The 57,459-nt window shown below is 63.4% G+C and carries 52 protein-coding genes and 1 pseudogene (2 of these 53 cut by a window edge); 35 read left to right on the top strand and 18 right to left on the bottom strand.

Annotated features, from left to right (window positions below):
• On the bottom strand, window positions 1–79 hold the 5' end (the start) of the coding sequence (locus ACFRFQ_RS00815; RefSeq protein WP_378651863.1) for a MinD/ParA family protein. Its footprint begins 1,103 nt before the window's first position; only the first 79 of its 1,182 coding nucleotides appear in the window; it begins with the start codon at window positions 77–79; its stop codon lies beyond the left edge, outside the window.
• A gap of 320 nt (window positions 80–399) precedes the next feature.
• On the opposite strand from ACFRFQ_RS00815, the gene ACFRFQ_RS00810 reads away from it, so the two are divergent.
• The 4 genes from ACFRFQ_RS00810 (at window position 400) to ACFRFQ_RS00795 (ending at window position 4,190) form a co-directional block, all read left to right on the top strand.
• Window positions 400–930: a hypothetical protein gene (locus tag ACFRFQ_RS00810; RefSeq protein ID WP_378651860.1), complete on the top strand. Its 531-nt coding sequence runs from the start codon at window positions 400–402 to the stop codon at window positions 928–930.
• Between the two features lie 111 nt (window positions 931–1,041).
• On the top strand, window positions 1,042–2,472 hold the full coding sequence (locus ACFRFQ_RS00805) for a PepSY-associated TM helix domain-containing protein (protein ID WP_378651857.1): 1,431 nt from the start codon (window positions 1,042–1,044) through the stop codon (window positions 2,470–2,472).
• A 22-nt stretch (window positions 2,473–2,494) separates the two neighbouring features.
• Window positions 2,495–2,995, top strand: coding sequence for a copper chaperone PCu(A)C (locus tag ACFRFQ_RS00800; RefSeq protein WP_378651854.1), 501 nt, complete (start codon window positions 2,495–2,497; stop codon window positions 2,993–2,995).
• The gene (locus ACFRFQ_RS00795; RefSeq protein ID WP_378651851.1) at window positions 2,988–4,190 is read left to right on the top strand and encodes a Dyp-type peroxidase; all 1,203 of its coding nucleotides are present in this window, start codon (window positions 2,988–2,990) and stop codon (window positions 4,188–4,190) included. Before ACFRFQ_RS00800 ends, ACFRFQ_RS00795 begins: the two co-directional genes overlap by 8 nt.
• Before the next feature lie 59 nt (window positions 4,191–4,249).
• Here the strand turns inward: ACFRFQ_RS00795 and ACFRFQ_RS00790 are convergent, their stop codons facing one another.
• Window positions 4,250–5,377: a GIY-YIG nuclease family protein gene (locus ACFRFQ_RS00790; protein ID WP_378651849.1), complete on the bottom strand. Its 1,128-nt coding sequence runs from the start codon at window positions 5,375–5,377 to the stop codon at window positions 4,250–4,252.
• Between the two features lie 114 nt (window positions 5,378–5,491).
• On the opposite strand from ACFRFQ_RS00790, the gene ACFRFQ_RS00785 reads away from it, so the two are divergent.
• Complete coding sequence (locus tag ACFRFQ_RS00785) at window positions 5,492–6,256, top strand: SDR family NAD(P)-dependent oxidoreductase (protein ID WP_378651846.1); 765 nt, start codon at window positions 5,492–5,494, stop codon at window positions 6,254–6,256.
• 56 nt (window positions 6,257–6,312) lie between these two features.
• Entirely contained in the window at window positions 6,313–7,236 is a 924-nt protein-coding gene (locus ACFRFQ_RS00780; RefSeq protein WP_378651844.1) for a DUF2797 domain-containing protein, read from the top strand.
• Between the two features lie 7 nt (window positions 7,237–7,243).
• Here ACFRFQ_RS00780 and ACFRFQ_RS00775 read toward each other — a convergent pair whose 3' ends face one another.
• Window positions 7,244–7,660, bottom strand: coding sequence for a hypothetical protein (locus ACFRFQ_RS00775; protein ID WP_378651841.1), 417 nt, complete (start codon window positions 7,658–7,660; stop codon window positions 7,244–7,246).
• Between the two features lie 635 nt (window positions 7,661–8,295).
• Between ACFRFQ_RS00775 and ACFRFQ_RS00770 the strand changes: the two genes are divergently transcribed.
• Window positions 8,296–8,664, top strand: a complete 369-nt coding sequence (locus ACFRFQ_RS00770) for a hypothetical protein (protein WP_378651839.1) — start codon at window positions 8,296–8,298, stop codon at window positions 8,662–8,664.
• A 166-nt stretch (window positions 8,665–8,830) separates the two neighbouring features.
• On the top strand, window positions 8,831–9,793 hold the full coding sequence (locus ACFRFQ_RS00765) for a DUF1524 domain-containing protein (RefSeq protein ID WP_378651837.1): 963 nt from the start codon (window positions 8,831–8,833) through the stop codon (window positions 9,791–9,793).
• Window positions 9,794–9,796: 3 nt separating this feature from the next.
• Here the strand turns inward: ACFRFQ_RS00765 and ACFRFQ_RS00760 are convergent, their stop codons facing one another.
• Window positions 9,797–10,093: a hypothetical protein gene (locus ACFRFQ_RS00760; protein ID WP_378651835.1), complete on the bottom strand. Its 297-nt coding sequence runs from the start codon at window positions 10,091–10,093 to the stop codon at window positions 9,797–9,799.
• 99 nt (window positions 10,094–10,192) lie between these two features.
• On the opposite strand from ACFRFQ_RS00760, the gene ACFRFQ_RS00755 reads away from it, so the two are divergent.
• Genes ACFRFQ_RS00755 through ACFRFQ_RS00740 form a run of 4 tightly spaced genes read left to right on the top strand, consistent with a single transcriptional unit; the run spans window position 10,193 to window position 13,131 of the window.
• Window positions 10,193–11,695, top strand: a complete 1,503-nt coding sequence (locus ACFRFQ_RS00755; RefSeq protein WP_378651832.1) for a SulP family inorganic anion transporter — start codon at window positions 10,193–10,195, stop codon at window positions 11,693–11,695.
• 1 nt (window position 11,696) lies between these two features.
• The gene (locus ACFRFQ_RS00750) at window positions 11,697–12,110 is read left to right on the top strand and encodes a MerR family transcriptional regulator (RefSeq protein WP_378651829.1); all 414 of its coding nucleotides are present in this window, start codon (window positions 11,697–11,699) and stop codon (window positions 12,108–12,110) included.
• Between the two features lie 14 nt (window positions 12,111–12,124).
• A complete protein-coding gene (locus ACFRFQ_RS00745; protein WP_378651827.1) occupies window positions 12,125–12,745 on the top strand; it encodes an L-threonylcarbamoyladenylate synthase in 621 nt (206 codons plus the stop codon).
• Between the two features lie 5 nt (window positions 12,746–12,750).
• A complete protein-coding gene (locus tag ACFRFQ_RS00740) occupies window positions 12,751–13,131 on the top strand; it encodes an SdpI family protein (RefSeq protein WP_378651824.1) in 381 nt (126 codons plus the stop codon).
• Between the two features lie 10 nt (window positions 13,132–13,141).
• Here the strand turns inward: ACFRFQ_RS00740 and ACFRFQ_RS00735 are convergent, their stop codons facing one another.
• Together ACFRFQ_RS00735 and ACFRFQ_RS00730 are read right to left on the bottom strand one after the other, a co-directional pair.
• Window positions 13,142–13,690, bottom strand: a complete 549-nt coding sequence (locus ACFRFQ_RS00735; RefSeq protein ID WP_378651821.1) for a TetR/AcrR family transcriptional regulator — start codon at window positions 13,688–13,690, stop codon at window positions 13,142–13,144.
• Entirely contained in the window at window positions 13,687–14,919 is a 1,233-nt protein-coding gene (locus tag ACFRFQ_RS00730) for a cytochrome P450 (protein ID WP_378651818.1), read from the bottom strand. Before ACFRFQ_RS00730 ends, ACFRFQ_RS00735 begins: the two co-directional genes overlap by 4 nt.
• A gap of 78 nt (window positions 14,920–14,997) precedes the next feature.
• Here ACFRFQ_RS00730 and ACFRFQ_RS00725 point away from each other — a divergent pair, with 78 nt between their 5' ends.
• Window positions 14,998–15,819 carry a glycosyltransferase family 92 protein gene (locus ACFRFQ_RS00725; protein WP_378651815.1) on the top strand — a complete coding sequence of 274 codons (822 nt, stop codon included), beginning with the start codon at window positions 14,998–15,000 and terminating at the stop codon, window positions 15,817–15,819.
• A 95-nt stretch (window positions 15,820–15,914) separates the two neighbouring features.
• Here the strand turns inward: ACFRFQ_RS00725 and ACFRFQ_RS00720 are convergent, their stop codons facing one another.
• Complete coding sequence (locus tag ACFRFQ_RS00720) at window positions 15,915–16,061, bottom strand: hypothetical protein (protein WP_181933067.1); 147 nt, start codon at window positions 16,059–16,061, stop codon at window positions 15,915–15,917.
• Window positions 16,062–16,266: 205 nt separating this feature from the next.
• Here ACFRFQ_RS00720 and ACFRFQ_RS00715 point away from each other — a divergent pair, with 205 nt between their 5' ends.
• Window positions 16,267–17,028: an SDR family NAD(P)-dependent oxidoreductase gene (locus ACFRFQ_RS00715; RefSeq protein ID WP_378651812.1), complete on the top strand. Its 762-nt coding sequence runs from the start codon at window positions 16,267–16,269 to the stop codon at window positions 17,026–17,028.
• A 377-nt stretch (window positions 17,029–17,405) separates the two neighbouring features.
• Window positions 17,406–18,362, top strand: coding sequence for an alpha/beta fold hydrolase (locus ACFRFQ_RS00710; RefSeq protein ID WP_378651809.1), 957 nt, complete (start codon window positions 17,406–17,408; stop codon window positions 18,360–18,362).
• On the opposite strand, the gene ACFRFQ_RS00705 is transcribed toward ACFRFQ_RS00710, so the two are convergent.
• Window positions 18,352–19,362, bottom strand: a complete 1,011-nt coding sequence (locus ACFRFQ_RS00705) for an Lrp/AsnC family transcriptional regulator (protein ID WP_378651806.1) — start codon at window positions 19,360–19,362, stop codon at window positions 18,352–18,354. The genes ACFRFQ_RS00710 and ACFRFQ_RS00705 overlap by 11 nt on opposite strands.
• Before the next feature lie 70 nt (window positions 19,363–19,432).
• On the opposite strand from ACFRFQ_RS00705, the gene ACFRFQ_RS00700 reads away from it, so the two are divergent.
• The 3 genes from ACFRFQ_RS00700 (at window position 19,433) to ACFRFQ_RS00690 (ending at window position 22,677) form a co-directional block, all read left to right on the top strand.
• Window positions 19,433–20,587, top strand: a complete 1,155-nt coding sequence (locus ACFRFQ_RS00700; protein ID WP_378651803.1) for a M20 family metallopeptidase — start codon at window positions 19,433–19,435, stop codon at window positions 20,585–20,587.
• Window positions 20,588–20,634: 47 nt separating this feature from the next.
• Window positions 20,635–21,393, top strand: coding sequence for a VOC family protein (locus tag ACFRFQ_RS00695; protein WP_378651800.1), 759 nt, complete (start codon window positions 20,635–20,637; stop codon window positions 21,391–21,393).
• Window positions 21,394–21,522: 129 nt separating this feature from the next.
• Window positions 21,523–22,677 carry an alkaline phosphatase family protein gene (locus ACFRFQ_RS00690; protein ID WP_378651797.1) on the top strand — a complete coding sequence of 385 codons (1,155 nt, stop codon included), beginning with the start codon at window positions 21,523–21,525 and terminating at the stop codon, window positions 22,675–22,677.
• A gap of 72 nt (window positions 22,678–22,749) precedes the next feature.
• Here ACFRFQ_RS00690 and ACFRFQ_RS00685 read toward each other — a convergent pair whose 3' ends face one another.
• The 3 genes from ACFRFQ_RS00685 to ACFRFQ_RS00675 all read right to left on the bottom strand — a co-directional run bounded on the left by ACFRFQ_RS00685 (window position 22,750) and on the right by ACFRFQ_RS00675 (window position 25,796).
• Window positions 22,750–23,778, bottom strand: a complete 1,029-nt coding sequence (locus tag ACFRFQ_RS00685) for a beta-ketoacyl-ACP synthase III (RefSeq protein ID WP_378651794.1) — start codon at window positions 23,776–23,778, stop codon at window positions 22,750–22,752.
• Between the two features lie 162 nt (window positions 23,779–23,940).
• On the bottom strand, window positions 23,941–24,582 hold the full coding sequence (locus ACFRFQ_RS00680; RefSeq protein WP_378651791.1) for a response regulator: 642 nt from the start codon (window positions 24,580–24,582) through the stop codon (window positions 23,941–23,943).
• Window positions 24,570–25,796 carry a sensor histidine kinase gene (locus ACFRFQ_RS00675; protein WP_378651788.1) on the bottom strand — a complete coding sequence of 409 codons (1,227 nt, stop codon included), beginning with the start codon at window positions 25,794–25,796 and terminating at the stop codon, window positions 24,570–24,572. The genes ACFRFQ_RS00680 and ACFRFQ_RS00675 overlap by 13 nt, the downstream gene beginning before the upstream one ends.
• Window positions 25,797–25,905: 109 nt before the next feature.
• Between ACFRFQ_RS00675 and ACFRFQ_RS00670 the strand changes: the two genes are divergently transcribed.
• From ACFRFQ_RS00670 to ACFRFQ_RS00630, 9 genes are all read left to right on the top strand, one after another.
• Window positions 25,906–26,676, top strand: coding sequence for an ABC transporter ATP-binding protein (locus ACFRFQ_RS00670; RefSeq protein ID WP_378651786.1), 771 nt, complete (start codon window positions 25,906–25,908; stop codon window positions 26,674–26,676).
• 2 nt (window positions 26,677–26,678) lie between these two features.
• The gene (locus tag ACFRFQ_RS00665; RefSeq protein WP_378651783.1) at window positions 26,679–29,135 is read left to right on the top strand and encodes an FtsX-like permease family protein; all 2,457 of its coding nucleotides are present in this window, start codon (window positions 26,679–26,681) and stop codon (window positions 29,133–29,135) included.
• Between the two features lie 21 nt (window positions 29,136–29,156).
• On the top strand, window positions 29,157–29,777 hold the full coding sequence (locus tag ACFRFQ_RS00660) for a class I SAM-dependent methyltransferase (protein WP_378651780.1): 621 nt from the start codon (window positions 29,157–29,159) through the stop codon (window positions 29,775–29,777).
• 86 nt (window positions 29,778–29,863) lie between these two features.
• Window positions 29,864–31,699: an acyl-CoA dehydrogenase gene (locus tag ACFRFQ_RS00655; RefSeq protein ID WP_378651777.1), complete on the top strand. Its 1,836-nt coding sequence runs from the start codon at window positions 29,864–29,866 to the stop codon at window positions 31,697–31,699.
• 195 nt (window positions 31,700–31,894) lie between these two features.
• Window positions 31,895–32,617: an ATP-binding cassette domain-containing protein gene (locus tag ACFRFQ_RS00650; RefSeq protein WP_378651774.1), complete on the top strand. Its 723-nt coding sequence runs from the start codon at window positions 31,895–31,897 to the stop codon at window positions 32,615–32,617.
• Window positions 32,618–32,622: 5 nt separating this feature from the next.
• The gene (locus ACFRFQ_RS00645; RefSeq protein WP_378651771.1) at window positions 32,623–34,635 is read left to right on the top strand and encodes a YhgE/Pip family protein; all 2,013 of its coding nucleotides are present in this window, start codon (window positions 32,623–32,625) and stop codon (window positions 34,633–34,635) included.
• Window positions 34,636–34,694: 59 nt separating this feature from the next.
• A complete protein-coding gene (locus ACFRFQ_RS00640) occupies window positions 34,695–34,922 on the top strand; it encodes a helix-turn-helix transcriptional regulator (RefSeq protein ID WP_378651769.1) in 228 nt (75 codons plus the stop codon).
• Window positions 34,919–35,407 (top strand): hypothetical protein, encoded by a 489-nt coding sequence (locus ACFRFQ_RS00635; RefSeq protein WP_378651766.1) that lies wholly within the window; start codon window positions 34,919–34,921, stop codon window positions 35,405–35,407. The genes ACFRFQ_RS00640 and ACFRFQ_RS00635 overlap by 4 nt, the downstream gene beginning before the upstream one ends.
• A gap of 85 nt (window positions 35,408–35,492) precedes the next feature.
• Complete coding sequence (locus ACFRFQ_RS00630) at window positions 35,493–36,476, top strand: LLM class F420-dependent oxidoreductase (protein ID WP_378651763.1); 984 nt, start codon at window positions 35,493–35,495, stop codon at window positions 36,474–36,476.
• Between the two features lie 7 nt (window positions 36,477–36,483).
• On the opposite strand, the gene ACFRFQ_RS00625 is transcribed toward ACFRFQ_RS00630, so the two are convergent.
• Together ACFRFQ_RS00625 and ACFRFQ_RS00620 are read right to left on the bottom strand one after the other, a co-directional pair.
• Window positions 36,484–38,544, bottom strand: a complete 2,061-nt coding sequence (locus tag ACFRFQ_RS00625) for a VanW family protein (RefSeq protein WP_378651761.1) — start codon at window positions 38,542–38,544, stop codon at window positions 36,484–36,486.
• 301 nt (window positions 38,545–38,845) lie between these two features.
• Window positions 38,846–40,189, bottom strand: a complete 1,344-nt coding sequence (locus ACFRFQ_RS00620) for an acetyl-CoA C-acetyltransferase (RefSeq protein ID WP_378651758.1) — start codon at window positions 40,187–40,189, stop codon at window positions 38,846–38,848.
• A 131-nt stretch (window positions 40,190–40,320) separates the two neighbouring features.
• On the opposite strand from ACFRFQ_RS00620, the gene ACFRFQ_RS00615 reads away from it, so the two are divergent.
• A complete protein-coding gene (locus ACFRFQ_RS00615) occupies window positions 40,321–41,667 on the top strand; it encodes a 3-oxoacyl-ACP reductase (protein ID WP_378651755.1) in 1,347 nt (448 codons plus the stop codon).
• Window positions 41,667–42,530, top strand: coding sequence for a MaoC/PaaZ C-terminal domain-containing protein (locus ACFRFQ_RS00610; protein WP_378653472.1), 864 nt, complete (start codon window positions 41,667–41,669; stop codon window positions 42,528–42,530). The genes ACFRFQ_RS00615 and ACFRFQ_RS00610 overlap by 1 nt, the downstream gene beginning before the upstream one ends.
• Window positions 42,531–42,671: 141 nt before the next feature.
• Here ACFRFQ_RS00610 and ACFRFQ_RS00605 read toward each other — a convergent pair whose 3' ends face one another.
• Window positions 42,672–43,271, bottom strand: coding sequence for a TetR/AcrR family transcriptional regulator (locus ACFRFQ_RS00605; protein ID WP_138870205.1), 600 nt, complete (start codon window positions 43,269–43,271; stop codon window positions 42,672–42,674).
• 72 nt (window positions 43,272–43,343) lie between these two features.
• Window positions 43,344–44,525, bottom strand: coding sequence for a glycoside hydrolase family 3 N-terminal domain-containing protein (locus ACFRFQ_RS00600; protein WP_378651752.1), 1,182 nt, complete (start codon window positions 44,523–44,525; stop codon window positions 43,344–43,346).
• Between the two features lie 102 nt (window positions 44,526–44,627).
• On the opposite strand from ACFRFQ_RS00600, the gene ACFRFQ_RS00595 reads away from it, so the two are divergent.
• The 4 genes from ACFRFQ_RS00595 to ACFRFQ_RS00580 all read left to right on the top strand — a co-directional run bounded on the left by ACFRFQ_RS00595 (window position 44,628) and on the right by ACFRFQ_RS00580 (window position 50,855).
• A complete protein-coding gene (locus ACFRFQ_RS00595) occupies window positions 44,628–45,095 on the top strand; it encodes a universal stress protein (protein ID WP_138873401.1) in 468 nt (155 codons plus the stop codon).
• A gap of 34 nt (window positions 45,096–45,129) precedes the next feature.
• Window positions 45,130–46,218, top strand: coding sequence for an isochorismate synthase MenF (locus ACFRFQ_RS00590; protein ID WP_378651749.1), 1,089 nt, complete (start codon window positions 45,130–45,132; stop codon window positions 46,216–46,218).
• Between the two features lie 118 nt (window positions 46,219–46,336).
• The gene (locus ACFRFQ_RS00585) at window positions 46,337–46,510 is read left to right on the top strand and encodes a DUF2613 domain-containing protein (RefSeq protein ID WP_378651746.1); all 174 of its coding nucleotides are present in this window, start codon (window positions 46,337–46,339) and stop codon (window positions 46,508–46,510) included.
• A 46-nt stretch (window positions 46,511–46,556) separates the two neighbouring features.
• Window positions 46,557–50,855, top strand: coding sequence for an alpha-(1->3)-arabinofuranosyltransferase family protein (locus tag ACFRFQ_RS00580; protein WP_378651743.1), 4,299 nt, complete (start codon window positions 46,557–46,559; stop codon window positions 50,853–50,855).
• A gap of 23 nt (window positions 50,856–50,878) precedes the next feature.
• Here ACFRFQ_RS00580 and ACFRFQ_RS00575 read toward each other — a convergent pair.
• A pseudogene (locus tag ACFRFQ_RS00575) lies at window positions 50,879–51,925 on the bottom strand (acyltransferase family protein); the annotation flags it as partial.
• 219 nt (window positions 51,926–52,144) lie between these two features.
• Between ACFRFQ_RS00575 and ACFRFQ_RS00570 the strand changes: the two are divergent.
• Window positions 52,145–53,269 carry a DUF3068 domain-containing protein gene (locus tag ACFRFQ_RS00570; RefSeq protein WP_378651740.1) on the top strand — a complete coding sequence of 375 codons (1,125 nt, stop codon included), beginning with the start codon at window positions 52,145–52,147 and terminating at the stop codon, window positions 53,267–53,269.
• A 114-nt stretch (window positions 53,270–53,383) separates the two neighbouring features.
• On the opposite strand, the gene ACFRFQ_RS00565 is transcribed toward ACFRFQ_RS00570, so the two are convergent.
• Window positions 53,384–54,580 (bottom strand): lipopolysaccharide biosynthesis protein, encoded by a 1,197-nt coding sequence (locus tag ACFRFQ_RS00565; protein ID WP_378651737.1) that lies wholly within the window; start codon window positions 54,578–54,580, stop codon window positions 53,384–53,386.
• Window positions 54,581–54,613: 33 nt separating this feature from the next.
• On the opposite strand from ACFRFQ_RS00565, the gene ACFRFQ_RS00560 reads away from it, so the two are divergent.
• Window positions 54,614–56,347: a hypothetical protein gene (locus ACFRFQ_RS00560; protein ID WP_378651735.1), complete on the top strand. Its 1,734-nt coding sequence runs from the start codon at window positions 54,614–54,616 to the stop codon at window positions 56,345–56,347.
• Here ACFRFQ_RS00560 and ACFRFQ_RS00555 read toward each other — a convergent pair.
• On the bottom strand, window positions 56,288–57,459 hold the 3' portion of the coding sequence (locus ACFRFQ_RS00555) for a glycosyltransferase family 4 protein (RefSeq protein ID WP_378651732.1). 49 nt of this gene lie beyond the right edge of the window; the window shows 1,172 of its 1,221 coding nt (coding positions 50–1,221); its start codon lies beyond the right edge, outside the window — the gene reads right to left on this strand; its stop codon occupies window positions 56,288–56,290. The two genes, ACFRFQ_RS00560 and ACFRFQ_RS00555, sit on opposite strands and share 60 nt — an antisense overlap.

The following is a 57,459-nucleotide window of genomic DNA, read 5'->3' as shown; positions in this document are numbered from 1 at the left end:
TCAGCAGATCATCCGTCTCGGTTGTACCGGAACCGTTCTGTGTAGATCCACCATTGAAACCGTTGTTATCGCTGCGCACCGTTTTCCTAGGTCAAGGTCGAATCAATTCGGACATCACGTGTCGGACGCTATCACTCCGTGGCCGCCTTGGCCTGCCGTTGATACCGCCGACGCGGGGCGATTTGTTACACAACACAGTTCGATGACTTTGGTCCTGGAAACTCCCGATCGTCCAGCAAATCCGTGGGCATACCTGTTGTCCGGTACGTATTGCGCCAGAAGGCATCCGAAATACCGGACCGCAATGCATGGGCAAAGCAGATCCACTTCACAACCGAACAACCGTCCAACTTGCGCCGCTACTAACCTCGGTAGTAGGAGCCTGTATCCTTTGCACCTATGACCTCCCGCCTCGCCGATGTCGCGCAGTTGCGCGGCGCCTTCGTCGGCGGCACGTCGGGCGCGGTCTCTCTCGCCGCCCACGCACTCGGCGGTGGTGGCATGGCGCCGCCGCAAAGCGCCGTGGTCTTGCTGATCCTCGCCTGCGCGAGCGTCGGTGCTGTGGTTTCTTCCATCGATATTCGTCGCTCTCCCGCCCTTGCCCTGGTACTCATGCTCGCTGCGGGGCAGGCGATCGGCCACACGACACTGGTCGTTGCCTCGGACCACACGCACGGCGTTGTTCCGTCACTCCCGATGCTCGCAGCGCATATCGCTGCGGTCGGCGTCTGCGCGGCAGCGATCCGCGGCGCTGAACGCGGCTACGTCGTTGCTGCGTCCACGGTCGCGACAATCGTCGCAGTCCTGCTGCGGCCCTGGGCGCCGCAGCCGCCATCCGTAACCACGCGCACTCGATATCGCGCCAAAGTTGTTCTCCGCCAACTTCTCACCTCTGGCGAAGGCACTCGCGGCCCGCCGGCATTCGTGTAACTCCTTTCCTTCCCTTTTCTTTTGCGCACGAAATCCCGTGCGCCACATTGCTGTGCGCCTTTATTAACCGCCCGCGGTTAACAAAGGCGCACAGCGGGATCGAGTACACGCATGTCCGCACCCGAAACGGAGCGCGCACAGCCGCACGCTTCCAACGACAGTTCTCCGCCGACGAAGAAGGCCGCCGGCGCCAGACCACTGATCCTGCGTCTGCACTTCTACGCCGGAATCCTCATCGGACCGTTCATCCTCGTCGCGGCGTTGAGCGGTGGCCTCTACGCGGTGGCGCCCAGCATCGAGAATTTTGTCTACAGCGACTACCTACAGACCGACAGCACCGGACAGGTCGCATCGCTGAATGATCAGATCCGGTCAGCTCAGCAGTACCGTCCCGATCTGACGGTCTCGGCAGTCCGCCCCTCCCCGGCCGCCGGGGAAACCACCAGAGTTCTGTTCACCGATCCATCTCTCGGCGAGTCCGAAAGGCTCGCTGTTTTCGTGGACCCGGTACTGGCTCAACCGGTCGGTGAGTTGGCGGTGTACGGCAGCAGCGGCTCACTGCCGGTCCGAACCTGGATTTCCCAACTCCACCGCAACCTTCATCTCGGCGAACCAGGACGCCTGTACAGCGAACTGGCCGCGTCATGGATGTGGGTGGTTGCCCTGGGCGGTGTCTACCTCTGGTTCCGCCGGTACCGCACCACCCGCAACGCTCGCCTGCTCACCGTCGATCGAACGTCCGCCGGGCGGAGTCGAACGTTGAACTGGCACGGAGTTGTCGGTGTCTGGATCGCGGTGGGGTTGGTCTTCCTCTCGGCAACGGGGCTCACGTGGTCGACCTACGCCGGTGAGAACGTCGGCAACCTGAGAACTGCACTGAGTTGGACCACTCCTTCGGTGGTCAAGACACTCGGTGACGCTCCCGCGCGGCCTTCCGGCGGGCACGAAGGCCACGACATGGCCCCCGCCGCCATCGGCACGCTGACCGACACCAACGTCGGACGCGTCGACACCGTCCTCGGTATCGCGAGGTACAACGGGATCACCGGACCGGTCGAAGTATCCATTCCCGCCGACGCCGAGACGGCGTTCACCGTCGCCCAAACGCGTCAACCCTGGGTCTACAGCAACAATGCCATCGCAATCGACGGAGCAACGCAGTCAGTCACCGACGAACTGTGGTTCGCGGATTGGCCACTCGCAGCTAAACTTTCGGCCTGGGGAATCCAGCTCCACATGGGACTCCTCTTCGGTCTCGCCAATCAGATCGCGCTCGCTGCACTGGCGCTCGCGCTGGCAAGCGTTGTCGTTCGCGGCTACATCCTGTGGTGGCGTCGACGACCTACGCGAGGCTCGGACTGGGCAGTGGGCCGAGTACCCGCGCGCGGCGGCATCAGAAACCTGTCCCCGATCGGCGTTGTTGCCATGATCGCTGTCACCGCCCTGATCGGCTGGTTCGTTCCGCTACTCGGCATCAGCCTGATCGCGTTCCTCCTGATCGACCTTTCCGTCGCGGCACTGCGACGCCGCCCAACCCTCTGACACTCGAACTACGGAGATACACATGTCTTTTCGCACCACACTCTTCACTGCTGCCGCGTTGACGGCGGCCCTGGCGCCGGCCGGATGTTCGACTGATTCCGGCAAGGAAACCGAAGCCGCACAATCCATCACAATCGCAGATCAATGGGTCAAAGCCGCGCCGGACGGTATGAGCGCGGCATTTGCCGAACTCGTCAATTCCAGCGACAAGGACGTTCGAGTAGTCTCGGCAACCAGTCCGGCGTCTGCCCGCGTCGAACTGCACGAAGTTGTGACCGGCGATGCCGGAACGATGACAATGCGTCCCAAGGACGGCGGCTTCCGGGTTCCCGCCAACAGTTCCGCCAGCCTGGTGCCCGGCGGCGATCACCTGATGTTCCTGGAACTCGCGGGGCCGCTGCTCCCCGGTGCCGAAACCGACGTCACCCTGATCTACGACGACGGTTCCAGTTCCACCTTCACGGCCCAGATCCGCGACTTCTCCGGCAATCAGGAGAACTACGACCCCAATCACGGTGGCTGAGAACAGCAACCCTCGACTGAGCCGGCGGCGCCTCTTCGGCGGTGGCGCCGCCGCGCTTGCGGTCGCGGGAACAACGTGGGGTGCAGCAACTCTGGCAAGGGCAGACGAACCATCACCCGGCAAAGCCGTGGTTCCGTTTCACGGCATCCATCAGGGCGGCGTCAGCACCCCGCCGCAAGCACACTCCACCCTTGTCGGCTTCGACCTGCGACCGGGAGTCGACCGGGCCGCCGTCATCGGAATCATGAAGATGTGGACAGCCGACGCTGCTCGCCTCACCGCGGGAATACCCGCCCTTGCCGATACCGAGAAGGAATTGGCGGTTGATCCGTCGCGGCTGACCATCACCGTCGGCTACGGGCCTGGACTGTTCACAAAACTGGGACTACAAGATCGAGCGCCCGACTGGTTCACGCCACTGCCGAGCTACGCGATCGACCGGCTCGAAGATCGCTGGGGCGCAACGGATCTTCTCCTGCAGATCTGCAGCGACGACCCTGTCACCGTCGCACATGCAGTGCGGGTACTGACCAAGAACGTCCGCTCCCTGACCTCGATCCGGTGGACGCAGAAAGGGTTTCGCAGCGCTCGGGGAACAACACCCGAGGGAACAACCATGCGCAATCTCATGGGCCAGGTCGACGGTACCGTCAACCCGGCACCGGGGACCGGAGATTTCGACTCCCTGGTGTGGTGTGACGGCTCCGATCAGCCCTGGCTGTCCGGGGGAACGTCGTTGGTGCTCCGGAGAATTCGGATGGAGATGGATACGTGGGACGAACTCGATCGACCGGCGCGTGAACTCACGATGGGGCGCACGTTGTCGAACGGCGCTCCGTTGACCGGGTCCAACGAGTTCGACGACGCTGATTTCACCGCTACCGACAGGTTCGGTATCCCGGTGATTCCGCCGGGATCACACATCGCACGCTCCCATCGAATGCACGACGGGGAGCAGTTCTTCCGTCGGGCCTACAACTACGACGACCCACCGGAAGGCGAGGAAACGTCCAACTCCGGACTGATCTTCGCAGCGTTCCAACGGGACATCGCAGCGCAGTACCTGCCAGTTCAGCAGCGACTGAGTGACTTCGACGCACTCAACGAGTGGACAACGCCGATCGGTTCGGCCGTCTATCTCATTCCGCCCGGATGCGAGGAAAACGACTACCTCGGTAGTAGTTTGCTGAAGTGACCGGCACTACCGGACTGAAGAGGTTGGGCTCCGGACGAACTCCGGAGCCCAACCTCTTCTCACTTCTTGCGCGGACCTGGCATCGCCGCACCGGGGCGAGCGGTGGTCAGTCGCGTGACCCAACCGCTGACCGGCCACTTCTTGAGTCCGACGTTGTGCGGGGTGATTTCGGTACCGACATACTTGGCCGCCAGCTCGTCGTCGACGTCGCCGGTGAAGCGCCACAGCATGCTGCCGTCGGCGTTGCGAGTGGACACCTCCCACGACTGAGCCCGGAAAGCACCACGAATAATGCTGTCGGCAAAGACGAGTACGGGAATCCCGGCTTCGGCACGCACTGCGGCACCGGCTGCCCATTCCGCCCTGGCGAGTTCGTAGATCTCTTCTGCGGTGGCGCCGGCGCGAGCAGAACCCGGAACATGCAGCACCACACTGGGTGTCGGCAATTCCGGTGCCGGATCGGCGGAATAGCGCAGGGCGATTTCCTCGACACGGGTTGCCCGCAGATCCTTGTCCGTGACCTCCCCCGCAAGGTTGGTCAGGGTATCCCCGGCCTCGCTGATCCGAAGTGCCTCGACGATGCCACTGACCACCGCGCCGGCCGTGCCGGGCGCATCCGCACCGGACACGCTGCGCAGGAGAACGTAGTGCTCGACTGCGGAACCGGCGTCGTAGATCTCGCGGATACGTGAAATCTTTGCCGCGGTCACTCCGGGCGTCTCCGTTGGGCCGGAAGCGCCTTCGAGGTTGTCGAGTTCACCGAGTGCCTCGAAAACCGAAGCGAATACCTGGTTGCCGGTGCCGTGACCGACGTGGAACACCTGATTGTTACGCGGGTCACGCAACGCGAATACGTACTCTCCCAAGCGCTTTCCGACCTTCTCGGAAAAAGGTTGCGGAGCCGGCTTACGGACGAGCACCTCAGTGGACAGCGTCCGCATCACCGCTAGACGAAGCGCGTCCGGCACACTCGTCGACGCTGCGGCTCCCGAGAAGATGGCGGCCGACGCCGAACTGATCGACGTGAACGTGCGACCGACCTGCTTCTCGAGCGAGGCACACACGATGCCGACTGCACCGAGCCTCGAGTCGAGGGTGCCTTCGCCCTCGGCGAGAAACTCCTTGATCAACGGTGCTACGAGCAGGGTGGGGCTGATACCACGCGGAACTGTCCAGACAATAGCCATGCCACGAGCCTAGGCGATCACAAGAAGCTCCGAGGTCAGTCGCACGTCATCGGGACATTTCCGACCAGCGGGACTAGCCGATACGGCGGCACAGCAACACCACAGAATCGGAACATGAACAGATTTGAAGGCAAGGTGGCCATCATCACCGGCGGGTCTCAGGGAATGGGAGAAGCGACCGCCCGACTCCTCGCAGCGGAAGGCGCGACGGTTGTCATCGGTGACGTGCTCGACGAGAAGGGCGCCGCGGTCGCGGCCGATATCGGCGGTGTCTTCCACCATCTCGACGTCAGCAGCGAATCCGATTGGGTGAGCCTCGTCGAAGCCACGACCTCCCGGTTCGGCACCGTCGACGTCCTGATCAACAATGCGGGCATGCTGGCCTTTGCCGCTGTCGAGGACATCGACGTCGCGGCCGTCGAGAAGCTCTTCTCGGTCAACGTCATCGGCGCAATGCTGGGCGCCAAGACTGTTGTGCCCGTCATGAAGAAGGCCGCGCGCGGCGTGATCGTCAACATTTCGTCCGTCGACGGCCTGCGCGGTGTGAACGGCCTGAGCGCGTACACCGCCAGCAAATGGGCGGTCCGCGGACTCACCAAGACGCAGGCGCTGGAACTCGGGCCGTCGGGCATCCGTGTCTGCTCGGTGCATCCCGGTGGCGTCGACACCCAACTGGGCAATCCACTGGGACGTACTGGCGACGACCTGCAAAAGCCGTACGGTCAGGTTCCGTTGCGGCGAATCGGGCTCCCCGACGAGGTCGCCCGGGTAACGGCCTTCGCTGCCAGCGACGATGCAAGCTACATGTCCGGAGCCGAATTGGCCGTCGACGGCGGTTGGTCGGCCGGCACCTACTACCCCGGATTGCCCGGCAGCTGACGCACTAAGATCGATGGTTCCTCACACATCCGAGAAAAGGGACCGGCACTTCCATCATGACCTTGCTCGTGCGCGGTATCGAATGGTCTGATCCGGCAGCTCCACGTATCCGCCTCGTCGACGACACAACCGGCGACACCACGTTCATCACCCACACGTCGGCATTCCGATTTTCCGTGGACGAGCGACGGGGACGGCGGTGCCTCGGGTGGCGTGATATGACGGCCGACGGTCCCGGTTACCTCCCGTGCGATCGAGGCGCGAAGGTGACCAGCGGACGCCAATGTGACCGGTGCAGAAATCGCGAAGGATTCACGAGCGTTCACCAGGCCCACGTGAACGGTGCGCACATTCACCCGAATGTGCGCACCTATCTCACCCAGCCGCAATGGCTGTACATCGACATCTTCGCGGGTGGCCGAATGAAAGTGGGGACGGCGTCACAGTTCCGCAAGTACCCGCGCGTCGCAGAGCAAGGCGCCGCAGCCGCCGTCTACGTCGCCGGTTCGACGGACGGTTACAACATCCGAACTCTCGAAGCGGACGTGTCGAGGCAGTTTCATCTGAGCCAGGCGATCCGCACGTCACGCAAACTCGAAGCACTGACGAGCCGAACCGACACCGCCGAGTTGCGTAACGAGTTGCAGCAGTTCGTCGTCTCGAACCGAGAAGAGCTGTCCTACATCGGATCCGGAATCGACGGGATCGAGATTTTCGAACAGCCGGAGGTGTGGACGCCACCGGCCTGCTCGCAGATCGTTTTCGACGCCACCCCGGCGCTGATGTATCCCCACACCTTCGACTCGGGTGAACACTCGCTGTATCTCGAAGGCCTGACCGGGCCGGTGGCGCTGCTGCGCACCGATACCGACCCGGCATCCCCTCGCTTTGTCGCAGACATCTCAGCACTCGTCGGGCGCACCGTCACAGTGGGCAACTTCGACTCGCCTGGCGTCGCAATTCAAGAGTCTCTGTTCTGAAAACCCGTCAGCAGCTTCCCGCGACCGCCGCACTGAATCCACGCGTCACTTCTGCCTGCTCGTCGGCAGAGAGTGTCGACCATTCGGGGTAAGCCTGGATCGACGTCAACATGTCGTTCGCCAGCGACTCACGAGTCAGTCCGATGTCGTCGCCTGATTCGTCGATTGCCTGCTGGTATCCGTCGAGGAACTTGAGGACGTCGTTGCAGGCTTGCTCGTAGGTGCGCGGAAGCCCCGCTGCTGGGGCGCCTTCGGTAGCGGTGCCTTCGGTGGCAGTGCCTTCGGTGGCAGTGCCTTCGGTAGCAGTCGCCGGCGCGGTGGACGTCAGAGTCCCCACTTCGGTCGGTGTCCCACCATCGGAACCGCAGGCCACCAGCGCCGTCAATGAACAGGCTCCGATGAACCCGACAATCGTTTTCTTCATCTCCTCAGAATGCCAGAGCGGACCCGGCGTCCGACCCACAGACTCCCGGCCCTGAGTGCGTCGCCGTGATAGCCTTGCATAGCTGCATGATAACTAGGGGTTGGTTCTCCGCAGTCTCCCGCCCGATTCGGGCAGGAATAATCGTCAGAGATTCGTCTCAAAAGGGGTAGAAGCTTATGGGACTGTTTCGCCGACGCGGAGCCCGAGAAGAAGACGACGATCGTGAGCAGAGCCTCGATCGCGAAGCCCCTGGTTATGCCGTGTGGTTCTCGAATGTGTCCGATGCGGAGGGCCAACCCATTCCGTACAAACGCCCACTGACTTCGCCGGTCTATCCACAACTGCAGCCGCCGCCACTCGACTCTCCGGCGTTGGTTCCGCCACCGCTTTCCGGTTCCGCGGGCGAGTGGCTGACCGCCGATCGCATCAGTGAGGCCGAAACGATAAATGTGCAGCTATCGGCACATTACGGACCTATTTCCCAAAATCTACAAAGTGGACAAGGCCCTCGTACATCGGATTCGACCCACCCTCCCGTCCCACCGAACAACGTACCGATGACTTCACCGCCGAAGCATCAACTGGAGTCGCAGCGCACCCCTGCGCCCTATCCCACACCTCACAAAGGAGAAGCAATGAGCAACATCGACAAGATCCTCGGCGAACTGATGCGGATCGACGGTGCCACCGGTGCCGCTGTCGTCGATGCTGACAGCGGCATGGTGCTCGGCATGGCGGGCAACCCGTCCTTCAGCCTCGAATACGCCGGCGCCGGAAACTCCGAAGTTGTGCGCGCCAAGCTCCGCACGATGAGTAACTTGGGAATTACCGACACCCTCGAAGACATCCTGATCACCTTGACCACCCAGTACCATCTCATCCGCGTGATCGAGACGCCCGGAATGTCTACCCTTTTCGTGTACCTCGTCCTCGAACGCTCGCGCGCAAACCTGGCACTGGCCCGCCACAAGCTGGGCGAGCAGACGCCCAAGATCGAGATCTGAACAAACTTCCCCCCGTTTTCCCGAGCGAACGTACCTTTCGACGCATCCAAGGCGACGAAAGGTACGTTCGCTCGGTCGGTTTCGGTCCACTTCGTCCGCTTCAGACCGAAATGTCGCGAATGACATACTTGTAGTTCGTCTCTTCGAAGAAATGAGCTCTCGTCACATGTCACGCACGGCAATCAGCAGGCGCAGCACCGCTGCCGTTTCGATCGGCTTCGTTGCCGCACTGGTCCTCGGTGGATGCTCCAACTCGTCCGCCGCCGAAGTCGAAACCGGTAGTCTCGGTTCAGGTATCGGCTCTGGCGTTACGACCAGCTCGTCAGTCCTCACGAGCGACAATGCTGCTGTCTCCGCCGCTTCCGCACTGTTGGCGCAGATTCCGATCAAGGGCCGCGCACCCAAAACCGGATACGACCGCGCGCTGTTCGGCACAGCCTGGACCGACGACGTCGACGTCGAGTTCGGCCACAACGGCTGCGACACCCGTAACGACATCCTGGCCCGCGACCTGACCGCCCTCACATTCAAGGAGGGCAACCGGTGCACAGTGCAGACCGGAACGCTCAATGACCAGTACACCAACACCACGATTGCCTTCACCCGTGGCCAGGACACGTCATCGGCAGTTCAGATCGACCACGTCGTAGCGCTGTCCGACGCCTGGCAGAAGGGCGCTCAACAACTCGACACGCAGACTCGCACCAACCTCGCGAACGACCCGCGCAATCTGCGAGCCGTCGACGGTCCCGCCAACCAACAGAAATCCGATTCCGACGCCTCGTCCTGGCTGCCGCCCAACCGGGGCTACCGCTGCCAGTACGTCGCCGCGCAGGTCGAAGTCAAAGCCGCGTACGGACTGTGGGTGACCCAGGCCGAGCACGACACCATCGCCGGAATCCTCCAGGACTGCAAGGGAACTGCATCGACCCAGCAGCCGGCCGTCACGTCCCCGCCCCTCGTCACATCCCCGCCGGTTGTGACCTCGGCTCCCGCAGCGGGTGTGACAACACCGTTCAAGAACTGTGCGGCGGCCAAGGCTGCCGGCGCAGCTCCCGTGCGTATCGGCGACCCCGGCTACGGTGCACATCTCGACGGCGACGGCGACGGCGTGGCCTGCGAGAAGTAAGGCTCAGCCCGGTGTGTCCTCGATCGTCCACTGAGGATGCTCCCGCTGCGGCGTGACGCTGATCGCGCGGTAGGAGTAGCCGTCCTGCTGCGCGATCTCCCACGTGAAGTCGACGGTCTCGCCGACAATCAGTTCCCGGTAGCCGCCGCGGATCAGACGCGAACGGCCAGGCTCGAGCTCGGGCATCGCGTCGGCCCACAGATGGGAGTAGAAGGCCCAGCAGCCGCCGGGCGTATCAGCGGATTCGATCACGCCCCAACCTTGCTCGGCCTTCCAGATCGAGACGGTTCCTTTGCTCATCGTTCGATACTCGCACGGGGGCCCGGTCCTGACGAGCAGATTCACACTCTCCCCTCCCGGGAGGGTAGGGTCTGACGATCTCGTAAGGACGGAACTCTGATGACTGCAACCACACTCGGCGCTACCACGGACGACGGCAGCGTCCGGTCTGCGTTGCGCTCGCCCCGGCGCCTCAAAACCGAAGTGCTCGGCGGCCTCGTTGTTGCCCTGGCACTTATCCCCGAGGCGATTTCGTTCTCGATCATCGCCGGTGTGGATCCGCGTGTGGGCCTGTTCGCGTCGTTCACCATGGCCGTCACCATCTCGATTGTCGGTGGCCGTCCGGCGATGATCTCGGCAGCCACGGGCGCAGTTGCGCTGGTTGTGGCGCCCTTGACCCGGGACTACGGCATCGACTACCTCATTGCCACCGTCCTGCTGGCCGGAGTCCTTCAAATCGTGCTGAGTCTGCTCGGTGTGGCAAAACTGATGCGGTTCATTCCGCGCAGCGTGATGGTGGGATTTGTCAACGCACTCGCGATCCTGATCTTCATCACCCAAATTCCCCACCTGATCGGTGTGCCGTGGCTGGTCTATCCACTTCTTGTGTGCGCCATGCTGATTCTGATCTTCCTCCCCAAGCTGACCACCGCTGTCCCGGCGCCGTTGGTGGCCATCGTCGTCCTGACCGCCGTCACCGCTGTCTTCTCGTTCGACGTCCCCGATGTCGGTGACGAGGGCGAACTTCCGTCGAGCCTGCCAACCTTGATGTTCCCCGACGTCCCCCTGACCATGCACACGCTTTCGATCATCGCGCCGTTTGCTCTGGCCATGGCATTGGTCGGGCTTCTCGAATCATTGATGACTGCAAAGCTTGTCGACGACATCACCGATACCCACTCGAACAAGACTCGAGAGGGGTGGGGGCAGGGAATCGCCAACATCGTCACCGGAATCTTCGGCGGCATGGGTGGTTGCGCGATGATCGGACAAACCATGATCAACGTCAAGGTGTCGGGAGCACGCACCCGTATTTCCACCTTCCTGGCCGGAGTGTTCCTGCTGATCCTGGTGGTCGGCCTCGGCGATGTGGTGGCATTGATTCCCATGGCCGTTCTGGTCGCAGTCATGATCATGGTGTCCGTCGGCACCCTCGATTGGCACAGCATCAATCCTAAAACGCTGCGGCGCATGCCACTTGGCGAGACCATCGTCATGCTCGTGACCGTTGCCGTCACGGTGGCGACGGAAAACCTCGCGTACGGCGTCATCGTCGGAGTCATCACCGCCATGGTGATATTTGCCCGTCGCGTCGCACATCTGACCGAGGTGGTCGACATTGCGCATCCCGACGAGAACACTCGGGTCTACGCGGTGCGCGGCGAACTGTTCTTCGCGTCGAGCAACGATCTGATCTACCAGTTCGACTACGCCGGCGACCCGCAGAACGTCATCATCGATCTCTCCGACGCCCATATCTGGGACGCCTCCACCGTCGCTACGCTGGACGCGATCACCACGAAATATGCAGCTCGCGGCAAGAACGTCGAGATCGTCGGCCTGGACGCGGCATCCGCAGAGCGTCACGTCCACTTGTCCGGCCGGATGGGAGCAGGTCACTGACATGGAAAACAAGCCCCTGAGGATCGGCCAGGTTGCCGAGCGCACCGAATTGTCGATCAAAACCATTCGCCACTACGACGACGTCGGGTTGGTGACCCCGTCCGAGCGCAGCGGCGGGGGCTTCCGGCTCTACACCGAATCCGACGTCGAACGTCTGCTGGTGATCCGGCGAATGAAGCCACTCGGATTCACGCTGGAGGAGATGAAACAGCTTCTCGAGTCCTTGTCCGTCCTCGCCGACGACGCCGCTGATCCCCTATCGCGGACCACCGCAACCGAATTCATCTCGGCCTGCCACACCCGCGCCGAGGACAGTTGCAACCACCTGCGCAAACAGCTTGCCTACGCCGAGGAATTGACGGCAGTGCTCGCGGCACCGATTTCGGCAGAGTTCCCGGCACAGCTGCGTCCCTGAACTAGGCTGGACACATGGCCAGATACTTCGATGTCCACCCGCACGACCCGCAGCCGCGTGCGATCAGCCAGATCGTCGCAATGCTTCGGGACGATGCCCTCATCGCCTACCCGACGGATTCCTGCTACGCGCTGGGTAGCCGGATGGACAACCACGGTGGCGCTGATCGGATTCGTGACATCAGGTCGCTGCGCTCCGATCACCATTTCACCCTGGTGTGCGCGGACTTCTCACAGCTCGGCCACTTCGTCCATGTCAACAACGCCGCATTTCGCGCTGTAAAGGCCGCCACGCCAGGCCAATACACGTTCATTCTGCCCGCAACCAAGGAAGTGCCGCGTCGCCTCGCACATCCGAAGAAGAAAACCGTCGGCGTGCGAATCCCCAACCATCCGGTAGTGCGTGCCTTGCTGCACGAACTGGGTGAACCGCTGCTCTCGAGCACCCTGATATTGCCCGGCGCAGAAGAACCCATGACAGATGGTTGGCTGATCAAGGAAGAGCTCGACAATCAACTGGACGCCGTCATCGACTCCGGCGATTGTGGCACCGAACCCACCACTGTTGTCGACTTCTCCTCCGGCGCACCGGAGGTTGTACGCGTCGGCGGCGGCGATCCCTCACGCTTCGAGTGAATGGAATGTCGCACTCTCCAGATCTGGTCGGTCTTGTACTCGGTTTGTCCATCGGAACCGTAATGCTGCTAGCAGTGACATCGCTGATCGTCAGGTTTCCCGGCGACGAGCCGAACTCCGTGATGGGAATACGCACCAAAGCCACCATGTCGAGCCCCGAAGCCTGGCAACGGTCCCATCAGGCTGCCCGCCCGGGACTGCGCCGCGCAATGTGGCTTGGGCTGGCCGGCATTGCCGTTCAGGTTGTTGTCGGGATCACCGTCGGTGTCGGGACCGCCGCTTCTGCCGCGGTGGCCGTCGTGCTGTTTGCGGCAGTAACTGTTCTGATCCTGGCTGCGACACGGACCGCCAACAAGGTGGCCCGAGACATCCAATGCCGCAACTGAATCCGATCAACTAAGTTCGCATCAGGACTCCGGCGGCAAACGCCTTCACCAGCGCCCGTTCGTCGCGCGCGTCGACGCCAGGCACCATGAGGAGCGAGAGAATAACTCGCACCGTCCACTTCGCCTGGGCCGCGTCTGCGCTGCTGCCGAGGAACGCGGCACCCAAACCATTGATGACCTCTGACGAATTTGCCAGCTCACCGGCCAGACTGGCGTCCCCGGGCAAAAACCACGCTGCCAGCGTCGGGGTACTGCGCACCGCCGAGACCGCTGAGAGGATCGCCGTTTCGAGGCGCTCCCGCGGATCAGCTATCGGCGCAACCGTTGTGGCAATCTCGGCTCCCAACTTGCGCGCCTCGCGGTGAACAAACGCAACGTGCAGCGACTGGCGGTTCTCGAAATAGCGGTACAGCGTGGCGCGGGAACAGCCTGCAGCAGAGGCTATCTCCGCCATTCCCACCGCACCTACACCCTTCTCGACAAACAACAGCCCCGCGCTGTCGAGGATCTTTTCGGCAGCAGCGAGGGCCCGCCCGTCCCCCAGCCAGTCGTTACTCACGACGCGTTCACCGACAGCGGAGCAGTCAGCGGACGGCGCACGTAGTTTCCCGGTGCGTACGTCATCGCGTCGATGTCGACGTGAAAGTCAGGGATGCGAGCCAGTAACTCTTCCAACGCAACTCGCGCCTGCATACGAGCAGCCGACGCCCCCAGACAGTGATGTGCGCCGTGACTGAACGTCAAGATCTTCTGCGGTTTGCGCAGCACGTCGAGTTCGCCGGCATCCTGGCCGTACTTCGACGGGTCGCGATTGGCGGCGCCGTACATCAGCAGCACCTTACGTCCCGCGGGAATAGTCTTGCCGCCCAGGCTCACATCGCGGGTGACGGTGCGGGCCAGACCCTGCACCGGCGACGTGAGACGCAATAGTTCCTCCACCGCGTCGGTGATCAGTTCCGGATCATCGATCAGAAGCTGCCGCTGGTCTCTGCGCTCGGTCAGCATCGCCACCGAACCGCCCAACATCCCTGTTGTGGTGTCGTTTCCACCTGCCACCATCGTGAACGCAAATCCCAGGATCGACAGCAAACCACTGATGTCCCCCTCCTCACCGAGCCCTGCCGCGAGGAGGTGTGAAATCGTATCGTCGCCCGGTTCCACCTTGCGACGCTCGACCAACGACGCGAAGTACATCATCAACTCACCGGTCGCGGCCTGCGCCGTTGTTGCTGCAGCGAGCGCACCCCCGGCCGAATTTGCAGCGACGATCGCCTCGGTCCACCCGTCGAACTGGTCGCGATCGGATTCCGGCACTCCTAGATAGTGCGCAACTACCATCGACGGCAGTGGCTTGAAAAGTTCGACGACGATGTCGCCGCTGCCGCGAGCCTTCAACGCTTCGATTCGCTCGACGACAAACTCCCGAACCATCGGCTCGACGGCAGATACCTGACGGGGAGTGAATCCCTTGGACACCATGCGGCGGAACTCCGACTGAGCCGGCGGATCCTGCATCACAAATGGCGGATTGTCCTGCATGCCTATCTGTTCCAGCTCACCGTAGACGGTGGTCAGCCCCTTGGCAGACGAGTACGTCTGGTAATCCCGCGCTGCGTTGTAGACATCCTCGTGGCGCGTGAGAACCCAGTAGTCGTCCCCGGACACTTCGGGAACAACGTGATGCACGGGGTCGTGTTCACGCAACGCGTCGTACATCGCCCAGGGCGATCGCCAGGATTCCCCGGTCGACGGAACAAACCGTGGCAAGTGTGACACAGATGACGTCATGCCTCGACTATGAGACAGAATTGCGATTATGTCAACGATTGGTGTCCGCGGGATGCGTCCGCCGCATATCGTGTCCCCATGACAACGGAGCGCAGTTCCAGTAACAAGACCCGCACCGTTGTCGCTGTCCTTCTCCCCCGCGAACACCTACCCTTCATCCGCGATTGGTGCGTGCACCACATCGAACAGGGCTGGGACGTCGTGTTGTACGACAACACCGGTTCCGTGGGATCCTCGCGGCGCAGCAGTGCGTTCAGTCTGAACCGGTGGCATGGAGGAAGCGTCGACAAGCGCGGAAATTCCTACGGCGCCTATACCGAAACACTCTCCGACAGTGACGTTCAAGCAGCTTTTCGCCGCGAACTGCAGGGACTCCCCGTCACGGTCATCGAGTGGCAACCCCGAGATGAGGAAGGCCGGATAGTGCACGGCCAGGTAGAGGCCTACGTCGACTACATCACGCGATTCCGCAGTGCCGTTTCGTGGAGCGCCTTCATCGACGCCGACGAATATCTCCAGCACGCACCGGGATTGGACTGGGACGCCCTACTGCTCACTGCATCGGAACAGGACTGCCACCGGATCCAACTCGACGCACTGGTCTACGAATCACGGTGGACTCGCGGCGGGCAACCCCGCGAACTGCAGGATCTGAAATGCCAAGGGCTGCAAGAGTACGGCTGCAAGAACATCGTCCGACTGCCGGAAGTTCTCGAAGCCGACATTCACTGGCACTGGAAGACCACGGGGAACGACACCCGCATCACGCCGGACCGCTCGCTCTTCCGGTTCCATCACTACCGCGGTAGCGAAGCCGTCCTCGACCTGACACCGAAGAAAAACCACACACGGCCGGACACTGCCGAGAGCCTGAGGGTTCCGCAGGCTCACATCCAATGAATGTGTCTGTAAGACACAGATATTGAAACTATTGATAGACCTCCGGCCCGCGAACCGTTACCAGTTCGCGGGCCGGAGATTCAGATCAGAACAGATCAGGAGCCGGTGCCGGCGTTGATCAGTCCGGCGATTCCGAGAATCGCGCCGACGCCGCCGATGAGGCCCGCGATCGGCGAAGCGTACTTAGCCAAGTCAGCGAGCAACTTTGCGGTATCGGGATCAATGCTGCCTGTGGTTGCCATGTCTAGCTCCTCATCATGGAATGTGTGCGCGGGCCCCGCGCCGGGTGTGTAACCGCGCTCACATTAGCTGTAAGACGGTCGATATTAAAAGCGGTTCCACTGAGTGGGATATAGATCACATCCCGACCAGTAAGAAGCCAGGAGAAATACTGCGCGGGGGAGGCAACCATTCGGGGACCGCTAAATGACGAGCAGGAGAACAGCTGTGGGCAAATTGGACGGGAAAGTGGCGCTCATCACAGGCGCCGGCCAAGGTGTTGGGCAAGGAGTCGCATTTGCCCTGGCCAAGGAAGGTGCATCCATCGCCGTTGTCGGTCGCACCGAATCGAAGCTTGTGGACACATGCAAGGAAATCGTCGATCGCGGCGGCCGCGCTGAACCCGTGTTGGCGGATGTCAGCGACGGAGACTCCATCACCGCAGCTGTTGATCGAACCGTCGAGTTGTTCGGTGGAGTCGACATCCTCGTCAACAATGCGAGCCTGAACCCACTGGGCAACATTCTGGATCTGACGCCGGAGAAGCTGGCTGCCGGACTCGAGTCGGGGCCCGTGGCAACGCTGCGCACGATGCAGGCGTGCTACCCGTCGATGAAGGCCCGCGGCGGCGGCGCGATCATCAACATGGTCAGCTCGGTGGCCGTGCGTTGGGACGCCAGCGGCTACGGCGGGTACGCGGCCGTCAAGGAGTCGGTGCGGGCGCTTACGCGAGCAGCGGCATGCGAATGGGGCGTCGACGGGATTCGTGTCCTTGCTGTCGCGCCGCACGCGTCGTCGCCCGGCTTGCAGCGATGGGCCGACGCTCGTCCCGAGGAAGCAGCGGCGTTTGTAGCCAGTATTCCGATGCGCCGCATCGGTGACTGCGAAAACGACATCGGTACCGCCGTCGCATTCCTCGTCGGACCCGATGCCGGCTACCTGACCGGTGCAACGATCCCGCTCGACGGTGGACAGTCTCGCTGGGGCTGACAGACCGGGGATGACAGCTGCGAACGGCCCTGGACCGATTACCGGTTCAGGGCCGTTCGGCTTTGCTTTTGCTTGAATCACCCAGCAATGTCCTGTCCTCAGCCGTTGATCGGTGAAATACAAATGCCACCAAAGCGGACGACAGACTCAGGACAGTCAGAATGATTAAACCGACCATCCACCACATGGCTGCCAGTATGCCTGACACTGCAGCTGCGATGGCAAGCACCCGAACGGGATCGTACAAACCGGACAACTGCGAAACCGTCTCTGCCGCAGCCCAATAGAACGAATGCGCTCGACACCGCCACAACGCACTGCGTGATCGACGGCACAGAGCACTCACACAATCGGCAAATAGCGTGCATTCTGGAGAGATGACTTCGCCCCGCTCCGCCCTGGAAGACGCCGATGCTGCGCTCAGTGCCCCTTGGGGCGGAATCAGCAACATCGCCGATCTCGACGGGGACGTGCACTGGGTGAACTTCGGAGGACCCGAAGACCCGGACGACACCACGCCGCCTATCGTCCTCGTCCACGGACTCGGCGGCTCACATCTGAACTGGGTCCGGGTGGCGCCCACGCTGGCAAAACACACACGTGTCTACGCGGTGGATCTGCCTGGTTTCGGCCTGACACAGGCTCACGGCCGCACCACTCACGTCCACTCGAATACCGCACTCCTGAACCGGTTTATCGAAACCGTTGTCGGGAAACCGGTCATTCTGTTCGGAAACTCGATGGGCGGAATGGTTTCTGCCCTCGCTACCGACGCCCGCCCTGATTCAGTGGCCGGCCTGGTATTGGTCGACCCGGCGCTGCCGCTACCGATCCGGATCCCCGACCCGGTTGTTGCTGCCCAATTCCTCGTCTACGCGCTTCCCTACCTCGGGGAACAGGCAATGAGTTTGGGTCGACGAAAGTTGACGGACGAGCAACTGGCGGCGCAGATGACCGACCTCTGCTTCGTCGACCCCGCCCGCGCGGACTCCGAGGTAATTGCCGCGGGCGCGGCGCTGGCGAAGATCCGGCGCGGCTTCTCTACCCAGGATGCAGACTTCCTACAAGCCGCACGATCACTGCTCACTGTGCTGGCCCGCCCCCAGAAGTATCGAAAAGCGTTGCGCGACATCAGTGTCCCCACCCTCCTCTTGCACGGTGAGCGCGATCGCCTCGTTTCGGTAGCTGCCGCACGGTCTGCTGCCGCAGCGCACCCGCACTGGACCACGATCATTCTCGGCGACACCGGGCACACTCCCCAACTGGAATTGCCCGACGAGTTCAACCGTCATGTGCTGGCGTGGCTGTCGCACACAGACCTGATCACGACCTGACACCCACCGGAATCACACCGGTGGATCTGCCGTCTCGATCGAGCAAGTGTCCCATCAGTTTTGGCGTATCCAGCACGATTCGCCGGTCCGTCACAGTCAGAGTCGGCGCCCGAGTGGCCAGTTCCAGTTCGAGCGCCGCGATCTCCGTCAGCGATCGTAACCACCCCGTGAAGAACAGATTGTCCGGGCCTGCGACGGTCACAACAAGGCGAATCTCGGTCCGGGCCCTCAGGATTCGTGCGACGCGCTCGACGTCGAGTGCGGGAATCCTGGCGGTGAACAGCACCCGAATCGGCCGTCCCGTCGCGAATCGTGCCAATTCACAACGCAACACGGTGTGCTGCGACAATGCCCGGCCCAGTCGTCGACGAGCCGTCGACGCGCTTATCCCCAGTTCGTGAGCCAGTTCGGTCACCGATACTCGCGGTTTGCGTCCGAGAACATCGATCACGGCGACAGTTGCGCTGTCCAACGGATGCCTGCGACCGAGCGGCGGCGGAGCCACCCCGGATTCGCGCAACGTCCGAACTCCGGATGGTTCGAGAGTGCCCAGCCGCCAACGACTTCCCTCCGTGAACACCCTGGTGACAGGGTGTACCACGACGTCGGTCACCCCATCCTGACGTTGCAGATCGTCGAGTACGTACCGAGCCAGTGCAGTGGTGCTGCCGAACAATGCTTCCGCCATGACCACGCAACCACCCGAGTGCACATTCACGCTCATCACATGCGCGTGCGCCGCGAGTCGGTCGACAAGCTGTTGGCGTGATCGCGGTTCACACCGGACGTCGAGGAACGCCAACACCGATCCCGCGTCGGCGGCCGGATACGCCGCTATCCAGGCAGTTCCCGAATCGGTGAGAGATGCCCACCGCCGCGCAGCGGTCACCGGATCAACCCCGACAACATGACCGATCAACGCCCACGGAGCGCGCGGTTGTACCTGCATCGCGTGGACGATTCGCAGATCGATCTCGTCCAGATTTATCGAATCCTGCATGGTGAAACAAACTAGTGCACAAATACTGCATATCGGCCCGAAAATCCCAGTGCGAACGCACGCTCAGACGATGACGACAAAAGATCGCGCGGCCAAGCACCTCGACACCGTCTCCGATGCCGCGCTGGCACTGAGTCACCAGATCCACGAAGACCCCGAACTCGCGTTTGCCGAGCACAACGCGTCAGCCGCCGTCGCGGACATGCTCGAGGGTGCCGGTTTTGCTGTCGAACGTGGTGTTGCCGGACTCCCGACCGCACTCGCCGCCACCTACGGCAGCGGCGAACTCGTGATCGGATTGTTTGCCGAGTACGACGCGCTCCCGGACATCGGACATGCGTGTGGGCACAACATCATCGCCGCTGCCGCGGTGACCGCGGGATTGATCCTCGCGCCGTTGGCCGACGAACTGGGAATCACCGTGGCTGTCTTCGGCACTCCCGCGGAAGAGGGCGGCGGCGGAAAGGTCGTGATGCTCGAGGAGGGCATCTTCGATTCACTACACTGCGCCATGATGGTGCACCCCGGCGCCGGCGACCTGCGCGCACCCAACATGCTTGCCATCTCGCACCTGGACGTCGAATACACGGGAGTGTCGTCGCACGCATCCTTTGCCGTGGGGGCCGTCAACGCGGCCGACGCGTTCACTGTCGCTCAGGTGAGTATCGGCTTACTGCGACAGCATCTTCCGCGGGACGTTCAAGTTCACGGCTACGTCAGCGATGCCGGAGTCGCGCCCAATGTCATTCCCGGTAGTTCGCACGGGACATACGCTGTCCGGGCCGAGACATTGGGCGGCGTCGAGGCCGCCCAGCCCAAGGTGGAGCAGTGCTTCACCGCCGGCGCCATCGCGACGGGGTGCGACATCGCGATGACGTCGCCGTCGCCCGCGTACGCGGAGTCGCGGTGGGATCAGCAGTTGAGCGCCCTGTACCAGGAGAACCTCGAGGCTCTCGGCCGCACGTTCTTCGACTACAACGGTCCAGCGGCCGGGTCCACGGACATGGGCAACGTCTCGCACCGCATCCCGACCATCCATCCCATCATCGGAATCGATTGCAACGGCGCGGGCAATCACCAACCGGAGTTCACGGCATACTGCCGTTCCGAGACCGGTGACAGAGCCGTACTGGACGGTGCTTTGGGATTGGTGTGGACGGCGATCGACTGCGCGACCGATGCGGGGGTGCGTGCCCGGCTGCTCGAAGCGCCTGCGGCCCCGTGAGATTTTTCTGTAGCGTCGACTACCACCACGACGCACAGGAGGAACTCATGCTCGACGGAACTCCCTGTTGGATCGACCTCACCAGCTCGGACACCGAGGTCGCGAAGAACTTCTACACCAACGTATTCGGCTGGCAGGTCGACAGTAACGACGATCCGCAGTACGGCGGATACGCGATCTTCAGCAAGGACGGGCAACCCATCGCCGGTCTCGGCCCCCAGCAGGAGGGCAATCCGTACGGCAACGTCTGGACCACCTACATCTCCTCCTCCGACGCGGCCGCTTCTGCCGCTAAAGCCGAAGCTGCCGGCGGCACGATCATGATGCCGTCCATGCAGGTCGGCGATCAGGGCAGCATGGCGATCGTCGGCGATCCCGCCGGAGCGGTGATCGGAATCTGGCAACCCGATCAGCACAAGGGTTTCGGGTCGGTCGGAGTACCGGGTGCACCCGTATGGCACGAGACGATGTCGAAGAACTACACGGCGGCGCTGCCGTTCTACACAGACGTGTTCGGCTGGGAGTACGAGTCGATGGGTGACACCGACGAGTTCCGCTATTCCCAGGCCAAGCTGGGCGATGCCACTGTTGCCGGTGTCATGGACGCCAGTTCGTTCCTGCCGACTGAGGTGCCGTCCTTCTGGCAGGTGTACTTCGGCGCCGACGACACCGATGCCGCAGTCGCCAAGGTCGTCGAGTTCGGTGGCAGCGTCATCGCGGCCCCTGAGGACACCCCGTTCGGACGCCTGGCGGGTGTCGCAGATCCATTGGGGGCGGCATTCCGCATTTCGACCATCGTGGGCTGAGGGCCCGCGGGCGCGTGCGCCTTTTTCGGTAGTGCGACTACCGAAAAAGGCGCGCGAAGGCGGGGCGCCGATGTGAACGCTCGCCCAGAAGGTGTGCAGTTTTCGTCGTTCACCGCCTAATCTCATGAGATGCCCGCCCCCGCACCTCTCCTCGATGTGTACTCGCAACCGACACTGTCGACCCTTGCGCCGTCAATTCTCGCCTCGCTGGGAGTTGCCGGCGAGGCCAATCGGCTGAATCTGCCACCCAGCAAGAGAACCGTGATTCTGCTGGTCGACGGCATGGGGGCTAATCTCCTCTCTCGCAATGCCGAGCATGCGCCGTACCTGAACTCGTGGGTGGGCTCTCCCATCCGCGCCGGATTTCCCACGACGACGGCCACCAGCATCGTGTCCTTGGGAACCGGCCTCCCGTCGGGCGCACACGGCATCACCGGCTATCAGTCGTACGTCGAAGAAGCCGATTCGGTCTTCAATTGGCTGGGGTGGCATCCCACTGGGAAAAAAGAGTCGTACGCCGATTCGATAGTCCCCGAGGTACTCCAACCGGAAGCGACGACGTTCGACCGGGCACAGGCCGCAGGCATCACCGTGACGACTGTTGTCCCGTCCAAGTTCGACGGCAGCGGACTCACTCGCGCGGGTATGCGTGGAGCAGCATTTGCCGGCATTCAGGCGTACGGCGATCTGGTGGCTCGCACGGTTGCCGTCGCAAAATCGGCGGAGCGCACGTTCACGTATTGCTACATCAGTGAGATCGACGCCCTCGGACATGTGTACGGACCCGAATCGGAGCCGTGGCTCCAGCAACTGTCCCTGGTGGACCGTGTTGTCGAACAACTTTCCGCCGCACTCGGTCCGGACGTGACGCTGATCGTGACTGCCGACCACGGAATGGTCGAGATCACCGACGCGAACAAGATCGACTACGACAACTCGCCCGTCCTGTCCAAGGACGTCCTCGCGCTCGCCGGCGAACCACGCTGCCGGCACATCCACACCCGTGAAGGTGCGGCAGCCGACGTGGCCGCACGTTGGCGCTCCGAACTCGGCGACCGCATGTGGATCGGAACACGAGCCGAGGGCATCGTGGCCGGGTTATTCGGCCCCTCAGTGCATTCCGCATTTCACGGGCGGATCGGCGACGTCATCGCCATCGCCACGGACGACGTCGCGGTGGTGCGTCGTACGGTGGAATCAGGCTTGGCCGGGCTGCCAGGTCAGCACGGCGCCCTCACCGCGGACGAACTACTGATCCCACTACTGACATCTCCGGCTCGCTGACCCCAACGGAGCTGCCGAACGAACAAGAGCCCGCGAACCATCGTGGTTCGCGGGCTCTCCGTTCGTGAAGGATCAGGCGTTCGGATCAGTTCCGAGCGGCGGCAGGATGACAACCTGGCCGGCGTAGGACAGTCCGGCACCGAAGCCGACCAACAGGGCCTTGTCGCCCGGCTTGACCTGGCCGTCGCGGAGCATCTGCTCCATGGCCAGCGGAACCGAAGCAGCAGACGTATTGCCCGTCTCGGCGATGTCGTTGGAGACCGGGAATCCCTCGGGCAGCTTCATACTGCGCGCGATGACCTCGTTGATGCGCTGGTTGGCCTGGTGCGGCACAAACGCGTCGATGTCATCGATGGTCAGGCCCGACTTTTCGAGTGTGCGCGTGGCAACCTTACCCATTTCGAAAGCAGCCCAACGGAATACGGCCGTGCCGGCCATCTTGATCCACGGGCGAGCACCTTCGGGCTTCTCGATGAACTCGAGCCAACTCGGCTCCTGCTTGATGGCGTCGGACTGGCTTCCGTCCGAACCCCACTCGACGGGGCCGATTCCCACAGTGTCACTGACACCGACGATGACAGCACCGGCGCCGTCGCCGAAGATGAAGCGCACACTGCGGTCCGTGGGCTCGGTGGTGTCACTCATGCGATCGACACCGACAACAAGCGCGTAGTCGGCAGTTCCACCGCGGATCAGGTCATTGGCGACACCGAGTGCGGTACTGAACCCGGCACAGCCGGCAGCCAGGTCGAATGCAGCCGGACCGTTCATACCGAGTTCGTGAGCAATCACCGACGCGGCCTGCGGCGTCTGCAGGTCGTATGTGGAGGTGGCGATGATGACAGCGCCGATCTGCTCAGGTGAGATGCCACTGGCAGCCAGAGCGCCACGTGCGGCACCGAGAGACATCGCGACGACGCCTTCGCCGTCGCCGGCAAAGCGGCGCGACTTGATGCCCGTGCGGGTCTGAATCCACTCGTCGGTGGAATCGATCGTCTCGCAGATCTCGTCGTTGGTCACAACCCGCTCAGGGCGGTGAACGCCGAGCCCGAGAAGGACGGACTGCCGACCTCCGGCCACGCTGGCAATCGGCTTACCCATTGATCGATCTCCTCGTTGTCTTCAGGTGCTCTACTCGTTTCCGAGATCACACGTTACGTAGCGGACATACGCCCACGCCTCTCAGGTCACCGTTACGTTACGACAACAACATGAGGCTGGCTCACATTACGCTTCGGGCGCGTCTGCCGTCCAGATGTTCGATCAAGCTCGCAAATGGGCCAGAACAGCCAAAACACGACGATGCCCGCTTTGGGAAGTCGACAGGCCGAGCTTCGCGAAGATATTTCCTATGTGCTTGCTCACAGCGGTGTCGCTGACAACAAGTTTCTGCGCGATTTCCTGGTTTCCCAACCCTTCTGCCATCAAACCGAGCACTTCCGATTCCCGCGGAGTGAGTGCGCGAATGGGATCGTCGGCGCGCCGACGGCTCATCAGTTGGGATACCACCTCCGGATCCATGACGGTTCCGCCCCCGATCACCCGCTCGAGCGCGTCGACAAATTCGGCGACCTTGCCGACACGTTCCTTCAGGAGGTATCCCACGCCTCCGGCACCGCCCGCGAGGAGCTCACCGGCGTAGCGGTCCTCCACGTACGCGGAGAGCACCAGAACGGGGAAGCCCGGCCGGGTCTTGCGAACCTCGATTGCGGCCCGCAGACCCTCGTTGGTGAACGTAGGCGGCATCCGCACGTCCAGGACAGCGGCATCGGGGGCGATCTCGTCGAAGATCGACAGGAACTGATCCGCGTCCGGCACCGCGACTACCTCGTAGCCCTCCCCGCGCAACAGCAGCGCCAGTCCCTCACGCAGCAACGCGTCGTCCTCGGCAATCAGAATCCGCACGGCAATTCCACCCTCATCGTTGTCGGCCCACCGGCCGGACTGTCCAGGTCCACAGTTCCCTCGAATGCTTCGACCCGACGCCGGATCCCGGCAAGGCCACCACCGGCACGCTCACTCGCACCGCCGTACCCGTCGTCGATGACCTCGATTGTCATGGTCTCAGGATTCGATTTCGTGGCCGCTCGCACCGTAACAGCACGTGCGCCACTGTGTTTGACAACGTTGGTCAGTGCCTCGGCCACCACAAAATAGGCAGCGGCCTCCACCGCGGCCGGAGCGCGTCGTAGGTCGTCGATCTCGAGCACGCAGGGCACGGATGAACGTCCCGCGAGCGCGGACACCGCGCCCTCCAGTCCGAGTTCGTCGAGAATCGGCGGGTAGATGTCGTGAACAAGCGCCCGCAACTCGCTCAGCGCTTCCGTGGCCGCTGCCTGCGCCCGGTGCAGCTGCGGAAGTGCCTGATCCGGATTGTTCGACAGTGCCCGCTCTGCCATTCCGAGCATCATGACCACCGCCACCAGCCGATTCTGGGCACCGTCGTGCAGATCCCGCTCGATGCGTTTGAGCTCTGCCGAGTGCGCGTCCAACGCCGCCGCCCGGCTAGCGGTCAATTCACTGACCCGTCGCGACAAATCCGCCCGGGCATCCTTCGCCAGCAGCGACGACGCCGACAAAGAGAGCCACCGCGCCATCACCGGAATGAGCCACCACGCCAACAACAAATACACAGCACCGACGACGGGCATGCCGGCTGCGCCCCACCACGACGTCACGGGATAAGGATTGGACACCGGCTCATCAGCGGGCATCGCCTGCCAATAGAACGGAACCACAAAGGTATTGAGCGCACCCAGCGGCAACGCGACGGCGAGAAGCCCGGCCACCGGCGCTCCCATCGCATGGAGAACCAACCAGCCGCCGTCGCGGCGCGTCGACCGATCGGTGAGCAACCGACGCAGATCCCCGATTCCCGGGTTGGCCGGCATCGGCGGATAGCGATGGGGAACAGCGGAACCCGAGTAGCGCGCCGACCGGGTGCGGGCAAGATCCGCCCACCACCGCAACACACGCAGGTACGACGGAATCAGCACCCACCCCACGATCAGCACCGACAATGAAAGCAAGATCATGCCCACCATCACCAACGCCAAGGACACCACGCCGGCGCAACCCTCGACGAGTACGTAGCGCACGGCCCGCAATCTCTGCTTCACCGTCCCAGCATGCCGCACTCACGGCGCAGATCCACTACAGCTGGCTACACCATAGATTCGGGACTCTGCAGGATGTCGAGAGTCGCCGAATGTCCATAGCGTTCATTCCATGAAGAATCGACACGCGGTCCGCACACCCCCGACGCCGGCGACGACCGCCGCAGCCGTTCGCCTCGAAGGAGTCAGCAAGGTCTACGGCAAGGTCGGCGGCGTCACCGCTCTCGACAACGTCAGCCTCACCCTGCCCCGCAGCACATTTACCGCAGTGATGGGCCCGTCCGGTTCCGGCAAGAGCACCTTCCTGCACTGCGCTGCCGGTCTCGACAGCCCGACCAGCGGATCGACCTGGCTGGGCGGCACCGACATAACACGACTGAAACCGAAGGCCCGCAGCATTTTCCGACGCGACCACGTCGGGTTCGTCTTCCAGGCGTACAACCTCCTCGGCGCGCTGACCGTGCAGCAGAACATCACACTCCCCCTACTCCTCGCCGGACGCACCGCCGACGAGAACTATCTGACCTTCGTTCTCGATGCCGTCGGACTCGGCGCATTGCGCAATCGCGCACCCGCCGAACTTTCCGGCGGACAACAACAACGAGTCGCCATCGCCCGCGCCCTCATCACCCGACCCGACGCGCTCTTTGCCGACGAACCCACCGGCGCACTCGATTCACGTAGCGCGAAGCAGGTATTGGAACTGTTGCGCCACACCGCTGCCGAGTTCGATCAAACCGTTGTCATGGTCACCCATGATCCCGTTGCGGCGTCGTATGCCGACCGAGTGGTGTTTCTGGCGGACGGAAAACTGGTCGGGCACCTCGACCGGCCCAGCCCGGCGCAGGTCGCCGAGCGCATGACACACCTCGGGGACTGGTGACCGTGAAAGCTCATACCGTTGCCCACCTGAAGGCACATCGCTCCGGCTTCATCGCCGTATTCGTCTCCGTGTTCTGCGCCGCCCTCCTCACCTGCGCGCTGGGCATCTTGCTGGAATCAGGAGTGCGAGGCGGAGTCTCGCCGCACCTCTACGCCGGAGCCGACGTCGTAGTCAGCGCGCCACAGGCACTGGCCGTCAAGGAAGACGCCGATCAGCCTTTTGCCGAACGGGTTCTGCTCGGCGACGATGTGGTCCACAGACTCGACGCGCTCGATGTCACCGTGGTGCCCGATATCTCGGTCCCCGTCAGCACCACCGAGGGCGTTGTACTCGACGCACATCCCTGGAGCACAGCACAATTGGCGCCGTACTCGATCACCGAGGGCCGCGCTCCGCAGAGCCGCAACGAGGTGGTCTCGACCACCGGCGCTACCGTCGGCGAGCGAATCACGCTGGCACACGGCGGGGTACCGGACGAGTACACCGTAGTCGGCACAGCCGATGCGGCATCGGAAGCATCACCAGACCGTCCGGCACTCGTTTTCCTCGACGACCGGGAGGTTGAACGGTTGTGGCCGCACCAGAACTCCGTCACCGCCGTCGGTGTTATCGCGCCCGAAGGCGTGAATGCGGCCGCTCTGGCCCGCGAAGCCGTGGCAGGAACCGGCGCGGAAGTCTCGACGGGCACCGCACGCGGAGGCGTCGAATTCCTCGATGCGGGAGCTGCGCGAACTCAGCTGATCGCGCTCTGCGCATCGTTTGCCGGTCTCGCGCTGATGGTCGCAATGTTCGTCGTGTCCAGCACGCTGTCTCTGTCGATCAACGCGCGCCGTCGAGAGTTCGCTCTGCTACGCGCAATCGGCGCGACTACTCGCCAGATTCACACGATGATCGGACGCGAGGTACTCCTCGTCTCTGCCGCCGCAGCAGCCCTCGGACTGATCCCCGGATTCCTGCTCGCCCGAGTTCTGGGCGCACAGTTCGCGAGCGCCGGCGTCATCCCTCCCGATTTTACCTTGGTATACAGCCCGATTCCCGTGCTCAGCGCATTTGCGATCTGTCTTCTGACCGCGCGGGGCGCAGCCGCCATAGCTGCCCGGCGCCCGGCGAAACTCGAACCCACCGAGGCGCTGCGCGAATCCGAGCGTGGCCCAGCCGAATTGAGCAAATCCCGGATTGTCACCGGCGTTGTGCTCGGCGTACTCGGACTGAGTATGTCCGCACTCCCGGCGTTCCTGCCCGGCGAGGTTGCCGCTGCCGGAGCGGGCAGCAGCGCACTGTTGCTGATCTTCTCCGTCGCCTTACTGGGCCCACTGCTGGTGCGCGCCATCATCCGGACCGTCGGCGGGCCACTGCGTCATAGCACCCGGGCGCCGCGAGTTCTGGCCGCCGCGAATGCCGAATCTCATTCGCGTCGGCTCTCCTCCGCCATCGTGCCGCTGGCTCTGGCCATCGCCCTGGGCTGCGTGCAGTTCTTCAGCCAGTCCACCGTCGCCGCGGAGGCCACCGATCAATCGATCAAAGGAGTGACCGCCGATCTGATCGTCGGCGCTCCGGCCGGCATCGCACCCGCGCTCCTCGATTCCATCGCGGCGGTTCCTGGTGTGAGCGCTGCCAACCCCGTCGTCCGCAGTCAGGTCCTGCCGGTGCCGAGCGGGGACGAGACCGGCACATCGGTTACGCCGATCTCCGCGCAGGGGATCGACGCCGCCCACGCGGCATCCACTCTCGACCTCGATGTCATCGACGGAGACCTGGCCGACCTGACCGGCGACACCGTTGCTGTGAGTAGCGACGGCGCCTTCACCCTCGGTGCCCGCGTCGGTGGTCGCATCGATCTCCATCTCGGCGACGGCACGGTGATACATCCGCTGGTCGTCGCGACGTACGGTCGCGGGCTCGGTTTCGGCGACGTCACCCTGCCCGTCGACACGCTGCGCACGCACTCGACCGACGCGCTGATCGACACCGTTCTGGTTCGCGCCGAACCCGGACGCGTCGACGAGGTGCAGCAGTCTCTGCAACCCTTCCCCGCTGTCGCTGCCATGAATCAGGACCAGTTCGGGGCCGCCGGCGCCGACGAGCGTCGGATGCAGTCCTGGGTGAGCATCCTCGCGGTCCTGGTTCTGCTCGGCTATCTGGCCGTCGCTGTTGTGAACACCTTGGTCGCGGCCACGGCCGAACGCTCGCGGGAGTTTGCATTACTGCAACTGGTAGGCGCTCGGACCAATCAGATTCGCGCGATGATGCGCATCGAATCCGTCATGGTGGTCGGCATTGCCATTGTGGTGGGGACACTGATCACCATCCCGCCGCTGATGGGGATCGCCCTGGCCGTCTCCGGCACGCCGATTCCCGTGGTCTCGCCGGTGGTCTACGGATCGATTGTTGCCGTCACCGCCGCCTTGGGATTCCTTTCCATCGCCATCCCGACACGAGCGGGACTGCGCAAGAACTGAGTGCCACTACCGTCGTTACCTATGGACGCGGCGGAGTGGGACAAGAAATACGAACGATCCGAACTTGTCTGGGGCGCTCCCCCGAGCGAGCTTCTGGTGGAATACGCGACGGCCCTCCCCCACGGCCAGGCATTGGACCTGGCCTGCGGTGAGGGCCGCAACGCGTTGTGGCTGGCGACGCGAGGCTGGGAGGTGACCGGTATCGACTACTCGGCCGTCGCGATCGACAAGGCCCGCACGATCGCTTCCCGATCCCCACGCTCCGTGGTCGATCGACTGGACTACCGCTGCGGTGACGTCACCACGCTCGAGTACGGCTCCAATTACGATCTTGCGCTCGTCCTGTACCTCCATCTGCCGGCGCCACAGCGCACGGTGGTTGTGAACCGTGCCATAAATTCTCTGAAACCTGATGGAATCCTCATGATTTTGGGTCACGACCGCAGCAATGTCGACTACGGAGTCGGCGGACCGCAAGATCCTGAAATCCTCTACACCCCAGAAGATTTGATGGAAGAGTTCAGCTCGAGGCTCGAGTTCGAGATCGCCGGAAATCCCCACAGGCACACCGAAACGGGAATTGCGATCGACGCTCTTGTCATCGGCAGGAAATTTGTTGTTGGCAGTTGTAAGAACGGCTAGTAACATGTATTAAGTTACCGACGAGTAATAAACTTCGGGCGGTACTAGGAGTGCTGGACCGCACCACCTCACTGGGAGAAGCAGACATGGGCCATTACAAGAGCAACGTTCGGGACCTCGAGTTCAACCTCTTCGAGGTACTCGGACTGGAAAAGCCACTGAGCGAAGGCGCTTGGGGCGATCTCGATGCCGACACCGTCCGCAGCATGCTGGCCGAGGTCGCACGACTGGCAGAGGGACCGCTCGCCGAGGCCTTCGCCGACGCCGACCGTAACCCGCCTGTCTTCGACCCGGAGACCCACGAGGCGAAGCTTCCCGAATCCTTCAAGAAGTCCTTCCGCTCCATGTGGGACGCCGAGTGGTTCCGCATGGGCCTGAGCGAAGAGGTCGGCGGCGTACCCGTCCCCCGCGCGGTCGTATGGGCGATCTCCGAAATGCTCCTCGGCGCGCAGCCGGCCGCATTCATGTACCAGGCCGGTCCCTCCTTCGCCGACGTGCTGTTCAACAACGGCACCGAAGAGCAGAAGAGCTGGGCAGCCACCGCTGTGGAACGCGGATGGGGCGCCACCATGGTCCTCACCGAGCCCGACGCCGGCTCCGACGTCGGTGCCGGCCGCACCAAGGCCATCAAGCAGGACGACGGCTCCTGGCACATCGAAGGCGTCAAGCGCTTCATCACGTCTGCAACGTCGGATGATCTGTTCGAGAACATCTTCCACCTCGTCCTCGCTCGCCCCGAAGGCGCCGGCCCCGGCACCAAGGGCCTGAGCCTGTTCTTCGTCCCGAAGACGCACTTCAACTTCGAGACCAACGAACTCGGCGAGCGCAACGGCGTCTTCGTCACCAACGTCGAGCACAAGATGGGCCTCAAGGCGTCCACCACGTGTGAGCTCACCTTCGGTGGCCACGGCGTCCCCGCCCAGGGCTGGTTGGTCGGCGAGGTTCACAACGGCATCGCGCAGATGTTCGACGTCATCGAGCACGCTCGAATGATGGTGGGCACCAAAGCCATCTCCACCCTCTCCACCGGATACCTCAACGCTCTCGACTACGCCAAGCAGCGCGTCCAGGGTGCCGATCTCACCCAGATGAGCAACAAGGCCGCACCCCGCGTCACCATCACGCACCACCCCGACGTGCGTCGCAGCCTCGCAATGCAGAAGGCATACGCCGAAGGTCTGCGTGCGGTGTACCTCTACACCGCCGCACACCAGGACGAGATCGTCGCCAAGCATGTCTCGGGCGCTGACAAGGACACCGCGTTCCGCGTCAACGACCTCATGCTCCCCATCGTCAAGGGCGTCGGCTCCGAGCGTGCGTACCAGTACCTGACGGACAGCCTCCAGACCCTCGGCGGCTCGGGATTCCTGCAGGACTACCCGATCGAGCAGTACATCCGCGACTCCAAGATCGACTCGCTGTACGAAGGAACCACCGCCATCCAGGCGCAGGACTTCTTCTTCCGCAAGATCGCTCGTGACCGCGGTGTCGCCCTCGCTCACATCGCCGGACAGGTCAAGCAGTTCATCGACAGCGAAGCCGGCAACGGTCGTCTCAAGGCGGAGCGCGCACTGCTCGCTACGGCTCTCGAAGACGTCCAGACCATGGCGGCAACCCTCACCGGGTTCCTCATGGGCGCCCAGGAGCAGCCTTCCGAGCTGTACAAGGTCGGACTCGGCTCGGTGCGTTTCCTGATGGCTGTCGGCGACCTGATCATCGGCTGGCAGTTGCTGCGTCAGTCGGAGATCGCTCTCACCGCGCTGGACAACGGCGCTTCCGACAAGGACAAGGCGTTCTACGAGGGCAAGGTCGCCATCGCGTCCTTCTTCGCCAAGAACGTACTGCCGGAGCTCACCGCGTCGCGCGAGATCATCGCCAACACGGAAAGCGACATCATGGAGATCGACGAAGCTGCATTCTGATCTTTGCCGACAGGTCCGGCCGCTGAGGGTTTTTCCTCAGCGGCCGGACCTGTTTCAGCTGCGTGATCGTGAAGGTTTTTGCCCGCTCAGCGAGCAAAAACCTTCACGATCGGACGCACGCTTGGATCACCGGTTCGGGTCGTCTGTGGTTGGCTGAACCGACACCGCCGACTCCAACCCGAAAAGGTGATCGCCGTGGCCGCTCTGCACGAGGCGTACGAATCTCAGCCCGAGTACACCCGCGAGACAGCGGTGACAGCGCGAGGACTGCGCCTCGACGGCCCGTGGGGCCCGGTATTCGGTCCGGTAGACCTCGACATCGGAGCCGGCGGCGTCACCGTCATCGAAGGCTCGGCCGGCTCCGGACGCACCTCACTGCTCCTGGCCCTGAGCGGACGATTGAAGCCCAGTTCCGGATCACTGAACGTATTCGGACGTACCCGCCCACGCGCCATCTTCGACCTTTGCGGCATCGCCGGTTTCGAGGACATCGACGAACTGGCTCAGTCGGTCACCGTTCGCGACCTCGTCACGGAGCAGATCCGTTGGGATGCACCATGGTACAAATTGATCGGCCGCGCCGGAGAGGAGCAACTGGCCGCCGTCTGCGGACCGGTGTTCGGCGAGCACCCACTACCTCGCCTTAGTCAGTACGTCAGCGATCTCGGTGAACTCGAAGCCACCCTGCTGCGGATCGCCGTCGCCAACACCAAGAAACCCGCGGTGCTTGTCATCGACGACCTCGAGCAGGTACGACGCGATTCCGAGCGCGCCTACCTGGTGGAGCGACTCGCCGACCTAGGGCGATATCAGACCATCATCTGCTCGACAGTGAATCCACTGCCCGAGGGGTCGCCCGTCGACGCGCTCACCCTGCTCGACGATGTCACCAATCCCGAACAAGAAGGCGCGAGGTAGCCGCGATGCTTGCAGGAATGTCACTCGGAACCGAACTCAAGCGGTTCTCGCGGGGAGTCATGCCCCGAATCGCACTCGTCACCATCATCCTCATGCCACTGCTGTACGGCGCAATGTACTTGTGGGCGTTCTGGAATCCGTTCGGCGAGGTCAACAAGGTCCCGGTCGCACTGGTCAACATCGATCGCGGCGCCATGGTTCAAGGGAAAGAACTCAACGCGGGTGACCAGGTGAGCCAAGCTCTCCTCGACTCCGGCGAACTGGACCTGCACGTCGTCTCCCCGGCCGAAGCAGCGCAGGGCGTTTCGGACGGCACCTACTACTTCTCGTTGACATTGCCCGAGAATTTCAGTGAAGCGGTTGCATCGCCCACGTCCGACAATCCACATAAAGCCCAGTTGCAGTTCACGTTCAACGACGTGAACAACTACCTGGCCACCATCATCGGCCAAAATGCCGCGCAACAGGTTCTGGGCCAGGTGGGTGCCACAATCGGCGCACAATCCGTCGAGACGGTCCTGCTGGGGCTCACCGACGCGGGTGCCGGGTTGAAGCAGGCCGCTGACGGCGCGCAGGAACTTTCCGCCGGAATGACGACGGCCAACGACGGCGCAGCCCAACTGGCCAGTGGCTCCAAAACTTTGGCGGACAACATGGTGACCGCCCGCGACGGCGCTGCCACCCTCGCCGGTGGCACAGCGCAACTCTCGGCGGGAATCGACACCGCAACCGGTGGCGTCCTGGCTCTCACCGACGGACTGGGACAACTCGATGTGGGCGCCGGTCAACTGGGCAACGGCGCAACAGAACTCAGTGGCGGTGTCACCCAAGTCGTCGACACCCTCAACGTTCTGGGCGACACCCAAGCTCAGGCAACACAGTTGGTGAGCCAAGCTGTGGCGGCACTGCGTCTGAACCCCGATCCCGTCTCCCAGCAGATCGCCAACGCATTGGTACCCGCCCAGGACATTCTCCGCACCCAAGGCTTCAGCGAATCCACGATGGGGCAACTGGCCGAGCTCAAAAGCGGCGCACAGCAACTCGCGTATCAACTCGGGGACCCGTCGAGTACCTTCCGCGCCGGCCTGAGCGCTGCAGTCGGAGGCGGCGGCGAGCTGCGCAGCGGGCTCGTCCAACTACGCGACGGCGGCCAAGAGGTCAATGCCGGAGCTCAAACGCTGAGCAGTGGCCTCGTCCAGCTCACCGACGGCAGCTTCGAACTCGCCACCGGCGCCGCTCAACTCGCCGAGGGAACCCCCAAGTTGCAGGCCGGCGCGTCCGAACTCGCCACCAAACTCGGCGAGGGCTCCGGGCAGGTGCCGAGTTGGACCGACGAGCAGCGCACGGCAGCAGCGCAAACACTCTCCAGCCCGGTCGAACTACAGGAAACCTACAAAAACCGAGCGGCTACCTTCGGCACCGGTTTTGCTCCGTTCTTCCTTCCGCTGGCACTGTTCGTGGGCGGCATCATCACGTGGATGCTGCTCAAGCCGCTGCAGAACCGTCCGATCGCCAACGGACTCGGCGCACTGCGCGTTGTGCTGGCGTCGTACTGGCCGGCACTGCTGATCGGCGTCTGCCAAGTGATCGTCATGTACGTGGTAGTGCACTTCGGAGTGGGGCTGCATGCCACGCATGTCGCGGGCACCATCGGATTTCTCATACTCATCACGGGCACCTACATGGCTCTGATCCAGGCCTTCAACGCGATATTCGGCGTGTCCGTCGGACGTGTTGTCACACTGGCGTTCCTGATGTTGCAACTGGTCTCGGCCGGCGGAATCTATCCTGTGGAAACCACAGCCAAACCCTTCCAGATCATTCATCCCTTCGATCCGATGACCTACGCCGTCAACGGTTTGCGCCAGCTCACGGTGGGCGGAATCGACTCGAGACTCTGGGTGTCCATAGCGGTACTCAGCGGCGTGCTGATCGCATCACTGACCGCCAGTTCACTTGCCGCCCGGCGTAATCGGCAGTGGACGATGGACAGATTGCATCCCCCGATCGAGGTGTAGCGCCGGCAGTAATGACAAGTTTGCTTGACATTGAATGACAAGTATTCTTTACTTTTCTCATGCCCGAAAGAGCCGGAGACAACCGTGTGCGTGAGCACCGACGCAGCGTCGGGCTCACGCAGGCGCAGCTGGCCACAGCTGGGCAGGTGAGTCGACAGAGCATCGTCTCCATCGAACGCGGAGACTACGCACCCAGCGTCTACCTGGCAGTACGACTGGCAAGGGCTCTGGGTACCACCGTCGAAACGCTCTTCCCGCTACCGGAACATGCCGAGGAGACAGTATGAGCACCATGATGAAGGCACTGCGATTCGTCGGCGATCTGGACGACGATTTCTACAAGGACGAGCGCCAACGCGACGTGTGGAACGAAGCCTCGGCCGTCGGGTTCCAATTCGCGTACTGGATCGCATTGATCGCGGCGGCGATCCTGCCCTGGGTTGCCGGACGAACCGGCGCCTGGATTTCTCTGGGACTGATCATCGGATGGTTTGTCTGCTCGATGGTGGTGCTGCGGTACGCACAGGCTCACGACGTCGATGCCTACGCAAGCATGAAGGGTCTCCAGCCCCGAGTTCTCCTGGCCGGGTCCGTCTATCTGATTGCATTGATCGGCGTCATCGCCCAACTCATGACTCGGCCGGGCGAGGGAATCGCGACGTGGGCCGGCACTGGAGTCGGCGCACTCGTCGGCCTCACGGCCGCCGTCCTGGGCGTAAAGCACCACCAGAAGCGCGCCGCCCTGCGTGAGGCAGCCGAAGAACTGCTCTGAACTCCCGAAGTCTGCCCGGCACAACAGAATCCATAGAGTTGGTAAAGTCGTGCCAGGGCAACCGATCGCGAGTAACGTCAAACCAGTGAGTACTCGCCTCGGATACCAAATGCCCAATTTCAGCTACGGTGGCCCGGTCAAGGACCTCTTCCCCACCGTCATCGCTCAAGCTCGTGAAGCCGAAGCCGCTGGTTTCGACACCGCGTTCGTGATGGATCACTTCTACCAACTCCCCGGCATCGGCGAACCCGATGCGCCCATGCTCGAGGCGTATTCAGCGCTCTCCGGGCTGGCTACAGCTACCAGCACCATCCAACTGTCTGCCCTCGTCACCGGCAACACGTACCGAAACCCGCCGATGCTCGCCAAAACCGTCACCACGCTGGATGTGGTGAGCGGTGGTCGCGCCATCCTCGGCATCGGAGCAGGCTGGTTCGAACTCGAACACAATTCCTTCGGCTACGAGTTCGGCACCTTCACCGAACGGTTCCAGAAACTCGACGAGGCTCTGCAGATCATCGAACCGATGCTCCGCGGTCAGCGGCCCACCTTCGACGGCACGTGGTACCACGTCAAGGAAGCCATCAACGAACCCCGCGTCCGCGACGACCTGCCGATCCTGCTCGGCGGCGGCGGCGAGAAGAAGACGTTTGCCCTTGCCGCGCGATTCGCAGACCACCTCAACATCATCTGTGATCCGTCCGAACTGCCCCGCAAGATGGAAGCCCTCGCAGCACGATGCGACGAAGTGGGACGCGACCGCTCCACACTCGAAACCAGCTTCCTCACGTTCATGATGATCGACGAGGACGGTGACAAGGCGCGCGCCCACCAACGCGATTTCATGGCAGAACGTGGGCTCGACATCACCACGGCACCGGAGGACGTGGTCGCCAAGGCTACCGAACGCCACTTCGTCGGCAGCCCGGACGACGTCGCCGAGCAAGTTCAGTCGCGCATCCTCGACCACGGGATCGACGGAGTTGTCATCAACCTCATCACCAACGGCAACGAACCAGGAATTGTCGACCTGGCCGGGCGCACACTCGGACCGCTGGTGGGTAAGTAGTAGTTTCCTACTCGCACTTCACGATCGGAACCGGATCGTACTTCACGGTGCGAGTATTCGAGGAAACCTCGGCGCCGGTGGCGTGGTCGGTGATCACACGGGTATCACTCGTTGTGAAGCCGGGCGCGCCACTGGACGCGATACACCCGTCGCCCTTGGGTAGGACCACAGTGTTCGGCGATGTAGGAGACGTACGCGATCCGGTGATCGACTCCACGTCGACGGTCTTCGTTCCCCAGATCCTCACTGTCACATTCGATGACGTCGTGATCGTTTGAATCATCACACCGGTCTTCGACGGATTGCGGAACTGCAGATCGATCGCACCGTCGAAGATCGTAGCCTCACGGGCTTCCGGGTACCGCGAGATGTAATAGCTGTGCTCGGTGTGCGCGACATCTTCCATCCCGGCGAAGTACGTTGCGTTGTAGAGCGTCGTCGCCAGCTGGCTGATGCCACCGCCGACGGCTTTGTCCGGTCGACCGTTGTTGATGATTCCCGATTCCACGTAACCCTGGGCCGCGCCGCGCGGCCCGGTGAACTCGTTGAACGAGAACGTTTCTCCCGGTTTGACTATCGCACCGTTGAGCACCGACGCTGCCAAGGCGATGTTCACACCGGACGCGTACTCGAAGCCTCCGGTGGTGTACTCGCCGATCACTTCCTTGATGCCGAGCGCCTCTGCGCCCTCGGTGGTAAGTGCCGGCTGAACCTGCCCGTAGACAGCCGGAGTTGCCCGAGAGCCGGTGCTGGCGAGCAGAACCGGCAGTTCCTTCACGGTTTCCGGCCAATTGATCAGGTCACCGACCACACCCGGCACCACCGTCGGCGCGCCGCCGGCCAGCGTGATCGACGCGTCCTTCGGCTGAACCTCCGTCGACACCAATTGCGGAGCCAGAATCCTCACCGCGGCGTCAGTGTTGTACTGCGGCGTCAATCCACCCGAGCCGTCGGGAGTAAACGTCAGAATCTCGCCGATCTGGTCGACGCCGACAGTCGCTTCCTTACCGTCGCGGCCGTTGACCACAACCGCACCGGACACAGCCGGCTGAGCAACGTCCTGCAACGCACGATCGACACCGGCCTGCGTTACCGTCACCGGGGTGTCGTCCACCGGTAGGTCCACAACGTCGCCCGAGGACCACTCGTCGACGAATGTTGCTGCCGCACCGGGAAGATCGAGGGCCCGGCCCACCACCGGCGACACACCGGACGCTTCGCCATCGGAGATGACAACACCACCTTCGACCGGCGCGCGATCGCTGGTAGCCGCGACAGCCGTCATCGACGCGTCCAATGCCGCCTGATCGACGCTGGACACCACCGGCACCTCACGCGAGCTGAAGAACGAGGTGATCCGCGTGATCGGATTGAGCGGTTGCTCGTTCACACCCGCCAGCGTCGCCGACCAGTCCACGTCGATACCGGCCGATGCTGGAACGATCTCGGACTCCACATCATCCGCGCTCACCGTGACGGGCTCGACAAGCCTCGGGGCCAACTCAGCGCGCAGAACTGTTTCCGCCTCGGCCGGTGATCGGTTACCGATGTCGATGCCGGCAACCTGGGTGCCCCGCGGCGTGTTTCCGGACGACGTGAACACGTCCACGCCGTAGGCAAGAACTCCCACCGCAAGAATCCCGCCGACGATCAGAGCCGGCTTGACCCACTTCTTCGACGCCGACGGCTGATCAACGGCCACCGGCTCGGGCGCTACCGCCGGAAGAACCGGTTCGAATTGTCGGGTCGGTTCCGCTGCACCCGCCGGAACCTCGACGCCGGCCGCTGCCGTCGGGCCAGTCGGAATCTCGGAGTTGGCCGGCACCACAGGAATGACTGTTGTGATCTCGTTGGCCGACTCATCCGGAACCGGGCCGTCCAAAGTTGGTTCCTCTGGAGTTGGCTGATCCTGAGCTGGTTGGTCCTGAGCTGGCTGATCCTGAGCTGGCTGATCCTGAGCTGGTTGGTCCGGCGCTGATCCTTCCGAAACCGACGGCGAGGTGTCAGGAGTTTCGGAGCCGTCCACACCGTTGTTCTTCTCCGGGGGTGAACCGTCTGCGTCACTCACTTGCTTAACTCCTTGCTGCATGGACCGGGACTGCTGCATCGACCGGGGCTGCGGCGCGTACCCAGCACTACTCAACAGGGTATCCGGACATACAAGAGCCCCGCGTTGCTGCCAGGTCGGGGGTCAGGCAGCAGCACGGGGCTGTCTTGAATATCGGTAGCTACCCGTCAGCGTTACAGGCCCACAGAAATTTGTCCGAAAAAGATAAGGAGATCCGGTCACCCCTCGCGACCGGATCTCCTTTTCACCACCCACAGACCGCTGTTACCGCAGGTGAGCGCAGTAACAGCCAGCTGCGGGACTACCGCTCGATGATTGCAGTGACGCCCTGTCCGCCTGCTGCACAGATCGAGATAAGACCGCGCCCTGAACCCTTCTCCGCAAGCATTTTTGCGAGAGTCGCCACAATGCGCCCGCCGGTAGCAGCAAACGGGTGTCCGGCAGCCAAAGACGAACCGTTGACGTTGAGTTTGCTGCGATCGATCGAGCCCAGTGCGCCGTCCAGTCCCAGACGTTCCTTGCAGTACTCGTCGGACTCGAAAGCCTGCAGCGTCGCGAGAACGACAGAAGCAAATGCCTCGTGGATTTCGTAGTAGTCGAAGTCCTGCAAGGTGAGTCCGTTGCGAGCCAACAGGCGCGGGATCGCGTACGTCGGAGCCATCAGCAGGCCGTCCCTGCCGTGGACGTAATCGACGGCTGCGGTCTCCGAGTCGACGAGGTGCGCGAGGACGGGAAGGTTGCGCTCGGCTGCCCACTCGTCGGTCGAGAGGAGGACAGCTGACGCGCCGTCGGTGAGCGGCGTGGAGTTTCCGGCCGTCATGGTGGCGTCGCCGAGCTTGGTGCCGAAAACGGGCTTGAGCGTCGACAGCTTCTCGACGGTCGAACCGGGACGGAGGTTGTCGTCGCGGGTCAGGCCCAGAAATGGAGTGACGAGGTCGTCGAAGAATCCGCGGTCGTATGCCGCTGCCATGTTCTTGTGGCTGGCGGCGGCCAGTTCGTCCTGGTCCTCGCGCTTGACGCCGAATTCCTTGGCGGTGATGGCAGCGTGGTCACCCATCGACTTACCGGTGCGCGGCTCGCCGTTGCGCGGGATCTCGAGACCGAGCATGCCGGCGCGCACGTTGCCGAGCAGCTTGATGCGATCGCCCGTCGACTTCGCGCGGTTGAGAGAGAGCAGGAACTCGCGTGCCTGATCGTTGACACCGATCGGAGCGTCGGACGTGGTGTCGGTGCCACCGCCGATGCCGGAGTCGATCCGCCCGGCCGAGATGGCGTCGCCGACTGCGACGATCGACTGAAGGCCGGTGCCGCACGCCTGCTGAAGGTCGTATGCCGGGGTGTACGGGCTCAGCGCACTCCCGAGAACCGACTCACGGATGAGATTGAAATCACGGCTGTGCTTGAGCACCGCGCCGCCGACCACCAGGCCGAGTTGCTCGCCCTGCAGATTGAAACGGCTCACCAATCCGTCGAGCGTGGCTGTGAACATGTCCTGATTGGACGCCTGCGCGTACGCCTTGTCCGAACGGGCGAAGGGGATACGGTTGCCTCCGACGATCGCGACGCGGCGGCGCTGACCTGCAGGCTTTGCGGAAGAAGTGGCGTTGGCTGCGGATCGGGCATTCGAACGGGCTTTGCTGGTCACTTGCGTCTCCAAGGATGGTGCGATTACCTGTTGAAGACTATTCTTACTCAGTAGTAAGTTACTTGTCTATCGCCGCATTCTTTTCGATTGCCCGGTGAGAGACAACCCGAAACACAACAGAAGGTAGGACCGTGGCAGCCAGCAAGGGAGCTCCCGACCTCTATTCACAGTTCCTCTCGTCCGCCCCCGGCGCATTCATCGCGTCGAAGGCCGGCCTGCCCAGGCCCGAGAACCTGCGCCGCTACAAAGCCGGGGAACCGCCGTTGGCCGGACCGGTCCTCATCGGCGGTAAAGGCCGACTCGTAGAGCCACTGCGCGTCCTACTGTCCGACTACCCCGCCGCGCAGGCCCACGACTCCAGCTTCGGCGCGCTGGTATTCGACGCCACCGGAATCACCCAGGTCACCGAACTCGAGCAGCTGTTCGAGTTCTTCCAGCCCGTGATCCGCAACCTCGCATCCTGCGCTCGCGTCGTCGTACTGGGCACGACGCCGGAAGAGACGTCGAGCGTCGACGAGCACGTCGCGCAGCGCGCCCTCGAAGGCTTCACCCGCAGTGTCGGCAAGGAGATCAAGCGCGGCTCCACCGCACAGCTCGTCTACGTCTCCCCCAAGGCATCCGCCGGCCTTTCGGGCGTCGAATCGACTCTGCGCTTTCTACTTTCGGCCAAGTCCGCATTTGTCGACGGCCAGGTCATCGTCGTCGGAAATGAAGATTCCGTCGCACCGGCCAACTGGGACAAGCCGCTCGACGGCAAGGTTGCGGTAGTCACCGGCGCAGCCCGCGGCATCGGCGCCACCATCGCCGAGGTCCTCGCCCGCGACGGCGCACACGTAGTCTGCGCTGACATTCCCGCTGCCGGAGAAGCACTTTCGGCCACCGCCAACAAGGTCGGCGGAACCTCCCTCGCACTCGACGTCACGGCAGACGACGCAGCCGAGGTCCTCGCGGCACATCTGCTCGAGCGTCACGGCGGCGCCGACATCATCGTCCACAACGCCGGAATCACCCGCGACAAAACCCTCGCCAACATGGACGAAGGCCGCTGGAACATGGTCATCGGCGTCAATCTTCTTGCACCGCAGAGGATCACCGAGCACCTCGTCGCGAAGGGCGCCCTCAAGGAAGGCGGCCGCGTCGTCGACGTGTCCTCCATCGCCGGCATCGCAGGCAACCGCGGCCAGACCAACTACGGCACCTCCAAGGCCGGCGTCATCGGCCTCGTCCACGCCGAAGCTCCGGTCCTGGCAAAGAAGAACATCACCATCAACGCCGTGGCACCCGGCTTCATCGAAACCGCAATGACCGCAGCCATCCCCTTCGCTACCCGCGAAGCCGGCCGCCGCATGAGCTCCCTGCTGCAGGGCGGCGAAACCGTCGACGTCGCCGAGACAGTCGCCTACTTCGCCAGCCCGGCGTCCAATGCCGTTACGGGGCAGGTTGTTCGCGTGTGCGGCCAGAGCCTCCTGGGCGCATGATGGCAACCAAGACCGTCGCCCTCACCGAGCAGCCCAAGACCCTCGACATCTACTCCCGCGCGGTACTGGGGTTGTTGCCGTGGAACAAATCGGACGCACGCTCGGTGCCCTCGGTCGTCTACACCCTCACCGGGCTGAAGGTAGACACCGACAACCTGGCCGCCTACTGCCGCGTCACGGGCCTGCGATTCGGTGATTCACTGCCGATCACCTACCCATTCACGTTGGCATTCCCGACGGTGATGAAACTGATGGTGTCGAAGGAATTCCCCTTCCCCGCAGTCGGTTCCGTACACGCCGAGAACGTCATCGAATCACTGCGCCCCATCTCCGTGAGCGAACCACTCGATCTCTCGGTACACGCCGAGAACCTGCGCGAGCATCGCAAGGGCCTGCTGATCGACGTCATCACCGAAATTCGGGTGGGACGGGAACTGGTGTGGCGTCAGACGTCGTCGTTCCTCAACCAGCAGAAGACCTCACTGTCCGGCGAAGCCCGACCGGAACCGAAGGCCGACGAGGTTCCGCCGATGCCGATGACCACCATTCGCGTCGATCAGACCACGATCAGCAAGTACGCATCCATCTCCGGGGACCGCAACCCCATCCACGTCTCCTCTCTGGGCGCCAAGGCTTTCGGATTCCCGAAGACCATCGCTCACGGAATGTGGAGCGCCGCCGCACTGTTGCGGACCGTCGAAGGCGATGTGGCCGACAAGGTCACGTACAGTGTGCGATTCGGTAAGCCGATTCTCCTGCCGGCAACCCTGAACGCCTACGCCGATCGCGTCGACAACGGCTGGGATCTGTCGCTACTGCACCCGAAGAAGGGCTACCCGCACGTCACGGCGACGCTGCGCTGAACCTGGACTGATCCGGACTGGACTGGACTGGCGACATTCCTGCCCACTCCGACAGCGTGAACGTATCGCTGCCCCTGTTGAACGAGGGGAGCGATACGTTCACGCGATGGGGGTGGGGACTATGTGGGGACCATGTGGGGACTATTCGGACTTCTTCTTGCCCGACAAGCCGCGCCACGCCAAGGACTCGAGGAGATCAGCCGCCTCGTCCACTTCGATTTCTCCGCCGGCAACGCGGTCGGCCACCGCCTCACCCGCACCGACCAGGGCGATGGCGATGATCCCGAAGTCGTGGGACGCATCCGGATCCTTGGTGCTGGACTCGAGGAGGTGCGCTGTCAGTTCGATCAATCGGTCGCGACTGGTCTGCACAGTGCCCGCAAAAGCCTGCTGCCCGACGGCCTGACGGTAGAGGACCATCCACGACTTGCGGTTGGCGCCCACAAATCCGAGGAAACCTTCGAGCGCGGCACGCAATTGCTCACGCGGCGTCAGATCCGGTGCACCGGCCGGAGCCAGGGCTTCGACAAAACGCAGACCTTCACGATGGATGCACGCGGCAAACAGCTCTTCCTTGGAGCCGTAGTACAGGTACAGCATCGGCTTGGAAATCTCTGCCTTTGCCGCAATGGCATCCATTGAGGTTTCGTGAAATCCCCTGTCGGAGAACACGTCCACGGCCGCGTCGAGCATCTGCTGCTCGCGTACCGCGCGTGGCAGTCTCTTCGTGCCACCGGCCATGTATCCTCCAACCACAGGGTAAATATCTATCTTACTCTACGGTAAGATCCGGCGTCGAATCGCACTACCGTCTCAGCAGGTAACAGCACCCTTCGCCTGTGCGACCGTCACTACAGCCTGATCCACGCGGGACTGCGGCAAAGCACCCGACGCGACGGCACCTTCGAGTTGATCGAGCACCCGCGGCACGTCATCGGTTGTGAGCCACAAAGCCTGGTCCACGCCTGCCACCAATGCGGCCTGCACCGCGTCGGCAATATCGTAACGGTCGGTAATCGCCTGCATACCGCTGAGGTCGTCGGTGAAGATCGGCCCGGTGAACGGCGCTGCGCCGTAACCCACTCCGTCGCGAAGCAGCGACACCGCAGCCGGACTGATACTTGCCGGCACACCCGGTTCTGTCAGACCCGGCACCTCGAGGTGGCCGATCATGACGCCGACGCCGGTGTTCACCAACGCCCGGAACGGGACAAGATCCGATTTCATCAGATCTTCCAGGGGAGGCGTCGTCACCGCACCGGTATGCGAATCGCCCGACGCGCTGCCGTGGCCGGGAAAATGTTTGATCACCGGGAAGATTCCGGCGTCGCGCATTCCCTGGGCGTACGCACTGGCATAGGCGATCACCGTTTCGGGATCGTCCGAGTACGAGCGGTCACCGATTACCGAATTGTCAGGCTGCGAGCTGACATCGACGTCCGGTGCGTAATTGACCGTGATCCCGAGTTCCTTCAGACCCCGGCCACGCTCGAGCGCCATCTGGTACGTCTGTTCCACTGTCATCGTCTCGGCAGTCTCACGCGCCGACGGATCTGGCCCGAGTATGTCCTCGACTCGGGACACCCGGCCACCTTCCTCGTCGATTGTCACCATCAACGGAATCTTCGACGTCGAAGCCACCTGCGGCACTTCACGATTGGTCAGCATCGACTGATCGGTCCAGCTGCCGACGAAGATGCCGCCGATCTGCTCGCTCGCAACGATCGCCATCGCGTCGTCGGTACCGGTCACGCCCACGTTGAGGAGTTGGGCGAGCTTCGCCCTCGTGGACAACGACGCCAGGAGGTCGCTGCCGCAGACGGCAGGTGCGGAAACGGCGGCGGAAGTCTCCGATGTTGTCGCGATGTCGGTCGTGACACTCGCCGCAGCAGACGTCGATGGCGCTGCCACGTCCCCGCCGTCGCCCGAGCATCCCGCTACCAATCCGCCGCACAGGGCAAGAGTGGTTGCCGTTTTCACAAACTTGATCCGCATTCTTACGACGGTATCGGACTCCGTACCCATACACTCCCCTCACCGGCACTGCAGGAAGGTAACCTGGACGTGAACCGATTCCCCGCTGACGAGGAGGTCGTGATGCCACAAGGACTGATGCTCATCGCGTACGACGGTTCCGAGAACGCCCGACGTGCTGTCGAGTACGCAGGACGTTTCCTGTCCGCCAATCGCGCAATTCTTGTCACCGCCTGGGAACCGATGGTTCGCCAAGCCGCGCGGATGTCCGGGCTCTCCGGCGTCATGCAACCCGAGTGGGTTCCCGACGACGATGTCGAGGACATCGCGTACAGCGATGCCAAGTCAACTCTCGCGGAAGGCGTCGCATTGGCCGAGGCGGCCGGTTTGACCGTCGAAGGCCGCAGTGCCGAATGCCGGTCGGCAATCTGGTCCGCCATCGTGGAGACTGCCGACGAATTGGACGTCGACATCATCGTCACCGGCACTCGCGGCACTACCGGTTTGCGCTCGTTGTTGCAGAGCAGCGTGGCGGATCATGTTCTGCGTCACAGTCATCGGCCGGTGTTGATCGTCCCTCCTGGCAAGTGAACACCCGCCCCCGGCGACTAGTGTTCTAGTCACCATGGACGGTTTTGTTCTCTCTCGGCCTGATCACAGCGTGCTCACCCGCGGCGTACGACGCAGTTTCGACGACGCGGGCGCGGCGACGCATGCATTGTCGGAGGGTTCGGCGCCGCTGATCGTCGGCGCGCTTCCTTTCGACCCGTCGGGAGCGACGGCGCTGTACGAACCGGCCGAGGCAACTGTCACCGGCAGTACGTGGCGTCCGGGCACGTCCGTGGATTTGCCGGGCACACGTGCGGTGCGCGAAATTCCATCGCCCGCAGATCACCTTCGACGGGTGGAGAAACTTCTCACTCATCTGCGTGACGGCGACCTCGGCAAGGTGGTCTCGGCGCGGACCGTCGAATTGCTGGCCGAATCTCCCATCTCACCAACGGCACTCGCGGCTCGGATGGCTGCACTCAATCCCGCTGCAAATACGTTTGCCGTCGATCTCAGTGCTGCCGGAGCCGATTTTGTCGGCCACTCTCTTGTCGGCGCGACGCCCGAGGTGTTGGTGAGCCGACGCGGGAATGTCGTCACGTGCCGTCCGCTGGCGGGGTCCGCGCGTCGGACCGCCGACACCGAAGCGGATCGGGTTGCCGGCGACAGCCTCCTGAGTTCGACGAAGAATCTTGCCGAGCACGCCTTTGTCACCGATTGGATTCGGGACATCCTCGGCCCGTTGTGCAGTGAGTTGTCGATACCGTCGGCCCCGGAATTGACCAGTACCCATGAGGTCTGGCACCTGGCCAGCCCGATTCGCGGCATTCTGCGCGAGCGCACCTCGGCGCTCGAGTTGGCAATCGCGCTGCACCCGACACCCGCCCTGTGTGGAACACCCACTGACACGGCATTGGACGTCATCAGGGACACCGAGGAACCGAGGCGCTTCTACGGCGGCGCGGTCGGGTGGTGCAACAACGCCGGCGACGGCGACTGGGTGGTCGCGATCCGATGCGCGGAGATCAGCGCTGACGGTCGAACTGCCTGGGCAAGCGCCGGGGGCGGAATCGTCGCGGATTCGGACCCCCAGGACGAATTGGACGAGACAACCACCAAATTACGGACATTGCTCACAGCGTTGGGCGTCCCGGACACAATCTAATCAGTCCACTGCGGGGCCAATCGTCCGAATTCTCGGCGGCGAGTGATACCTTGACGCGAACAGTTCGTACGGACCGGTAAGTCCCGGCCGACCGACACGACCTATTGGGAGATCCACGATGACGAAGTTCCTTGTCCCCGGTGTGGCCAGCGCTGTCGTCGGCCTCGTTCTGGGCGCTGCTGCAATCTTCGGCGCCACGGCAGTAGCCGCGGACAACACTCGTCCCGATATCGACCGCAGCGGAAATGCCCCTTCTTCCGTCCTGAACCAGGTTGAGTACGGCAGCCGCTGAGAGCGCAGGCCTCGCGAGTTCCCGTTCTTCCGCCGAAGGCACCACCGTGCCTTCGGCAGAGCCTCTGTCGAAGCGGTGGCTGTTCGGCGCTTCCGTCGTAGCGTTTCTTCTCACCTTTTTCCAGTCACCTGGGCTGATCACCGCCGACACCAAGTACGACCTGACGCAGAATCCGTTCGGCTTTCTCGAACGCGCATCGCATCAGTGGAGTAGTCAGGCCCCGTTGGGCCAGGTGCAAAATCAGGCCTACGGTTACTTTTTCCCGCACGGGCCGTTTTTTGCGTTGGGCGAGCTCGCCCACGTTCCGCCGTGGATCACGCAGCGCATCTGGTGGGCGCTGCTGCTGATTGCCGGGTTCTGGGGCATCGTCCGCGTCGCCGAGGCGTTGGGCGTCGGTAGTCGCAGTTCTCGCGTCATTGCCGCAGTTGCGTTTGCACTGTCCCCACGTGTTCTGACAACACTCGGATCGATTTCCTCGGAAACCTTGCCGATGATGCTGGCGCCATGGGTGTTGTTGCCGGTCATCGTCGCTTTCCGCCCTGTACACCCATCCGGTAATCCGGACGACCACCCACGCGCGCAGTGGAAATTGGCCGCCCAATCCGGCCTCGCTGTTGCCCTGATGGGTTCGATCAATGCCATTGCCACCGCAGCAGCCTGCCTCGTCGCCGTCATCTGGTGGCTCTCGCACAAACCGAACCGCGCCTGGCTGACGTTCACCGCATGGTGGGCCCTGTTCGTTGCCCTGGGCACACTGTGGTGGATCGTCCCCCTCCTTCTGCTCGGCAAGGTCAGCCCACCGTTCCTCGACTACATCGAATCGGCCGGCGTCACGACGCAGTGGGCCTCACTCGCGGAGATCCTGCGCGGCACGGACAGTTGGACGCCGTTCGTCTCACCCGAACGCATCGCCGGCGCTGTCCTCGTGACCCAACCGGCAGCAGTTGTCGCCACCGGACTGGTTGCCGCCGCCGGACTTGCCGGACTCTGCATGCGGTCGATGCCCGCCCGAGGACGCTTGACGCTCATCCTGTTTGTCGGCATCACCGGCTTGGCTGCCGGATACGTCGGCGAACTCAGTTCTCCGATCTCCGATCAAGTGCGCCTGTTCCTGGACTCTGCGGGCGCACCGCTGCGCAACGTCCACAAACTCGAACCGCTCGTGCGTCTGCCGCTGGTTCTCGGCCTCGCCCACCTCCTCGCAAAAGTTCCCTTGCCCGGTTCGGTTCCGATGCCGCGGTGGCGACGCGCCTTCGCTCATCCCGAACGTGAACCGATGGTGGCGCTGACTTCCCTGATCCTGGTTGCCCTCACCCTGTCGACGGCGTTGGCGTGGACCGGCAAGCTCGCGCCGCGTGGCGCGTACCCCGAGGTGCCGTCGTACTGGACCGAAGCCGCGCAGTGGCTCGAGGACAACACCGCACCAGGCTCCGAAGCCGAGCGCGCCCTCGTGGTCCCTGGCGCACCGTTCGGCAGCCAGGTATGGGGACTGACCCGCGACGAACCGCTGCAAGCCCTGGCCACTACCCCGTGGGCCGTGCGCGACTCCGTCCCCCTGACGCCGCCCGGCGCCATCCGCGCCCTCGATTCGGTGCAGCGTCTGATCGCCGACGGTCGCCCCTCCGACGGTCTCGCGCAGACTCTGCTCGGGCAGGGCATCCACTACCTCGTGATGCGCAACGACCTCGACGGCGACACCTCACGCTCAGCCCGCCCACTCCTCGTTCATCAAGCCGTCGACGGTTCCCCCGGCATCACGAAGGTCGCCGAGTTCGGTGAGAACATCAACCCCAAGCCCATCGACGGACTTGTTGCCGACAGCGACCTGCGACCCGACTACTCCCCCATCGAGATCTTCGAGGTCACACCGCCGGACGGAAGCACCACCGTCAGCGGCCCGTACTCGGTGGATCTCGATCAGGTTCCGCTGGTCCAGGGCGGACCGGAAGCCGTTCTCCGCCTGCATGAAAGCGGAACACTTCCCGGCACCGGTCCCATCGTCTTTGCCGCCGACGCCGCTGCGGCCGGATTGCCGGTCGACGCGCTCACCGTCACCGACACACCGCGTGACCGCGAAACCGATTTCGGTCAGGTCGACAATCACAGTTCCGCTCTGCGAACACCGGACAGCGAACGACGCACATACAACCTCGTTCCCGACTACCCCGTCATCGACACGCCTCTGGTGCAAGGTCGTTGGAGCGGCGCCGAGATCACCGTCTCCAGTAGTGCCTCCGACGCCACCCAACTGGGTGGAACGTCACCGTCGAGTAGCCCGGCGGCGACGGTGGACGGCGATCCAGGCACCGGCTGGTTCAGCAACGGCATCGAGCGCGCGTTGGGGCAGTGGTTGCAGATCGACTTCGACACTCCCATCTCGAGCGGGTTGCTGCACCTGACCACCAGCGCGGCGGCAATCGGCGCCCCTGTCAAATGGCTCGAGGTGTCCACCCCCAACGGAACCAAGGCCGTCAAGGTGGACCGGCCGGGCGAACCTGTCACGGTGTCGATTCCCGGCGGCACCACACCGTGGGTGCGCGTGACGGCAACCCATACCGAAAATGGTTCGGCTGGAACACAGTTCGGCATCAGCGAACTTTCCGTGGAGGACTTCTCCGACCGCAGCGCGCCGGTATTCGTACCCATTACGTTCGACACAGTACTGCCCGACGTTCCGAACGACGCATCGGTGACGTCCTGGAATCTGACGCAGGAATTTCCGGGCCGGAATTCCTGCGCCGACAGCGATGATCGAGTGCGCTGCAGCAACGCATTCATGGCCATCCCCGAAGAGCCGAGTCGATTCCAGCGCACTCTCGACGTCCCGGAAAACACCTCTGTCACAGCCGAACTGACTGTCCGGGCCCGTCAGGGCAGCGAGCTGGACTCACTTCTCACCGTCCCCGGCCGCATCACGGCGTCCGGGTCGAGCGACATCGGCGATACCCGCGGATCAGCCTTTGCCGCCACCGACGGCGACGCACGGACCACGTGGTCGGCGCCGCAGAGCACCACCGAGCCAGGTGGCCCGAAACCGACTCTCACCCTGACGCTTCCGGAACCGACTCTTGTAACAGGACTCGACATCACCCCCAGCGTAGGAGTACTACCGTCACCGCCCACCAGCGTTGCCGTGAATCTCGGAAACGGACCCCAGGTCCGCGAACTGGATCCAGATGACACACGAGTACCCCTGTCCCCCTTCGTCACCGACACGATTATCCTGAGCATCACCGACTGGGATCCAGTCCTCGATCAGAACGCATTCGGCTTCGCGCAGGTTCAGCCCACCGGACTGGCGGAAGTCGGCGTGATCGGTGCGGACGGCACACCCGTCGCCGATTCCGGGGTGCAGACCGACAGCACCCTGGACAACCGTCAGATCACCGTCCCCTGCGGCATCGGACCCACGATCACCATTGCCGGGCAACAGTTCCCGACGTCGATCGACACCACGGCGCATGAGCTCCGCACCGGCGCTCCCATCCCGGTGAGCGTCTGCGGCCCGACCGGAACGGCACTGTTGCACGCTGGTCGACCGGACGTCGTGGTCGAGCCGGGAGCAGCGTTCTCCGTGGACAATCTCGATCTCACAGTTGTCCCTTCCGATCCGCTCCCGCCGCAGGATCAGAGCGCTCTCCCCTCGACCGCGTGGACAGAAAATCATCGTGAACTTGCCGTCGCCGCGTCGACGGCCGATCAGTTGATCGTGAATCCCGAAAGCACCAGCATCGGCTGGATCGCCACCGCGCCCGATGGTTCCGAGCTGACCCCGGTGGTGGTGAACGGTTGGCAGCAGGGCTGGATCGTGCCCGCCGGCACGTCCGGAACGATCACCCTCGACTTCCCCAGCGACCGCTGGTACCGGTTGGGGATCTTCGGCGGTCTGGTGCTGCTGATCCCACTGTTCCTCGCTGCCCTGATTCCGGTGCGGCGGGTACCGAAGCCGACCGCACCGCCGCGCCCGTGGCACAGCGTCGTAGCGGGGTGGCTGGGTGTGGCTGTCGCCGCCACCGTCATCGGCGGACTCGTGGGAACCGGAATCTTCGCGGTGTGCTCACTCACCGCGCTGGCCCTGGTTCGCGCAGTCGGCCCGGATCGCACGGCGCGCATTCTGGTCGGTACCGCCGGTGTGGCAGCGATAGCCGGAATCACGCTTCTGTCCACCGGACCGTGGCGAGCGCCCGGCGGATACGTCGGAGATTCGTTCCTGATTCAGTTCGTGATGCTGCTGGCGTTGGTGGTCACCGGATTGGCGGCGCTGCCCGTTGCCGGTTCACCGATGTGGCGACGGTTCTCCCAGCGCTTGATTGCCAAACGCGCAGGTTCCTCCACCAAGGCGTAGCTCGCCGACGCCACAGCCACACTCAGAACAACAGTCAGGGCAAGTACGGAGAAGAAGCTGCCCGAGAACGGCGCGATGCCGAATACCGGGAACACCGCGTTGAGCACTGCCAGATGCCAGATGAAGATTCCGTACGACCAGCGACCGATCGCCAAGGCAAACGGACTTGCCAGGAATCGGTGCTGGGCCTCGTCCCGCAGAACCAACGGTGCGATCAGCGAAAAGCTGATGATCGCACCGAGCACGATCTTGACGGCGAACTGCCAGGGTTCCGGCCGTACCAACCCTTCCGGTCCGGCGAGGTCGGTGCACGACAGTACAAACGCCACCAACGCCACGCCGGTCAACAGAAGCCGTCGGTGCGCCAGCCGATGTACCCACGTCGAAGCTCCGACGGCGAGTTCCGCCAACACCATGCCGACCCCGAACCACGGAAGGTACCCCGGCAGCCAATTGTCGTGATGGATGAAATCGGGCGCAGGAACCGGGAGGAACGCCCAACTGAGAGCCAGCACCGAGACGGCGGTCAACAGTGGGATCCGGAACCGGGCACTGCTCCCGCGCAGACGTACCAGGAGAACTGCGAACAACGGCAGCAACAGATAGAACATCACCTCCACCGACAGGCTCCACATCTGTGTGAGCCCCTCGGTGAGGGTGAGCGGAACAAAGACCTGTACCAGCCCGAGGTTCGCGAGCCACACCTGATAACCGCCGCCGGCACCTGGCAGGAAAAGGAGAATAAGCGTCACTGCCACCCAGTACGCGGGGAGAATGCGCGTCGCTCGGGATATCCAGTACCGCACGGTGGCCTGTGGCCGACCGATTCCGCGGGCAGCGGCCGCATGGGGGCGCCACAACAGAAACCCGGACAGAGCAAAGAACACTGCGACAGCAAGGTCGAGCCGTCCGAAAGCCCGGCCGATCGCGCCCGACTGAGCTTCACCCGTCTGGAAGGCGACGTGTGTCACGAGAACCCCGAGCGCCGCCAAACCTCGCATACCGTCCAAGGCCGGAACAAAGCCACGGGCCTGCGGCGGGACGGCAGAAGAAGAATTCACGGGACTCATCATCACGGATAAGTGTGCACCGGAGTGCGTTCGCCCTAAACCATCCGGACGCCCTGTAAAAAAATGCCAGGCCAATTCACCACCTCAAGCGACAAACCGGGCCGCTGGACTGTTAGTGTTCTGCCACACATGGGTTCTACTGTGACCCCATACGGCCTGCGCAGCTCATATTGTGCAGGTTGCACCACGTCTAAACTACTAACGGGTAGGAGTCCCAGCATGGCGGAACGCTCAGGGTCGAGCCGGATACTTCCTTGCATTCTGGTAGGTCTCGGCGCCTTCCTCTTGGCCATCGCTGTACTCATTCCCACCTACATGGTCGGCAAGCTGGAGAAGACGCCGCTCGACCTCGAGGTCACGACCATCGCCACGGGCAACGGCAGCGTCCTCAACTCCGCCGCGCTCCTCGCCGGCAAGGCTCAGGTCGACAAGAACGTCCCGATCGTCGCTCAGCGCTACGTCACGACGCAGGAACCGTCCGACGCCGACGACATCACCGTCCAAGCCGGCCAGACCGTCATCCGCACCGACAAGCAGGGCGAGAGTGGCCTGCTGACGGCAACCGTGGACACCGTCACCCTGGACCGCGTCAGCTCGATGCCGACCAACGATCCGGTCGGAACGATCCAGACGTCAGCTGATCAGCCGGCAGACGAAGTTTCCCGCGACGGTCTGCAGTACAAGTTCCCGTTCAACACGGAGCAGCAGACGTACCCCTACTTCGATCTCAACGCCCGCGCGACGTACGACATCAACTTCGTCGAAGAGACCGAGATCAACGGCATGAAGGTCTACCACTTCAACCAGACCATCGAGCCCGTCGACCTGTCCAAGGTCGTCAACTCCCCCACCAACAAGCTGAGCCTGCCCGCTGACACCTGGGGCGTTCCCGGTGGCGCTACTCCGATCACGATGACGCGTTGGTACACCAACGTCCGTGACCTGTGGGTCGAGCCCAAGACCGGTGTTGTCATCAAGGGCCAGGAGCAGCTGCACCAGTACTACGGCCGCAACAAGAACTCCGTCGACGTCGACGTCCTCAACGTCACGCTTCCGTTCGACGAAGAGACCATCGAGTACCAGATTCAGCAGGCGCAGGACGGTATCGACACGCTCAACCTCGTCGGCCGCACCGTTCCCATCGTTGCCGGCGTCCTCGGCGTCATCGCTCTGATCGCCGGCATCTTCCTCGGCGTGCGCGGCGGCAAGGGCGGAACCCCGGCACCGGCACACGCCGGCGGTGGCCAGAGCCCGAGCGGAGCCGGTTCCCCCGCTCCCGGCGAGCACGACTGGACCAACGACGACACCCAGGTGATCCCGCGTCCGGATCTGCGCAAGGAATAACACGTCGCCAGTGAACCTGGCACACGTTCCGTGAAGCTGAACCTGGCACAGGTTGTATGAAGCGAGCACCCCTTCCCGCTAGTCGGAAGGGGTGCTCGCTTCGTACCGGCGGTGCTAGCTCGTGGTCGCCCGGTCCGCACTGCGAACAGCAGCAACAGACACGGCTGCAGCTGTCACCGACGCGACCACAACCGCAGTCCCGATCAACTGACCCGGCGTCGTTGCCCACAGGAGCATCACGACGGCTTCGACGGCCAATCCGATCCACGCGAGCACGGCGACTCTCGTGCGTTCCGACGCGATTGCAGAAAGCAGAGCGCACTGCAGCACGGCAAGAACGGCACCGTGAAGCGCGAAGGCCCACAGCATCGGCGCGACGGCAGCGTAGGCGTCGCCCACCAGGATCGGTACCAACGGACCGGCGAGGGCCGCGCCCAGAACCAAGACGGCTCCGATTCCCACCAACACGGCCAACGCTGTGCGAACCGCCTGCGCCGACTGCGCCGGATTTGCCATCTTCGGGTACAGGACGACACCAACGGCTTGCGGCAACCAGAACGCGGCTTTGGTTGCGACAGCGCCCAGTGCGTACACACCCGCGTCGTATTCGCTCAGAACCACGCGCACGATCAACAGGTCGAGTGACGACAACGCGATCAGGGCGAGCTGAACCTGGGAAGCCGCGAGCACGGACACAACGCCGATCCGCAACGTCGCGTTCTCGCTCACCGGGGCATTTCGGTCCAGTATCCGGACAACCGCCACCAGCACCGCAGTGCCAGCCGCGCTCGCTACCAGCGCTGCGGCCGCAGCTCCGCCCAGTGCCAGAACTGCCACTGCGGGAAGAACTTTCATCACACCGGCACCTGCCAGCACCGCACTGAGCACGCCAAACCGGCCGTGCCCCTGCAACAATCCCTGTTCCGTAGCCAGCAGCACCAGCATCGGAGCCGTCACCAAAGCGGAGAACGCCGCCACCAATCCGGTATCGAGCAGCCACGCCAGCGCCGGGGCCAGCGCCACCGCCAGAACAGCCACGATTGCCGCACATCTGTACCCGAGTGATCGCAATGTGTCAGCGCTCTTGCCGCGCACAGCCTCTCGGGCAACCACCGTCTGCAGCGCCAACGCCGGCACGGCCAGTACCAACTGCGCGGCGAGAAGACTCGCGAATTCTCCGTACCCCGCCGGACCCAGCCATCGACTTGCCAACCAGGCCAGCAGGTACGACGCAACATTTGCCGTCATCGAACCGGCCAACACCATGCTGACCCCGGCCGCAGCGGAACGATCAAGAGGTTGGCGGGCCATGCGACCAATGATGCACCACGTATCGTGCCCGTCATGACAGTGCGGCCGAAACACCACAGCCTCGTGGCCGCGATGTACAGCCTGGCGTTGTCATTGTTGATCCTCGGGCCACTGCTCGGACCCGGCTATCTACTGCTGCGCGACGCGGTCAGCACTCCTCGGTCGTACCTCACCGACTCCGCTCTCGGGCTCACCGACGCCGCCGCCCGAGCCGTCCCGCAGGATGCGCTGATCGCGGCATTGAGCACTGTCGTCGACGGCGGGTTGGTGGTGAAGGCACTGCTTCTCGCCGCACTGTGGCTGGCAGGTTGGGGCGCTGCCCGCCTGGTCGCGGCCATGCTGCCGACGGCCGGTCTCGGGCCGCACTTGGTGGCGGCGACGGTCATGTTGTGGAACCCGTACGTGGCCGAGCGTCTGCTGCAAGGACATTGGAGCCTGCTGGCCGGCTACGCCGCGTTGCCGTGGATCGTGATCGCGGGTATCGGTGTACGACGCGCTCAGCCCGGCGCCTGGTGGGGCATGGCCGCAACTCTGCCATTCGCGGGCCTGACACCTACCGGCGCCCTCCTGGGAGTGACAACCGCGTTGGTGGTCGTAGCCTCCCCTGGTGGGCGAACGTCAGTTCTACGACGCGTCAGCGGTGTCTTCGCACTCTTTCTGATCACTGCGTCGCCGTGGCTCGCGGCAACACTTCTGTCGAGCGGCGCCGCCGACGGTTCCGATCCGGCCGGCGTGGCAGCCTTCGCCGCCCGAGCCGAACCCGGACTCGGAACGCTCGGCAGCCTCGCCGGGTTGGGTGGCGTCTGGAACTCGGCTGCCGTCCCGAACTCCCGCACAACACTCTTCGCGGTGCTAGGGACGCTGCTGCTCCTGACCGTGGTGCTCAGCGGCATCGCGGCGCTGTGGCGACGACGTCGCAATCCTGTGATTACCGCTCTGGCGGTACTGGCCCTTGTCGCGGTACTCGCGCCGGCGCTCGGCGCGACATCATGGGGTCTGAGCGCCGGTCGCTGGTCGGTCGAATACTTCTCCGGCGCAGGCCTGCTCCGCGATTCCCAGAAATGGGTGGCGTTGGCCGCACCGTTCTACGCGCTGTCCGCGGCAGCGGGCGTGATGTGGGCTCAGAACCGCTTCACTCTTGCGAGACCGACCTGGTCGATCGCCGCCGTTGTCGTCACGATGATGGCTCTGCCCGACCTCGCCTGGGGCGTCGGCGGCGCCCTGAAGCCGGTGCAATACCCACAGTCCTGGACCACCGTCGCCGAGCAATTGCGAGGCGAAACCGGTGATGTGGCAGTGCTTCCCGCCGGAATGTTCCGAGCCTTCTCCTACACCGGGGATGCTCCGGTCCTCGATCCGGCGCCCCGATTTCTCCCGCTCGACGTACTGCAGACCGGCGAACTGATCGTGGCCGGCGGCTCAGTCGGCGGCGAGGGAACACGCGCCGCCCAGGTCGAGGAACTCCTGCTCACGGGCGCAAGCAGCACCGAACTCGCTGCTCTGGGCGTGCGCTGGGTGCTGGTAGAACTCGACACCCCTGGCCGATCCGACGAGGCGGCGCTGCACAACCTGGAGAGAGTGTTCGGGGACGACTACCTCGAGCTGTACCGGGTACCTGGAAACAGTGCGACGCACCAGGCTTCGACATCGTCGCGAACCATCGTCACGATCGCCCACATCGCCTGGGTAGCGACGGGAATTGTGGCCCTACTCGCGCTCGGACTGAACCAGAACAGGATTCGACTCGCGCGACGCGACAAGCCCTGACACGCGACGCCCTACCGTCGTCGCCGACAGCACCTCGAAAACACCGGCTCCCGTTTGCTCCCAGGAGAATTCGCTCGACCATACTCGGGCTTTCTCACCGAGCACTGTGCGCAGTTCATGATCGCGCAGCAAGGTGCCGGCGGCCTGGGTCAATTCCGCGACGTCGCCGTCGCCGACACTTTCGCCGCCAACCAGCAGACCCGTCACGCCGTCGACGATGGAATCCGTCAACCCTTTGGAACTGCGGTAACCGACAGTCGGAACCCCGTGTTGCGCAGCCTCGATGACGGCGAGACCCCACCCTTCCTTGCGTGAAGGCATGAGGTGAATCCAGGACTGCGCCAACAGTTCGTGTTTGCGGGACTCGTCGACGTGCCCGTGAAATGTCACCGCGTCACCGATTCCGAGTTCGGCAGCGCGATCACGCAAGTTCTGCTCCCACCAACCACCACCGATGACGTCGAGGTGAAGTTCGGGTTCTGTCGGGCGAAGGGTCGCAACTGCTTCGAGTGCGTCTTCGATCTGCTTGTGCGGCACCAACCGTGAGAGCACCGACATGGTGGGCCGGCTCGCCCGAGTGATCGAACCACCCGCGTCGACGCCCATCGGAACGCGGTCTGCGCCGTTGCGCACCACGGCAATTCGATCACGATCAACGCCCAGATCCACCAACTCTTCAGCTGAGGGCAGTGAGACCGTCAAGTACTGGTTATCGCTGTGACGCTTCGGCGACAGACGCGATTCCACCCACCATCCGATCCGCCCGACGAGTGTGCCTGCGACCGGCCACTGTTCGCGGTGGCAATGATGCACGAGCAGCGTCACCGGCGCACCGGCCACCATCTTCGAGAAAAAGGGAATCCCGTTTTGTGTGTCGACGACAGCGTCGGGGCGAATGCCTTTGAGCGAGCCGAATCCGAACCGGCCGGCCGCGATGGCGGCCAGGGCCCGCGGGTACACGCTGAAACGCCCACCGGACCGGCTGATGGTGATGCCGTCGCGGGTCTCTGTCGCGGGAGCACCCGGGTACGACGCCGTCCGCAAGGTCACCTTGATTCCGCGCGCCGCCAACTGGGTTCCGACCTGCTCGAGGTACCGCTCACTTCCGCCGC

The sequence above is a fragment of the Rhodococcus sp. NPDC056743 genome, assembly GCF_042790355.1.
In the GTDB taxonomy this organism is placed as follows: domain Bacteria; phylum Actinomycetota; class Actinomycetes; order Mycobacteriales; family Mycobacteriaceae; genus Rhodococcus_F.
Note: the sequence above shows the minus strand (reverse complement) of the source record. Positions and strands in the feature narration are given on the sequence as shown.

Coding starts and splice junctions, on each gene's coding strand:
- ACFRFQ_RS00790 (WP_378651849.1), bottom strand. CDS start 5,377: ATGGCTATTGTCTGGACAGTTCCGCGTGGTATCAGCCCCACCCTGCTC.
- ACFRFQ_RS00775 (WP_378651841.1), bottom strand. CDS start 7,660: ATGAAGAAAACGATTGTCGGGTTCATCGGAGCCTGTTCATTGACGGCG.
- ACFRFQ_RS00660 (WP_378651780.1), top strand. CDS start 29,157: ATGGACGCGGCGGAGTGGGACAAGAAATACGAACGATCCGAACTTGTC.
- ACFRFQ_RS00670 (WP_378651786.1), top strand. CDS start 25,906: ATGAAGAATCGACACGCGGTCCGCACACCCCCGACGCCGGCGACGACC.
- ACFRFQ_RS00705 (WP_378651806.1), bottom strand. CDS start 19,362: ATGCAGGATTCGATAAATCTGGACGAGATCGATCTGCGAATCGTCCAC.
- ACFRFQ_RS00780 (WP_378651844.1), top strand. CDS start 6,313: ATGACCTTGCTCGTGCGCGGTATCGAATGGTCTGATCCGGCAGCTCCA.
- ACFRFQ_RS00605 (WP_138870205.1), bottom strand. CDS start 43,271: ATGGCCGGTGGCACGAAGAGACTGCCACGCGCGGTACGCGAGCAGCAG.
- ACFRFQ_RS00635 (WP_378651766.1), top strand. CDS start 34,919: ATGAGCACCATGATGAAGGCACTGCGATTCGTCGGCGATCTGGACGAC.
- ACFRFQ_RS00590 (WP_378651749.1), top strand. CDS start 45,130: ATGGACGGTTTTGTTCTCTCTCGGCCTGATCACAGCGTGCTCACCCGC.
- ACFRFQ_RS00810 (WP_378651860.1), top strand. CDS start 400: ATGACCTCCCGCCTCGCCGATGTCGCGCAGTTGCGCGGCGCCTTCGTC.
- ACFRFQ_RS00700 (WP_378651803.1), top strand. CDS start 19,433: ATGACGACAAAAGATCGCGCGGCCAAGCACCTCGACACCGTCTCCGAT.
- ACFRFQ_RS00695 (WP_378651800.1), top strand. CDS start 20,635: ATGCTCGACGGAACTCCCTGTTGGATCGACCTCACCAGCTCGGACACC.
- ACFRFQ_RS00640 (WP_378651769.1), top strand. CDS start 34,695: ATGCCCGAAAGAGCCGGAGACAACCGTGTGCGTGAGCACCGACGCAGC.
- ACFRFQ_RS00755 (WP_378651832.1), top strand. CDS start 10,193: ATGACTGCAACCACACTCGGCGCTACCACGGACGACGGCAGCGTCCGG.
- ACFRFQ_RS00710 (WP_378651809.1), top strand. CDS start 17,406: ATGACTTCGCCCCGCTCCGCCCTGGAAGACGCCGATGCTGCGCTCAGT.
- ACFRFQ_RS00655 (WP_378651777.1), top strand. CDS start 29,864: ATGGGCCATTACAAGAGCAACGTTCGGGACCTCGAGTTCAACCTCTTC.
- ACFRFQ_RS00595 (WP_138873401.1), top strand. CDS start 44,628: ATGCCACAAGGACTGATGCTCATCGCGTACGACGGTTCCGAGAACGCC.
- ACFRFQ_RS00645 (WP_378651771.1), top strand. CDS start 32,623: ATGCTTGCAGGAATGTCACTCGGAACCGAACTCAAGCGGTTCTCGCGG.
- ACFRFQ_RS00740 (WP_378651824.1), top strand. CDS start 12,751: ATGTCGCACTCTCCAGATCTGGTCGGTCTTGTACTCGGTTTGTCCATC.
- ACFRFQ_RS00690 (WP_378651797.1), top strand. CDS start 21,523: ATGCCCGCCCCCGCACCTCTCCTCGATGTGTACTCGCAACCGACACTG.
- ACFRFQ_RS00770 (WP_378651839.1), top strand. CDS start 8,296: ATGAGCAACATCGACAAGATCCTCGGCGAACTGATGCGGATCGACGGT.
- ACFRFQ_RS00760 (WP_378651835.1), bottom strand. CDS start 10,093: ATGAGCAAAGGAACCGTCTCGATCTGGAAGGCCGAGCAAGGTTGGGGC.
- ACFRFQ_RS00750 (WP_378651829.1), top strand. CDS start 11,697: ATGGAAAACAAGCCCCTGAGGATCGGCCAGGTTGCCGAGCGCACCGAA.
- ACFRFQ_RS00610 (WP_378653472.1), top strand. CDS start 41,667: ATGGCAACCAAGACCGTCGCCCTCACCGAGCAGCCCAAGACCCTCGAC.
- ACFRFQ_RS00600 (WP_378651752.1), bottom strand. CDS start 44,525: ATGCGGATCAAGTTTGTGAAAACGGCAACCACTCTTGCCCTGTGCGGC.
- ACFRFQ_RS00800 (WP_378651854.1), top strand. CDS start 2,495: ATGTCTTTTCGCACCACACTCTTCACTGCTGCCGCGTTGACGGCGGCC.
- ACFRFQ_RS00785 (WP_378651846.1), top strand. CDS start 5,492: ATGAACAGATTTGAAGGCAAGGTGGCCATCATCACCGGCGGGTCTCAG.
- ACFRFQ_RS00745 (WP_378651827.1), top strand. CDS start 12,125: ATGGCCAGATACTTCGATGTCCACCCGCACGACCCGCAGCCGCGTGCG.
- ACFRFQ_RS00720 (WP_181933067.1), bottom strand. CDS start 16,061: ATGGCAACCACAGGCAGCATTGATCCCGATACCGCAAAGTTGCTCGCT.
- ACFRFQ_RS00730 (WP_378651818.1), bottom strand. CDS start 14,919: ATGACGTCATCTGTGTCACACTTGCCACGGTTTGTTCCGTCGACCGGG.
- ACFRFQ_RS00685 (WP_378651794.1), bottom strand. CDS start 23,778: ATGGGTAAGCCGATTGCCAGCGTGGCCGGAGGTCGGCAGTCCGTCCTT.
- ACFRFQ_RS00585 (WP_378651746.1), top strand. CDS start 46,337: ATGACGAAGTTCCTTGTCCCCGGTGTGGCCAGCGCTGTCGTCGGCCTC.
- ACFRFQ_RS00765 (WP_378651837.1), top strand. CDS start 8,831: ATGTCACGCACGGCAATCAGCAGGCGCAGCACCGCTGCCGTTTCGATC.
- ACFRFQ_RS00725 (WP_378651815.1), top strand. CDS start 14,998: ATGACAACGGAGCGCAGTTCCAGTAACAAGACCCGCACCGTTGTCGCT.
- ACFRFQ_RS00570 (WP_378651740.1), top strand. CDS start 52,145: ATGGCGGAACGCTCAGGGTCGAGCCGGATACTTCCTTGCATTCTGGTA.
- ACFRFQ_RS00805 (WP_378651857.1), top strand. CDS start 1,042: ATGTCCGCACCCGAAACGGAGCGCGCACAGCCGCACGCTTCCAACGAC.
- ACFRFQ_RS00560 (WP_378651735.1), top strand. CDS start 54,614: ATGACAGTGCGGCCGAAACACCACAGCCTCGTGGCCGCGATGTACAGC.
- ACFRFQ_RS00565 (WP_378651737.1), bottom strand. CDS start 54,580: ATGGCCCGCCAACCTCTTGATCGTTCCGCTGCGGCCGGGGTCAGCATG.